The sequence below is a fragment of the uncultured Roseibium sp. genome (genome assembly GCF_963675095.2).
Lineage (GTDB): Bacteria > Pseudomonadota > Alphaproteobacteria > Rhizobiales > Stappiaceae > Roseibium.
This window is the reverse complement of record NZ_CAXXSJ010000045.1, coordinates 1-51160: the sequence shown is the minus strand read 5'-3', so window position 1 is coordinate 51160 and position 51160 is coordinate 1. Positions and strand designations below refer to the sequence as shown.

The following is a 51160-nucleotide window of genomic DNA, read 5'->3' as shown; positions in this document are numbered from 1 at the left end:
TATTGTTCCCTGAGGCCGAAAACGGCGAGCGAGACCGTATTGCTCCGGGCTGGCGGCTGGAAACGTCCCATTTGCCGGCAAGGGATCAGTTGCCGTTCCTCGTGCAGGAACTGGCGGCTTTCGCGCGGGAAGTCTTGCCCTTGCCGGGACGGTTGCCCGAGGACGGGTTTTACTCGGATTGCCGGGGCTATTTCTTACCGGGATTGCCCCTGATGACCGTCAAGTCGGACGGGTATTCGTTTCTGCCTCCGGAGAAAAAGGACCCCACCCTCACGGATAGCTATCCCTGGATCCTGATGGTGCGTCTTCAGGGAAAGGCCGAATATGTCGTTGATGGCAAGCGCTTCCGATACGGCCCCGGCAGCGTGAACGTCAGAACGCCGGACAATCAGCAGGGCGGGACCCTGACCGAAAGCGAACAGGTGATGGTCTATCTGGAGGCCGATCAGGTCAGTGGCCTGGAGGATACCTTGAACTGGCTGGGCTCCGCGGAAGGTGCGACTTCCGTTCATCCCCTGCTCGGACATTACCTGGCCGCGCTGGGGGGCGTATTGCCCGGGATTTCCAATCAGGACGCGCCAACCGTCGCCTCGACCACGATTGCGATGATCCGTGCCTGTGTTTCGCGCCATCCCGATGAAATCGCGGCGGCCAGTCATCCGATGCGCGCGACCCGGCTCGATATGGCCCGAAAACACGTGGACGCCCATTTGAAGGCGCCGGAGCTTTCGTCCGATCACATCCGGTCGGTCCTGGGCCTGTCCAAGCGGCGTATGCAGGATCTCTTCGAGGGCTACGGCGGGGTGCAGAATTACATCCGCACCCGGCGGCTGAACGGATGTTACCAGGCGATCCTGTCCGATCAGGAGGACCGCCCGATCATGAAGATCGCGGAGGATTACGGGTTCTCCAACAGCGCCCATTTCAGCCGGGCCTTCAAGGCCCAGTTCGGCTGGTCGCCCAGTGAAGCCCGGGACATGGCGAAACACAATCTCAATGCCTCCGGCTATGAAAGCTGGCTGAGAGACAGGGGAACACTCCATCCAACGGACCCCGGGAGGGGCGAAGCGTGACGGCTGCGAAGACCGATCAGGCATCAGACGACCCGTCTGATCCAGCGTCGGGAGACGGGGATCGAGCCGCAAGGATCGCCGACCGGCCGGTCCGGGTCGATCGTTTCACCACCGAAGGTCACAAACCGCGCCATCAGTTCGCCTGGTGGTACGCGTTGATGTCCCCGATCCTGGAGGTGTCCCCGGTGTCAACGCCGGAGGCGGATTTCCATGCCAGCGGCCGGGCCTATGATCTGGGATGTCTGCACCTTGTCAGTCTTCGGATGAATTCGCTGTCGTTTCGGCACACTCAGGAGCACATCGAAGGCACAGGCATCGACCCTTGGTGCCTGACCGTGATGAAGACCGGGGCGCTGGCTTGCGACGCAAATATGGGTGGTTCTGAAATCACGGCGGGATCGCTCGGTGTCCTCTCTTTCGCGGAGCCTTTTACGGGACGCGCGTCCGCTACGGACACACTTAACCTGTTCTTGAATCGCGACGATTTTCACGATTTTGCCGCCGGGCTTGACGCGATCGCCCAAAGGCCCGTGTCCGGACCGATGACGTCCCTTCTCAGGGAATTTCTGCTGAATGCGGAGGTCTATCTGCCTTCCATGAAGGCCTCCGAGGTTTCCATGTTCCTGGAAAGCCTGACCCTGCTTTTACGGGCTGCCGTCAGCCCGAGTGGCGAAGCGATTGCGGCCGCGGACCTGCCGGTGTCCGCCGGCCGGTTCAATCTGGTCCGCAGGCATATCCAGGATCATCTCGCCTCTCCGGACCTGGGGGCGGCGTCGATCTGCAAGGCCTTGAACCTGTCGCGCCGCCAGCTCTACTACCTGTTTGAGCCGCATGGCGGCGTCGCCGGTTTCATCAAGCAACGAAGACTGACCGCCGCCTGCCGGGCGCTGGCCAATTCAAATGACCACAGGCTGATCAGCACGATCGCCTACACCTACGGCTACACCAACCAGGCGCTGTTTTCCCGCCATTTCCAGGCCGAATTCGGCTTCGGCCCACGCGAAGCCCGCGCCGCCAAACTCTGCGGATACCTGCCGCAGGCGTCGGCGCCGAAGAGTTTCGCGGAATGGCTCGGCCGAGGATCGCGGTAGCCAGCGATTATGTTTGGTGGATAGACTGGCAATAAAATATAGACAAAAAACGTATAAAAGTTACATTCAAACTAGTATGCAAATTCAATTGAGAGATTGAGAGTATTATTATGTTTAATAGATTTATTTCGACATTTTTATTAAGTATATTTTTCAGTTTTTCTGCATTCGGGAGCGAAAAATTCCAAGAATCGGATTTTACGAAAGTCTCGAATCTCGATTTTAGGTCAATAGAAACATTATTTATGCTCCAAGAAAAAAGGGAGCAATCACGGGTTCGTTTTGAAGAATTTATAGTGAAAGTAGCGACTGAAGACAAAGAAAAATCAGTTTGGCTAACAAAGCAGCTGCTAGAATATAAAGATATGCGTGAGTTTTCAAATTCTATTCAAGAGAAATACGGATACAATCTTCCGCCATGGCCTTCTGAATGGAAAGATGCTGCTAGTGAGGCTTATCGTTTGAAGAGTGATGTTCAATTTTCACAGCAAGCGTTAAATGACGAAACTGCTAAAATGGGGAAGTTTATATCTTCGGAGGAACTCAAGTGGGTCGAGGATATATTGGTTCGCTTCACTTACAAGGAGTGGCGGAAGTTTACCGAGCTTGCGGAAATGAACCCTTCGCTGCGAAATTTGGCTTTAAATAAAAAAGAAATCAAAAATAAAGATGAAGTTAGAAATGCAATAGAAAACTGCGCGAAGATTAAGAACGTCGAATATAGCTGTAATTTTGCTATCGATAATTATTTTCAAGAGAATGACAAACTTAATAAAATCATTGCCATGAATTCCCTTTATGCTGGTCTCTTTATTTCAAAAGCAGAGCCGGGCCTAGCCCAAACGCGAAAATTGATTACCGATCTTATTCCGGAAACAAAGGCGGAAAATCGCGATAACGACGCTTTTGAAAATGTTGAATCAATGATTATGGCAAATTTTGCTCTTGAAGATATTATAAAAGATGCAGTAAACGATAAAAATTATGAAGAATTTGTAAGAAAAATTTCTTTAATAATGAAAAATCCGGTACATAATTTTGGCAAGCGTATAGCCTTAGAGCTAATATATCAAAAGTTACAAGATAAGACCTTTGACTCTGAGAGCTTAAAAGAACTCGAAGGAGCTCTTGTTCTCATGGCTTCGGATATGAATAAAACTTTAGAAAATCGAGATTATACAGGAAGGTTTTTCGAGGAATTAGAGCCAAAATTAGCGGATCTGAAGCCCGCAAGAATACCCTATTACGCTAATCCGGATCATGCTCGGTTACGTTTCAAAGAGGGCGGAGGCTATGACTTTAAAGCAATTCTTTCCGGTGCAAATTATTGGGATTCTGTAAGAGATAAAAAGAAGGATAATGAAAACCGGAATCGCAGATCGACGTTTGATGATTACATTCGCGATGCAGGTAACGATAGTAGAGTTTCTTACTATTTTAGGAATACAGAAGCCATTGAAAAAGAAAGAGCTCGGAAGCTTGCATTGCAAGCGTTAATTGAAAAGAAAAAAGCTCAACGAAGAGAGGCGATTTCCGCAGGTCTGAGCAAGAAATATAATACCCCGTGGCCTACAGATAACGATTTTGATAAGCAGATCGCATATATTAAAGAAGGTAAAATTGAGAAAACCAATCATGTATTCGATATCCAGCAGGCGATGCATTATATTTTATTTATGCGCGCGTTCTCAGAAATTTGTATGGACGAACATCATGGCCTAGCTGCAACGAAAACTACCACCGTCGATGTGGGTGCTGGCTGGAGTATCTCTAACACGCAAATTGGCCGAAATGATATTCTGACCACTTATAATCATAAATATAGAGAAGAAGAAGTAGTTAGCGTTCGTCTTCCGTATGAGGATGAATGGATTTATGACGGGGTGCAGGGTTACTCTTCGGCGATATTCCAAAGAAATATAAAAGAAGGTTATGTGTATCCTGGTGTTGGTGGTGGTGTTCTGCAGGGCTTTGCTGCTTTTGCTCTTATCCAGAAATCAATCGTTGGAAAGCACAGGAGACATTTACGCGGGATTGGGTGTTCATCCGAAGAAGCTTCGAGATTCTATGAAAATGTCCAAATACTTGGGCTTATTCTAACGACGAGCGATCATTAATCTCTTTTGACAAAGTCACGTAGCCGGATGCGTGCGGCCGCCAGATTGAGGAAAGCGCCACGATTGTTTCGGTTTTGTCCAATGGGGTGACGATCCTGCGGACCTGTTCAATCGTGTTGAGCATTCGCTCGGTCCGGTTCCTGTCCTCGCAGACTAGGAAACCGCAAGTTATCGGTTCCCCGCAATCTGGTTTTGGCGGGATAACTGAAGGGGTGCAAGCGAGCAGCAGGCCTTAGCGCAAGCATCATCTTCGTATGGCCTCTCTAAACCAACACCTCCATGGCTTCCCGCTCGCCGACCCCGAACACGCGCTTGTAGCGGGCGATTTTTCGTCAGCCGGGCCCATGGCCTTGTTCGGGTTGTCGCTGAGTTTCACCGTCGGGTGACCGTTGGCGGTGACGGCCTTGCAGACCAGGGAGAAGGGAGCAAGCGCATCGCCGGCGGTGAGGCCACGGAAGTCGTTGCTGAGCAGCGTGCCCCAGCCGAAGGAGGTGCGCACGGGGCCGGAGAACTGCTGTCCAATTCGAATGACCACAGGCTGATCAGCACGATCGCCTACACCTACGGCTACACCAATCAGGCGCTGTTTTCCCGCCATTTCCAGGCCGAATTCGGTTTTGACCCACCCGAAGCCCGCGCCGCGAAACTCTGCGGTTCCCTGCCGCGAAACTCGGCGCCGAAGAGTTTTGCCGAATGGCTCGGCCAGGGGCGCGGTGGCTAGAGGCTTTCATCGGCTTTATATCGCCATCTCCTTCCGGTCTTTAAAGCTGACGGTACTGGGATGGCGCAACATCGAAGAATTTCTGAAAGGCGCGTCGGAAGCTGTTGGGTTCCTCGTAACCGAGGGCAAAAGCCGTTTCGGCGATGTTGAGATCGCCGGTTGAGAGCAGCGCCGCCGCACGGCGCATGGTCTCCTCCAGCCGCAATTCGCGAAAGGTGTAGCCCTCGGTTCGCAGGCGTCGTTGAAACGTCCGGATCCCGAGACCGAGCCGGGACGCCACCACATCCTCCGGAGCATTGCCAACCCGCAATTGAAGCTTGAGGAGATCGCGAACGACATCTGAGAAACTGGACGGGACGGCACTTCCGGCAAGGCTCGGCAGATCGCTAAATGTCAGACGGGCTTGTCCGTCCGGCGGCGAAGGATTGGGCAGCAGAAGATCGGAGAGAGGAATGGCAAGTCCCGCCATGGGTCCCAATCGGACGGGAACATTGGCATAATGTCCTTCAGCCAATGTTCTGCCCGGCAAGCCGTCGCGTGCGGGGCGTTCTATCCAGGCTGGCTTCCAGCCCGGTCCCGCAAAATTCCGCATGAAATCGGTGAACAGCAACGGAATCGCTTCCTCGATGTGCCGTGTTCCAATCGTGCTTTCGATCCCCGTCGAATACCGCAGGACCAAGCAATTTTCCGTGATGGCGGTTTCGAAATGCGATGCGCTGACAATGAACGACAAGGCCTGTTTGGCCCGTCCCAGGGCTTTGGCGACGTTCGGCGCTTCCAGAACATATTGCGCGTAGTTGCCAAGGTCGCCGTAGCGGATCTTCGTACCGATCAGCGCGCCCAGGTGCGGCTCGCCCAGTTTGCGCGCGGCCTCCTCGAACCATCGGGCCTGAAGCTGGTAAGGGGCGAAGGCCGGCGGTCCCTCACAGAAGGTATCCTCCAGTCCGACCGACCGGGTGACACTTCGGGTGAATTCAGGCGTGGTGAGATCCGTCAGGATCCGGGCAGGGGCGACCATGAGCCGGGTATTGAACAATTTCGCCATGGCACCTTTCTCCGGCCCGAGGCCGTGTTAGCAAGCGTTGCCAAGAGCCGATTGCTCTTGATCGCCATTCAGCCGCAACAGAACCAACGAACCTGAATCATCATAAGCAGAAATACGGGAGAAGTGCGAATTGTCGCAAAATGATTACCGGAGCCGGAAAAACTTACTCTAGGTTTTTACCAAGTTGGACCCACCAGGCACATGATGGGATAAAATTTTTGCTTCAAATGCGGGACGACCCGACTGGGGCACCAGACGCGACGCTTACATCGTATTTTTCCCGCCATTTCATCCCGTCCGGCCCCGAGAGTCTCAGCGGGACCTGACCCTTCCCTGAAGTCCAGCCAGTGAATTGACCGGAAAGGATGCCGGAATGAGATTGCTTCTGACACTCGCGCTCTGCGCCCCGATGCTTGCTCCCACTCTGCTTCATGCCGAGGAGGTGACCATCGAAAACCTCGTGCGGGCCGAGTCCGACACGATGTTTCGCGCCGGTCTGGCGACCAACAAGATCGAGGTGGGTGAAATCAGGCACGAACGAAAGCTGACTTCGGCCGATGAACCCCAACCGATTATCCGTGCCAACCAGGACACGCTCTATTCCGTGGTCGTGCTGGATTTGTCCTCGCTGGCGAAAATCACGCTGCCGGACGCCGGGGACCGCTTTCAGTCCATGCTGGTGATCAGCCAGGACCACTACAGTTTCGTGGAAGCATCGCCGGGCACTTACGAGCTGACCGAGGAAGAGGTGGGTACGCGCTTCGCATTCGTGCTGTTCCGAACGTTTGTCGACGTCGGCGATCCGGACGATCTTGCGAAGGCGCATGCTGCGCAGGATGGCATCGCGGTCAGCGGCGGCGGTGCCGGCCCGTTCGAAGCCCCGGACTGGGATCTGGAAAGCCTGGCGGAGGCGCGGAAGGCCGTGAGCGATCTTGCGAGCGCAGTCGGCTTCAATGCCAGCCGTGCTTTCGGCCGAAAGGACGAAGTCGACCCCATTGATCACCTGATCGGCGCCATGGCCGGCTGGGCGGGTCAGCCAGCCACAACGGCCAGCGCGGCCATTGAAAGCGTCGACGCCAATGACGGCACAACGCCTTATGCGGTCACCGTCAAGGACGTGCCGGTGGATGCCTTCTGGTCGATCACGGTCTACAACGCCGCAGGCTATCTGGAACCCAACGATCTCGGCCGGAACAGCTACAACAATTTCTCCGCAAAGCCGAACGACGATGGTTCCTTCACGATCCATTTCGGTGGCTGTGACGACGGCCGGACGAACTGTATTCCGATCACGCCGGATTGGAATTATGCCGTCCGGCTGTATCAGCCCCGCGCTGAAATACTCGACGGATCCTGGGTATTCCCGTTGCCGGAAGCCGTGAAATAGGTGTCAGGTGGGAGGATAGTCCAGATGAACCGGTTTTCACTTTCAGCGTCGCTCCTCGGTCTGTGCCTCGTGATCGGCACCTCCACGGCCCAGGCGCAGACCTATGCAGCCGATGTTCCCGACTCGGTCACGACGCCCGACGTGGTCGAGACCGAACGGCTCGGTGCCCTGAAATTCTTTGACGGCATGCCCGATGAAGAAACCGTCAGGAAGGTTTACGACAACATCGACTTCTCGCGCGGCGTCGAAACCTTTCTGACCGGCATTCCCTCCGCCTCCATTTATGGGCTGTGCCACGGCATGGAGGAAGCCGGGATCCCTGCGCACACGGTCGGTATTAGCGAGAAGCTGCTCGACGCCCGTTCGTTGTGGCTCACCGCGCAGTCGACCACCGTCTACGTCGTGTCCTGCCTCGACCTGAAACAGGGGCCGGTCGTCATGGAGGTTGCTCCCGGTCTCCTCGGCGGCGTCGACGACGCCTACTTCCGCTGGGACACCGATATCGGCATCACCGGTCCGGACCAGGGCCGCGGCGGCCGTTACCTGTTCCTGCCGCCACATTATGACGGCCCGGTACCGTCGATGGGCTATCACGTCATCCCGACCAGGACGAATATGCATTGGCTGTTCGCCCGTGCCTTCGTGACCGATGCCGGGATCGAAGCAGCGGTTGCCGGCGTCAAGGCGCAGATGAAGGTGTATCCGCTCGCGCAAGCGAAAGCCCCGCCGGAACAGGTCTTTGTCGACTATTCCGGCAAAAAGATGAACACCGTCCATGCCAACGACGTCACCTTTTTCGACGAGTTGAATGCGGTCGTCCAGAATGAACCGGCCGATGCGTTCGATCCGGAAATCGCCGGCCTGTTCGCCTCGATCGGCATCAAGAAAGGTGTGCCGTTCGAACCCGATGCACGGATGAAGAAGATCCTCACCGACGCCGCTGCCGTCGGGAATGCAACGGTCCGCGCAATCACCTTCCGCCCGCGCGACCGGGACCGTTTCTATTTCTACCCGGACCGCAACTGGTACACGAGTTTTGCCGGTGGCAGCCACGCGTTCATCGACAATGGTGCGCGCGGTCTCGACGACCGGGCGATGTTCCACTACTCCGCGACCGGGATCACCCCGGCGATGGCCTCCCCGCAAGTCGGCACCGGATCGATCTACGCCTTCACACCGCATGATGCGACCGGCGCCTACCTTGACGGCGGCAAGACCTACAAGGTGACCCTGCCCGGGCCGGTGCCTGCGAAAGACTTCTGGTCCTTTGTCGTCTATTCGACCCAACACCGCTCGATGCTGGAGACCGATCAGAGGCTTGCCGGCCTCGATAGCACGCTGCCCGACGTCAAACCGAATGAGGATGGCTCCTATACGGTCTGGTTCGGCCCGAAGGCCCCCAAGGGCAAGGAAGGCAATTGGGTGCAGACCATGCCGGGCAAGGGATTCATGGTCATTCTTCGTCTCTATGGCCCTCTGGAACCCTGGTTCGACAAGACCTGGAAACCGGGTGACCTGGAACGGGTCGAGTAGGATCAGGAGCGGGTCATTCGATCGCGGTTGCCGCGGCCCTGGCCGGGTTGGGGCCGCCTGACCTATCGGATCATGGTCAACCGGTCCCAGTCGGCATAGTCCGGCGAGCCTTCTCTGCGGATCTCTCCGGCGTAGCCGAACTCGACCATGTGCACCATGGTGCTTTTTTCGTCCGCCAGAATGACTGCATAAGACTCCGGCAGATCGGAACTGCTCAGGTTGGCGACGGCACCGAAATCCGGCCAGCCGGCGTGGTTGGTTCCGCGCGGAGCGCTGAACGGGACGCCGTGCAGGGAGCCTGAAAGCGGCAAGTGGCAATGGCCGTGGAAGATATGGGCGATCTTGCTGGAATGCCTGGCGATGACATCGGCAAAAGCCTCGGCATCCAGCAGCATGATCCGGTCCATGGGGGCGATCCCGATCGGGACCGGGTTGTGGTGCATGAACAGCCAGACCTTGCTGTCGCATACCTTCAGTTGGCGATCGAGCCAGGCCAGCCGCGTTTCGCAATAGAAGCCGGCGTGGCTTTCAGGACCCCAGGTGTCGAGCGTCAGCCCCGTGCCGAGCGGCAGGTCGAAGGCGGACTGGACATAACCGTTTTCATCCGCAAGTTCGGGGAAGACCGACAGGAACACGTCCCGCTCGTCGTGATTGCCGATGCACAGGTGAACCGGCATCGGGACATGCGACAGAACCTCCTTCAGGCGTTTGTAGTCGTCCGCATCGCCCCAGTCGGACAGATCGCCGGTAATGATCAGCGCATCCGCATCCGGATGATTGGAAATGGCATGATCGAGCGCCTTTTTCAGATTTTCGTTCGGTTCGCGGCCCGCGATGGTCTGACCCGGCGCGGTCAGATGGATGTCGGTGAGTTGCAGGAGCTTCACGCTTTCCCCCTTGTCCTTGTCTTTATCTGTATCGTTGAGAAAAAACGCCGCCCGGAGATATCCGGGCGGCGCGTATCCGCAAATCAGTTGCCGGAGGGCAGCAGATCCTGCGTTTCCTCGGCAAGCTGTTCCTGCAGCTCTTCCATGTCGTCGTATTCGCCGGTCACGATGCCTTCCATGCCGTCATAGATGACCTGCGTGATCGCCAGGCCGTTGTCGCCCGGATAGGCCTGCCAGTCGCGCAGAAGCGGCAGCTGGCGGACGGCGGTCTCCTTGTTGGGGTTGTTCTTGTAGAAGTCGGCAAGGATCACCTCGTTGGCAGCCTTGTTCGGCGGCATGTAGCCGGTGGTGCGTGCGACTTCGGCAGCGCCCTGTCCGGAAGTGATGAACTTCAGCCACTTCCAGGCTGCGTCGAGAACCTTCGGATCTTCCGAGGTGGAGACCAGCATGGCCGCGTTGCCGCCGGCCGGCAGGCCCTTCGGACCGGACGCATCAATCCCCGGGAATTCGTTGGTCTTCATCACGAAATCGCCCTTGGCGCGTTCGACGGCGCCGAGCGCGGAGGTCGACCAGTACATCATGGCGATCTCGCCGGCAGAGAAGGAGGCAAGCGCGGCCTTCCATTCGATGTTCTTCATGTCGCAGCCGCGGAAGATCTTGTGCATGGTCTTCAGGGACGTCAGGCCTTCCGGCGTGTCTATCTGGATGTCGTTGCCGATCATGGTCGGCTTGTCCTGGGTCCACATCAGAGACTGCAGGAACCAGTTGCCGGTGATGTTCCAACCCCAGAAGACCGGGTTCTTCACGCCGGCGTCCTTCAGCTTGCCGCAAGTCTCGACGACTTCGTCCCAGGTCTTGGGCATCTGGTCCGTCGAGGTGATGCCGGCCTTGGCCATCAGGTCCATGTTGTAGTAGCCCACCGGCAGAGACACGGAAAACGGCAGGCCGTAGACCTTGTCGTCAAAGGTGCCGAGTTTCAGCATGGCTTCGTGGTAGCCGTCCTTGGCGAAGTCTTCCTCGCGCACGATGAACGGTTCCAGGGACTTGGCGATGCCCTTGTCGACCAGGATCGCCTGGCGGTTCAGGCCCTGCATGGTCACGTCCGGCAGTTCGCCGGCGACGGCCTCGCGCAGGATGGTGTTGGACGCGTCCTCATAGGATTCGTAGGACGCGCGCATCTTCACTTCGATGTTCGGGTACTGCTCGTTGAACAGCGGCAGGATTTTTTCGTAGGTGACGTCGAACAGGTGGCTGTAGGGATACGCGAATTCGATCGTGACCTTGTCTTCCGCCTGGGCCGTTCCGGCCGCCAGAAGAAACGCTATTGCAGTCAGGCACTTTTTCATGGAAGTCTCCGTCATGTTGCCGTGGGAGCGGTCAGGTCGCCAAACTCGCCCGTTCCCTGTTGTTCCCCTTTCGGGAATTCGGTGATCGGGCCGCCGTTCCGGCGGCCCTTTTTGTCTCTACTTCATGCCACTCAGGGTGATGCCCTCGATGAAGCGCCGCTGGGCGATCAGGAAGGCCACGATCAGCGGCGCCACGATGATGGTCGCCGTTGCCATCATCGGGCCGAAGTTGTCGCCGTCCGCGTCGCCCTTGAATTCGCGCAGGCCCAGAGGCGGCGTGAACAGCGAGCGGTCGCCGGTGATGACGATCCGCGGCCAGAAATAGTCGTTCCAGTGCGCCACCACCGAGAAGATCGCGAAGGCCAGCAGCGCCGGGATCGCGGTCGGCAGCATTACGTTCCAGATGATCGAGAACTCGCTCATTCCGTCCATGCGGGCCGCGTCGATCAGGTCGTCGGGAACCGTCATGAAGAATTGGCGCATGAGAAAGATGCCGAAGACGGAGATGGACCAGGGAATGACCAGGGCCGCGTAGGTGTTCGTCAGTCCGAGCTTCGCCAGCATGATGTAAAGCGGCAGGGCGATCGCATGGACCGGGATCAGAAGGCAGAAGAGAACCAGACCGAAGACCGCCTCCCGTCCCCAGAACCGCAGCTTGGCGAGGGCATAGGCACAGGGCAGCGCGACCAGCACCTGGATGAAGAAGATCGATGCGGTGACGATCACGCCGTTGAGCAGGTAGCGCAACAGCGGCGCCTTCTGGAACGCGGTGGTGTAGTTGTAGATCACCGGCGTGACCATGCAGTCGGCCACGTCCTTGCCGAGCTTCACGCAATAGTCGTCGCGAAAGGCTTCCTGGGCGCCGAAGAAGCCGCCGGTGTTCTGCATGATTTCTGCGGGGCTCTTCAGGCTGTAGCTGACCATCACGTAGAACGGCAGCAGCACGACGAGCGCACCCAGGATCAGCACCGCATGCTTGAGGGTCTCGCCAACGGAGAACCGGTAGCCATCCGTGTGTGCGGAGGACGAGGCAGTGGGGGAGGACAGGGTCATGTCGGTCATGCGTAGTGCACCCTTCTTTCGACCAGCCATCTCTGGATGACGGTCAGCAGCATCACGAAGGCGAGGAAGACGACGGTGATCGCCGCGCCGATGCCCATCAGGTTCTGCTGGATGGCCTTTTCGTAAATGGCGAACATCATCACGTAGACGGATTTCGACGGCCCGCCGCCCTGGGGATAGAAGGCCTCGACCGTGTCGAACACCTGGAACGAGCGGATGAAGGAGATGGTCACCACGAACACGGTCGTCGGTCCGAGCATCGGCCATGTCACCAGCCGGAAGCGGTCCCAGGCGGATTTCGCACCGTCCATTTCAGCTGCGTGATAGAGCTCTCTGGGCACTGAAGTAAGGCCGGCGAGGTAAAGCACCATATTGAAGCCGAAGCCCTGCCAGACGCCGATGAAGGCCACCGTCCAGATCGCGTAGTCGCGGTCAGTCAACCAGGTCGGAAAGCCGTTCGCGCAGCCTTGCGCGTACCAACCCCAGGTCTCCAGGAACGTGCCGCAGCCCTGTTCCAGTGTGCGGTTGACGATGCCTATGGTCGGATGCAGCGCGAATTCCCAGACGATCGCCATGGCGATCAGGGCCGCCATTACGGGCAGAAAGTAGATCGTCTTGTAAAGGTCAGAAAAACGTCTGGTGGAATGGATCAGCAGCGCGGCGCCGAGCCCGAGGCCGACCGACAGCGGCACGACGACGAACACATAACGGAAGGTGGCGCCGAACATTTTCTCGTAGGTCGAACGGGTCAGGATCTTGCCGTAGTTGTCCAGCCCGACCCAATGGGCATCGGGATTGCCGAGACTGTATTCGGTGAAGCTGAGCAGCCCCGCGATGCCGATCGGCATGAGCAGGATGACGACCATCAGAAACAAGGCCGGGCCGACGAACCACCAGTGGGCCTGGGTACGGGCCATCACGCCACCTCCGGCACGGCGGCCGCCGGCGTCTCGGACAGGTGGACCCTTTTGCCGTCCGACCCGAACACCATCGCTTCGCCGCGTTTGCGGACGAAGCGGACATCGTCGCCGATGGAAACGCGGCCGATTTCATGGGGCGCGGTGCGGACGACCATCCGGTGCGCTCCGTCCTGGACGGCCAGATGAAGATAAAGATCGGCGCCAAGGTTTTCCCGGTGTACGAGCCGTCCCGTCAGGCTGCCCGCCTCATCGCTGTCGGCAAGCGACAGATGTTCCGGGCGCAGACCAATGGTCACCTTGTCGGAGGCAGCACCTACGCCCACCCGGGACAGGACGACGTCGCCACATCGCGCCTGTCCGGCGCTGTCGATGACGCCCGGCAGGAGATTGATCTTCGGCGCACCGACGAATTCCGCCACCCGGATGTCGTGCGGATTGTTGTAGACCTCGTCCGGCGCACCGAGTTGAAGGATGTCCCCGTCCATCATCACCGCCATCCGGTCGGACATGGTGAGCGCTTCCGCCTGATCGTGGGTGACATAGACGAAGGTGGTTTTCAGCGAGCGGTGAAGCTCGGCGAGTTCGGATCGCATGTGGATGCGCAGCGCTGCGTCGAGATTGGACAGCGGCTCGTCCATGAGAAAGGCCACGGGCTTGCGCACCATTGCCCGGCCGAGTGCAGCGCGCTGCCGCTGACCGCCGGAAAGCTGGCCGGGCTTGCGTTGAAGCAGGTTCTCTATGCGCAGGATCCGGGCTGTCTCTTCCACCTGCCGGCGTATGTCCCGGTATTTCTCCCGGGCAAGCAGCGGGCCGATCCACGGCAGGCGCCCGGCGGTGGACAGGTCCCGCAGCCGCAGCGGCGTCATCATGTTGTCCTCGATGGTCAGGTGCGGGTAAAGCGCGTAGGACTGGAACACCATGGCCAGGTTCCGGTTGGCCGGGCGCACGCCGTTGACCACCCTGTCGCCGATCGACACCGATCCGGCGCTGGGCGCCTCGAGGCCGGCCAAGATCCGGAGCAGCGTCGATTTTCCGCACCCGGACGGCCCGACGAGCGTCAGAAATTCACCGGCCCTGATCGACAGGTCGATGTTTTTCAGAACCGGCGTTTCGCCGAACGACTTCCGGATCGCCTCTAGATGAATTTCAGACATGGTCCCGCCTTTTCTGGTCGCTGGCGGCACCCTAGACAGGCTGATTGAAATGTCTGTGACGTAATATTAGCGTTGCTAATGACGGCTAGAGTCTGTGGCGGAATCCAACACGGAACTGTCATGAACGACCGCCCGAGCCCCTACCAGATCACCGCTTTCACCTATGTCGCCCGCGAGAAAAGCTTCTCCCGCGCCGCGTCCCGGCTGGAGGTGACGCAATCCTCAGTCACGCAGCATGTGGCCAAGCTGGAACGGAAAATGGGGACCCAGCTGTTCGTCCGCCGCCGTGACGGGGTGGAACTGACGCGGGCAGGCAGCGAACTCTTCCGGATCACCGACCGGCTCGCGACCCTGGACCAACTGGTCACGGAAAAGGTCAACGACTACAGCTCCTTGACCGATGGCCACATTCGCCTGATCGCGAATGCGCCGCGTCCCGCCATGCCGATCATCGCGCGCTACGGCGAGTTGTTCCCGAAGGTTCAGATCGATTTTACGCTCTATGACTGGACCAGCGCCATGACGCTCCTGTCAGAGCGCCAGGTCGATGTTGCCATCATTACCGAACCGGAGCGAAGCGAGGCGCTGTTTACCCATGAACTGCGCCGCACGGTCTATATGGCCCATGTGCGAAAGGACCATCCGCTGGGCGCGCGCAAAAGGATCTCGTTGCGCGACTTGCAGCAGGAAACCCTCATTCTTCCGGAAGACGGTTCGCTGACCGAGAAGGTTGCCAAGCGCAAGATCCGTGAACACGGACTGGAGTTTCCGCGGATCATCCGCACCACCACGTTTCCGATGGTGAAGGAGGCGATCCTGCATGGTCTGGGCATCGGTCTGCTCCTGAAAAACAGCCTTTATCCCTCCGAAGAACTGGCAGCCATTCCCATCGACGAAATGGCGGAAGAATACAGCGACTGTATCGCCATCCCGGCGGACAAACGGGAGCTGAAACTGATCTGCAGCTTCCTGGATGTCGCAGTCGAGACAAAGGCCGACCGGCATTTTTGAACGCCGGAGTGTCTTTGATCCTTGCCTTAAACCAGCACTTCCATCGCTTCCTGTTCCCCGACGCCGAACACCCGCTTGTAGCGGGCGATTTCGTCGGCCGGGCCCATGGCCTTGTTCGGGTTGTCGCTGAGTTTCACCGTCGGGTGGCCGTTGGCGGTAACCGCCTTGCAGACCAGGGAGAAGGGGGCGAGCGCATCCCCTGGGGTCAGGCCGCGGAAGTCGTTGGTCAGGAGCGTTCCCCAGCCGAAGGAGGTGCGGACGCGGCCGGAGAACTGCTGGTGCAGTTCGATGATCTTGTCGGTGTCGAGTCCGTCGGAGAAGATGACGAGCTTTTTCGTCGGGTCTTCGCCCTTGGATTTCCACCAGTCGATCGCGGTCTCCGCGCCTGTGGCCGGATCGCCTGAATCGATGCGGATGCCGGTCCAGCTTGCGAGCCAGTCTGGCGCACGGTCGAGAAAGCCCTTGGAACCGTAGGTATCGGGCAGGATAATGCGCAGGTTGCCGTCGTGCTCTTCGTGCCAGTCGCGCAGGACGTCATAAGGCGCTTCAGCCAGGTCCTCATCAGTCTCCGCCAGCGCTGAATAGATCATCGGCAGCTCATGGGCATTGGTGCCGACGGCTTCCAGATCGCGCTGCATGGCGATGTGGCAGTTGGAGGTGCCGGTGAACTTGTCGCCCAGGCCTTCCGTCATCGCCTGAACGCACCAGTCCTGCCAGAGATAGGAGTGGCGGCGGCGGGTGCCGAAGTCTGCAATCCGGAGCCCGTCCAAGGGCTGCAAGCGTTCGATCTTTTCCCAGAGCTTGGTCATGGCCCGGGCATAGAGGATCTGCAGCTCGAATTTCTTCATGGAATTGATCACGGCGCGGGAACGCAGTTCCATAAGGATCGCGAGCGCGGGGATTTCCCAGAGCATGACCTCGTGCCATTTGCCCTCGAAGGTGAGCTCATACTGGCCGTCGTGCTTTTCGAGCGTATAGGCCGGCAGGCGCAGGTTCTCGAACCATTCCATGAAGTCGGAGCGGAACATCTGGCGCTTGCCGTAGAACATGTTGCCGCGCATCCACGTGCTCTCGCCGCGGCTGAGCGACAGGGAGCGGACATGGTCGAGCTGTTCGCGCAGCTCTCCCTCGTCGATCATTTCCGCCAGACGAATGTCCTTGGCGCGGTTGATCAGGGAGAAGGTGACGGTCGTTTCCGGCTTGTTGCGGAACACCGACTGGCACATCAGCAGCTTGTAGAAATCCGTGTCGATCAGCGAGCGGACGATCGGGTCGATCTTCCATTTGTGGTTATAGACGCGGGTGGCGATATCGACCATGTGTTTGGTTTTCCTCCGGTAACGGCGAGCATAAGGCAGGAGTGGCGCGGGAATTTCAAGCCTTGGGCGATAGGACGCCGCCTAAGTGATCCGGTCTCAGGCTCCGCCGCTATTGGCTCTATTGATCCGGTTCGCCGCGGATCCAGGGCACGATGCTGCCGGTGAGCACCTCCGTGTTCAGGTCCTTGTCGAAATCGAGGTAAGCCCGTCCGAGCTTTTGCCAATCGCCAATTTTCCTGGTGTAGAGGATCCGTCCTCTCACCTCGTAGAAGGGCTTTTTGTGGCTCTCGGTCAGGTCGGGCAGGATCTCAAATCGCATGATCTGTTCGCCGGGGCGTGCCGTTTCGAACTTGGGTCCGGCGCGCACGAGCGTTCCGATATAGGCTGGCGGATTGCTGCCGGGGACAGGTGCGATGTCGATCACGGTTTCCACCCCATAGCCGCGCATGCCGACGATCCGGTGGCCCTGTACCTGGGCGATGGACCAGCGGCCGATGATTTGGTCCGGTCCGGATTGTGCGCTCGGGCCGGTTGCCTTATTCGCGACCGGTGCGGCAGAGCACCGGTACATGGTCATCTGCTTGTTGCCTCGCGAACTGCCCAGGATGATCCGATCCGGTCTCGTTTCGAGAATGGTCTGCGTATCCGTGTCGCCGTCGATTTCGGTGAAGGTCGTCAGCACATTGCCCTTCACGTTCCATGTTCCGTAGCGAACGGGCGGGCCGCCTGACTTGATCACGTGCAAGGTGCCGTCCGCGGCAAACTTGAAGGCGAATGTCTTGGTCGCGATTTCAATCGCTTCCCCGATACCCTGCTCGATGGCGCCCGCGATCGAACCGGGTGCTTTTCCGTCGGACCGGCGCGGCACTGCCCCGGTTGCCGTGCAGGCGGCGGGTGAAAGGGCCCAGATCCCGACGAACGGGCTCGGTTGGGCATTTATCCCGCTGCCGGAAGCGACGGGGGGCGGTTGCGGAGGGGTAACCGGCGGGTTGACCGGAGACGGGGCGACCGTATCGGCCCGGGCGATTTCACCCTGGACCTTTTCGATCGCCTCATCGATCCGGGATATGTAGCGTTTGCACTGGGTATTGGCCCTGGCGCCGGCAAGCCGGGTGAGGGCGGTTGCGAACTCTCCTTGTTTGAACAAACGGTCCGCCTCGGAAAACAGGTGTTTGGTCTTTTGCTCGCGGGCGGCTCCCGCGGTGACCTTGGCAATGGCCGTATCAATTTGCTTCGCGTATCGTTCGCAGGCTGTGTTTCGCGCAGCCTTTTCAAGATCAGCCTGGGCGTCTTCGAAATCGCAGTTCCGGAAGGCCGCATCCGCCTTGGCGAAAAGGGCCTTGGTCTGTTCTTCGTGGGCGAAGGCCTCGTCATAGCGTTGCCTGAACGGTTGCCGCGTCTTGTCCGTGCCGATCTTTTCAATCAGGGCCTTGGCGTCCTTGAACCGGCAGGCGGCGATGGCCTGATTGATCCGGTCGCCGTCGAAGGTCGGCTCTGCCTTGTACCGGCCGCGACAATGATCCACCGGTTGGCCGGCCAGTCTGGCGACGACATAGTCCTCCATCGTGCAGTGATTGACCGAATCGAGGCTGCGCCGGTTCTGCCACAGAAACACAGGGTCGAAAGCGCCGGTCTCATGGGCGGAGGTGATGATGCCGCCGTCCGCGGTGGTGCCGACCATGTTGCCTCGATAGGTGTAGTGGAACCGGGCCCCTTCGGTGACGTTCTGCGGCGGTTCGGCTATCTCAATCCATTCCCGGATGTAGCCTGCGGTTTTTTGGTCGGCCGGGTCGGCAGCCGTTGCAGTTCCTTCCGCGCCAGGAGGTGTTCCGGTTCCTGCTGCTGTCCCCGTCTCGGCGTCATCGCCAAACCGTGGTGTCAGATCTCCGATCACGGTTCCGGTGGCCCCGCGCAGGGATTCCAGCCAGGGATCTCCGATCTCCTGTGCCTCGGCTGATGCGATCGTCCCGGCAAGGACGAGGAAAAGGGCGAAGACGCTTTTCAGCGCTCGTTGTGTTTTCGACCTACTCACAGCCCGCCCTCTTTCTCAGCTCGCCAAGATAAGGGGCATCATCCCGGATATCCTTCCAGTCGGCGTAAACCATGGATTTGTCGATATTCCCGCGTTCGAAGAAAGGTCCGCAGACGACGGTCAGTTGCGGGCCGGCATTCCAGATGGCCGGCCGTGCCTGTTTGGAAATCATGCCGCCCGGGGTCTTCATGGCGCAGATGTCGTGATTGATGGTCGACAGGTACGTGGTCAGCTTGCTCTGTAGGTCCTCGTCGCGCTTCACTTCGAAGACGAACTGGTCCGATCCGGTGACCTCGTAGCTACCGCCTGCCCAATGGGGGATGAAGCCGGAGCCGGCCACCTTGACGATGAAATACGCGCTTTTCGGCCCTGGGCTGCCATCGGGCATTCTGCCTGTGATCTTCTGCAGCTCGCCCAGATCGTCCCGCAGGACCAGTTCCAGTTCCTCCAGCGATCCCAGTTCTTGCTCGCGTTGCAGGAGAAAGCGCTCCTTCGTTCGAAGTATCCGGTGGTCGAGGCGGGTTATCGCGGCCTGCAATTTGGCGCTCAGGTCTTCCCGGCCGGCGCGTGCGATGTCGCGTTGCAGATAGCGGGCCGCGTAGATAGTGGCGCTTGCCGCCTCCAGGGAGCGGCGCACCTGATCCAGTTTCGCACTGCCGGTATGCGCCTGAAGGCGCAGGATCGCGTCGTCCATCGTTGCGATCGAGCGGGCCGTGCGGTCGTTCAGATGGCCTTTGAACCTGAGCCCTTCCCGGATTTTCGGCCAGATATCGGTTTCCAGCCATTCCAGGATCTTGCGTCCGGCGAATTCGAGCAGGATCTCGTTGGAGGTGATCTTGACCAGCAGCTTGGTAATGGCCTGCTCCACCTTGCGCCGCGCGTGGCGCCGCAGCGCGTTCAAGGCCGATTTTTCGTCATGAAACCGAAGGCCGAACATGCGCTCGGTTTCTTCCTCGATTTCCTCCCTGACCCTGCGTTCAACATGGAATACGGCCTTGTCGTGCAGTTCCTGCCAGCTCCGGCTGGTCAGAAGATCCTTCAGGCCTTCGCTTTCCAGCTTGCCGGAGAGTTTTTGTTCAACGTAGTCGAGAACGGCCTTGCGGATCTGGCGCCGGATCCGCTCCTTGCCTTCATCGGGGATCGGCGGAAGCTTGACGCCTTTTAAGTTGCGATGCTTGTCGAGCATCTCGTCGATCAGCTTCCCGTTTTTCGAGATGAGTTCCAGCTCTTCGGCCAGTCCGCGGCGGGTGTCCGAGCGACGGAACTTGCGCAGCAGTTCATAGAAGTCCCGCGTCTGAACGTGGAGGCCCCGGCCGATGATCGCCGCCTCGATGGCCGGGTCGCGCTGGCAGGCGTTCATGTTCTGCAGTGTTTCGCCGGTGATCATGTCATCGAGCAACGCATTCAGCTTTTCCAGACGGGCGGACTGGATGCGAAGCGGCTCGATATACTCGGTGACAGGCTCCGCCTGCGCGGAAAGGCTTCCGGCGCAGAGGATGCCGGATGAGAGGAAAATCCCGGCAGCGATCCGAAGGATCCAGCGGTCTAGTGCCAGCCAAGCCATCTTTTCCTCCCGCTCCTCCGCCTCAGTCCAGCGTTCCCAGGCCTTCCAAAGGGGCAGTGACTGAATCGACAGTCGGAGTTTCCGGTGTGATCGGAGCCTCGATCACCTGGGGCTGGCTCGGTTGGATTGGCACCAGCGCCTCCGCCGGGGCATCCTTGAGAAACTCAGCAGCAACCCAACCGCAGAAGCGGTAGGTGCAGACCCGTGCCCAGTTGTCCCCTTTCGCATCGGTATGCCACCGCCGCGCAGTGACCCGGTCTCCCATCACGACCGCGCCCATCCGGTTGGCCCGTACGCTGGGTCTTGGAAACACGTTGAGCTCGGGGATGTTCACGAGCATCGGTCTGTCATCAGTGTCTGCGGCGGATGTCCTGTCCGTATCGACGAAGCGGGAATTCGAAAGCGCCTCGACGGCGCGCTTCGTCTGGGGCCCGAAGCCGCCATCCAGGGCACCGGTATAGAAGCCTTCCTCTTTCAGGATGCCTTGAAATTTCTTCCAGAAGGAAGGACCCCATTTCCGCCCTTCTTCTGCCAGTTGATCCGGTTCGATGATGTAGCCGCCTTGGAGTGCCTGGAACAGGAACGACGCTGCGGCTTCGTCGTACCGGGCGAAGCCCTGTCCCTGCAGATACACCCCGACAAGATGATAGTTCGCATACGCGCTACCATCCTGGGCTGCCTTCAAATACCAATTATAGGCCTCCTTGAGGTTTCGCGCGACGACGCTTCCCTGTTCATACATCTGGGCAAGCTCGAGCGCCGCATTGGCGTAGCCTTTTTCCGCGGCCTGACGCAGCCATTGCACCCCCTTGTCCGGGTCTTGCGGGACGCCGGAACCGTTGAGATACATGAAGCCCAGATTGTACATGGCCTGGGCCTCGCCCAAGGACGCTGCTTTCAGAAGCCATTTCGCCGCCTTGTCGAAGTCTTGCGGGAACTCTTTGCCTTCCAGGTAAAGGAGGCCGACTGTCGTCGTGGCCAGGGGATTTCCGTTCTCTGCCGCCTTTTCGTACCAGCGCAGGGCTTGCTCCATGTCCTGAGGGACACCTTGTCCGTTACGGTAAAGGAACCCCAGCAGAAGCATGGCTGCCGGATAGCCTGCGAGTGCAGCAGATTCGACTTCTCTGGCGGCTTCGTCCAGGAGCCCGGCCTTGTTCAGGGGACGGGCGAGCAGATAACGAAGGCGGGGAACATTCGGATATTGCGCAACGGCCGCCTTGCACGCTTGAAGCGCCTTCTCCGTATCGATCCAGTCGAATTCAACGCCCCCGGCGAGTTTTTCGGAATCGGCCGGATGGGACGCCCAAAGATCACAGTCGGTCACCAGCGCCGCAAAGTCGGTCTTTTCCGGCGTCTGGGTTTCTCCGGCTGGTTCACCGGAGAGCCTGTTCATCCGAAGACGGGCGAGCGGTGCGTATTGTCCGGCCGGATAGGCGTCGAGATAGGCTTTCAGTTCGGCCGGGTCGTCGGTGTTTCGGACGCTCTCCCAGAACGTTATTTCAGACGCGTCCTGCGATGTTGCAGGAACTGTTCCTGTCAGAACGATCGGGAGGAGGCAGCTCAAGGTCAGGCATATACGGCGCATGTGGATACCGCTGTAAGTCGTGATGGTTACAGATTGCGCCTGAGCGGTTGCGTTTGTGCATTGACGTGGATCATCCGGGCCGGGGTGCGCTCTGGATTACGGCTGTTCCTGCCAGGGGCCGCGTTTCCTCCAGAGGACGGCGTGCCGTCCACAGGGCAATGGACCGCTCGTGCCCGGTTCCCGGAAGTTTCCGGCGTCTGCCGTTCCGGAATGTCAATTTGCGTTGTTTTCAAACGAGAACCGATGTGTACAAGGTTGGCACTTACGAATCCGCGCCAGAAGCATGGCAGGGGGCAACATGGAGACAGAGCAGCAGACCGCAGAGATCCCGGCGAAACCGGGTTCGCTCGTCCCGCTTGCTTTTCTCGCCATCCTTACAGGGATAGGTGCCGGCGCGGTTGGGGCTGTTTTCCGTCTGGCGCTCGACTACGGGGCCGGGTTGCGGGATTCGGTTCTGGCGTTGTCCAGGGGTTACGAGATCGGCGGACTTCTCCTGGCCATGGGCGTGGCGGCGCTCGCCACCGCGCTTTCGGCTACCCTGGTGCGGCGGATTGCGCCGATGGCTTCCGGCAGCGGCATTCCCCATGTGGAGGCCGTGCTCGACGGGGAACTCAAGCCGGCGCCCGTGTGGCTGATACCGATCAAGTTCATCGGGGGATGGCTGTCGATCACAGTGGGCCTTGCGCTTGGCCGGGAAGGACCGAGCGTGCAGATGGGCGCGAGCCTTGCCCATCTTGTGGGGCGCGTCTTCCGGCGGGATCAAGCGGACCGCCGGTCGCTGATCGCCGGCGGCGCGGGCGCGGGCCTCGCCACCGCGTTCAATGCGCCTGCGGCAGGATCGATCTTCGTTCTGGAAGAGCTGGTCGGCCGGTTTGAACCCCGCATGGCGGTGGTGGCTCTCGGAGCATCGGCAGGGGCGATCGCCGTGTCGCGCCACATCACCGGAGACGCACCGGACTTTTCCGTGGGCGAACTCGTTGCCGGGGGGATCGGGGCGCTGCCCCTGTTCCTGGTGCTTGGGCTGTTCGCCGGTCTGCTGGCGATCCTCTATAACCGCAGCCTTCTCGGAACCCTTGTCGTCGCCGACTGGATCGGCGGGCCCGTGGAATTGCGCGCCGCGGTGATTGGAGCAGCAGTCGGTGCTCTCGCCTGGACCGCTCCGAACCTTGTTGGCGGCGGCGATAATCTGACCCAGATGACGCTGAATGGCCAGTTGCCGCTGATGCTCGTTCCCCTGATCTTCCTGATCCGCTTCGTCCTCGGCGCGGCCTCCTATGCGGCTGCGACCCCGGGCGGATTGTTCGCGCCCCTGCTTCTACTCGGTTCGCTGGCCGGGCTTGCCTTCGGGTCGGCCTGCAACGTCACGTTTCCCGGCATGGGGCTTCAGATCGAAGCCTTTGCCTTCGTCGGCATGGCCGCTCTTTTTACCGGTGTGGTGCGTGCGCCCCTGACCGGGATCGTCCTCGTGGTTGAGATGACCGGCAGTTCCGCTTTGCTGCTGCCGCTGCTTGCGGCCTGCTTCGGCGCGATGCTGGTGCCGTCGGTGCTTCGGGACGAGCCGATTTACGAGGCGCTGCGCTACCGGGCTGCAAGACGCGTCCGGTAAGGCTCCGGCCAACCGACGTACAGCTTTTTGAACCAGCGTCCATCATATGGGGGATCGACCCCATGGGATGAGGGCCGTCCGCCAAGCATCATCCTTTCATCGAAAACGCGGTGACGCACCGCCCAGAGATGAAGGGACTATCCGATGTTTGCATTTACCGTTCTCAAGAAAGCCGCCAAGGTCTTCACCATGGTCATGGTCGCCGCCACCGTTTCCTACGGCGCCGTTTCGATCGCTCACCCGTCGGTCGCCGAAGCCGGCACCAAGAAGAAAGTTCAGTTCGTGGCCAAGGGTCTCAACAAGTTCGGCCGCGCCCTGGAAAAGGCTGGCCGCAGCGCCCAGGCCAAGCGCGGCATCATGAAGCCGATTGGTGGTATCCTGAAGAACACCGGCAAAGGCGCGAGCAAGGCCGGCAAAGGCTTCAACAAGGGTATGCGGGCCGTTTCCAAGGGCACCAACAAGGTGCTGGGCAAGTCGAAGACCGGTCGGTTCGTGCAGAACGGATGGCGCAACGTGAAGGGCCGGCAGGACCAGTTGATCAACCGGGCATTCGCCAATTGCGGCGGCCGGGTCTGCGCGGGAGCCCGCGAAGGTGTTCGCCTCTTCGCCCCGTTCTGATCGAACTCTGCCAGGAAACAAAAAAAGCCGGATGTTTCATCCGGCTTTTTTCTTGTGTTCCGGGGACGCGATGCCCGGTGCGTCCCGGGGCGATCCAAAGCCCCTCCAAAATGGGGTGTCGCCCCCATGGGGCCTGAGCGCATCTTCCGCGATCCTTCTTTCATTGACACAGGAAAGGATCGGATCGATGACAACCAGGACCTTGAAAGGCTTTGCCTGCGCCACATTGATGGTACCAGCGTTCATGACCAATGCTTTTGCCGCAGATGCGGCGGACGGCGGCTACAGAAAAATCCGCTCGAACATGGATTTCCGCTGGACGGCGGAAGATCACACGGTTCGCGTTACCTTTTTCACCGGATGCCGGTCAGGCCATTCCGGCGGAAAGCTGTCGGAATATTTTTCTGCGTCCTTCGACAAGGCCGCGCGGCGGATCGAGATCAGCGGCAGCTTTCTTTTCAAACCGCTGAGGAAGACAAGCAAGATCGGTCCTGCCGATTGCATGGGATCCAGAACGCGGACACTCGAGATCAAAAACGTGCCGGAAGGAACCTACGAGGTGACCCGTGACGGCCGGAAGCCGAGGGTCGTGGAACTCGTCGGTGAGAGCGTGGAATATCGTGTGAGGGTGTTCCGGAACAAAGCCAAGTCCATAAGTTCTCAACTCGACTGATTGCCCAGCAGAACCGCCGGCACCAACGGTCAGGCGGAACTGTTATTTCCCTTTTTTGAAATCGTCGTCGGCGGAGCGCATTTCCTGGGGTGTGACGATACCGTCCTTGTTCTTGTCGACCACGGAAAAGGCGTAGCCGTAGACTCCGAAGAAGCGGATCTTTTTCGCCGTCGACTGGCCGAAATCCGCCAACGCGCGGATGAAGGTCCTGAATTCGCGTTTCGACAGGACCTTGTCCTTGTTCACATCGGCTTTCAGGAACGCGGCAATTTCGGAATTGGAGGCTTTCAGGGTCTTCGCGGAGGCTTCGAAAACGCCAAGTCCGGCAAACAGGATCAAGAAAAAATTCAGAATAAAAAACCGCGCCAGCATTCTCTTCGCCTCACATCGTTTGGCGAACTTTAGCTTAAGGGTGACGTTGAGGAAACTCGGTTTTCGGGACGCCCGAATGGTCCCGGAAAGCCCCGTTCATGCCGCATGCGGAATGCTCAACGTGAACCGGGTCCCTTTTCCCTTTTCGGAGTGGCAGGAGAGCTCCATGCCGTTGTCCCTGGACAGTTCGAAGCAGACGGACAGGCCCAGGCCATGGCCGGTTGAGGTCTCGCCCTTGTTGTAGGCCTGCGAAAAAGCTTCGATCTCGTCTGTATCCATGCCGGTTCCCGTATCCAGGACACAGAGATCAATCGCCGTGCCCCGGTCGCGAACGCCGATCAGGACGCTGCCTTTATCCGTATATTTCACCGCGTTGGAGACCAGGTTGCTGACGATGCGCATGAGGATGAGCGGTGGCACGGCAATTGTCTTGCTCGACGGGACCCGGCGCAGTTGAAGCCCTTTTGAAACGGCCTCCTCGTGGAACATCTGGTACACGGTATCGAGCACCAGGGCGACCTCGTAGACTTCCTGTTCTCCCGCCGGTGTTTCTTCGATTTCGCCGGCTTCCTCCTGAGCGCCATCTACAGAGCCGGGCGTCGTCTCCCGCAGGTAATCGTTGGAGAGTGCCTCCATGTAGTCGAAGGCTTCCTTCAGTCTCTGCCGTACTTCCGGCGCGACATGTTCGGCGAGGCTGTCGAAATTCATCCTCAGGGACATGATCGGCTGTTTCAGGTCGTGGGAGGCAGTCGCCAGTTGGCGCTGGCGCAGGCTCGCCAGTTCCCGGGCGCGGGTGTAGTTGCGTTCGGCGACGAGGAGCTCTTGACTGCGCCTGGCTTCGCCTTCCAGCGCGGTGAGTTCGGCCTCCACGGCCTTGGCGTGGTTCCGGCGCAGGTTGATGATATGCGCGGTCAGGCCGGTCATGGTGGACATCATCAGGATGGAGAAGATGCCCTTCACGGCGATGGTCGCCGGAATGAGCTCCGCCCGGCTGCCGATCACGATCGTCACGATCATTGCAATGATCAGGATCGTGCCGAGGGCCGAGATCAGCACGCCCGTCAGATGGATCGGTCCTTCCCTTTTGCGCCAGTCCATGCTGGTGACGAAAACGGCAGCGAACATCAGCGCAAGAAGCACGTAGCCGAAGAAGGCTGTGTAGGTGCCGGGCGAATAGAACGAAATGATGAACCCGGCGACCGGCAGGATGGCGAGCGCGGCCAGAACCTTTGACAGCGTCGTTCTCTTGCCGTTACGGACAAGGGACTGGGCGGAGATCAAAAAGCCGTTGGCGGACAGGGAAAACAGCAGGAAGAAACCCACCGGCGACTGCAGATCCGGGTTGTCGGGAAAGAAGAACCGGAACCAAAGACCGTCGATATAGGCGAGGATGCCGAGACCGACCGCGAACTGCACCGCGTAGAGAAGGCCGATCCAGTTCTTCATCGCCAGATGGAAGCCTAAAAAGAAGATCAGGCAGGACAGGGTGAAGGCGTAAAAGGCGGTGCCGCCGACGCCGGCTGCAAAGGCCGAGGCTTCCAGTTCGACGGGGGTTTCCAAGGCTATGTCGAAGGACTGGAACGGGCCGAACTTGAAATTGACCAGAAGCGTCACGCGTTCCTGCGGCGCTATGGTGAAAACAGGGGTCCTTAGCCGGGTAACGGAATGCGCCTCGGGCACGAAGGGCTCGAAAATCGAATAGTCGAGCAGGTTCTCGGTCAGGCCGCTTTCCCGGACGACATAGGCATCGACTTCGCTGACCAGCGGCAGGTCGATCGTCAGGACGAAAGGATCGGGATCGCGGCCGTCGTCGAGGGTCGCATTGTAGATCTCGACCGCGGCCCAGGCTTCCGGCGCGTAGTTCGTCGCCAGCATGGAGGCGTCCATATCGGAACCGAATTGGCCCTCCCGGAACTGTTTCAGGATCTCAGCCAGCGATGCCTTGGGGTCGCTGGTGTAGGTCAGGTGCGGCTTCAGATCGGCAATGCCGTGTCCCGGCTGCAGGTTCACGGTGTCCGCATGCGCAATGCCGGACAGGAACAGGCTGAAGAAGAGGAGCAGGCACAGGCGCGGAATTCTGGTCATTTCCCCAAAGGCATGTCAGATTTGGCGGAACAGCATCGAATGGATCGTGAGCCGTGAACGAACAAAGATACAATGCAATTATTGCCGACGATCATGCAATTGTACGCGCAGGGCTCAAGGATGCACTTGAAAAACCGGGCTTGATCGAACCGGAAGGGATCAAGGTCCTGGCCGAAGCCGGCGACGGCCTCACAGCGATTGCCGAAATCAGAAAACACCGGCCGAGCCTGTTGCTGCTCGATGTCTCCATGCCCATGGCCGGCGGGGTCGAGGTACTGGTCGAGGCGCGGCGCTGGTCGAAGGACACGAAGGTTGTGGTTCTGACCGGCATCTCGGCGGTCGGCCTCGTGTCCGATCTCGTCGAGGCCGGGGTCGACGGGCTTTTCTCCAAGGCGTCGGACAACACGGAGTTCTATCAGAAACTGCCCGGTATCCTGCGAGGTCAGCGGCATATCTCGGAATATTTTCTGAAGATCCTGGAAGAAACGCCCCGGCCGCCGGTGCTGACCGACCGGGAGCGGCAGACGCTGAACATGATTCTGGCCGGGCGGTCCAACAAGGAAATCGCCGAAGGGTTAGGGATCAGCATCAAGACGGTCGACAAACACCGCACCAGCCTGATGCAGAAGCTGAACGTCCATTCCGTTCCTCAGCTCATGGCGCGTGCCCTGAAGGAGGGCATGATCGATCCGTCCAAGGAGCTCTGATCCTTCATTCGGATCGGTGAGGACAGGTTTGCAAAAAAAAAACGCCGCACCGGGAAGAACGGTGCGGCGTTTTTTTCGACTGTGGTCTTAGCGGAAGACGATGCGGTAGCTCTTGCCGCGGGTGCAGACGGAAGTGGCGGAGTCTGCGTACCAGGACTTGGAACGTTCCCACTTGCCGTTGGACTTCAGCTTCCGGAACTGGACTCGGACAAAGGTCTTGGCGTTGTTCACGCCTTCCAGGTTGCGGGTCACGCTGAAGGAGCCGCCATTGCGGATCACCCGGTTCGGGGTGTTCTCCGAGCGCCAGCGGTTGGAACCGAAATCGCGGTAGTCGAAGTCGTACAGCTGGATCGGGCCGCCGGTGTTATTCTTGATCGAGATATGGACCTTCTTGCAGATGTCGAAGCCGGCGGAAGCCGGGGCAGTCACGGACAGGGAAGCAGCGCCTGCGACGGCGAGCATGGCAGCGGCGGTGGCGGTTTTTGCAAAGAGTTTCATGGGTCTGTTCCTTTCCTGTGTGCTCTCTCGGAGCGGTTGTCATCGGTTTGTCGATGAAGGAAAGGTGCCAGACCGGATGGCTGCTTCGTATGGGGCGAACACCCCAATCGCACTCGCCGACTTCGGCAGTGGGGACGACTGACCCGACGCGGTTCAGACCTGCTCCGGGCCTTCGGTCGCGATCAGCAAGACGCGGGTATCTGGGCCGGGTTGCAGGTTTCGCAGGGCGGCGAGCGGGGCTGCGCCGCTGGGTGTGGTGAAGATCTCCTGCGCCGCGTAGAGACAGGCCGCTTCCCTGGCTTCGGCGTCCGTAACGGTCACGAACACGTCCGCATCCCGGCGCAGGGCGTCAAAGGCGATCAGAGAGGCGTCCTTGCAGTCGAGGCGGCCCATATTCGATTCCGGACCGTCCGCCCGGGTGAGCTTTCCGGCCTTGACGCTTTTCAGGAGGCAGGGGGCCGCCTCCGGTTCGACGATGATGATTTCCGGCTGGACGGCCCAATGGTCGCGAATGTGCGCGGCGACCGCACCGGCGAGGCCGCCGACGCCGGCCTGCAGAAAGACATGGGTCGGCCAGGTGCCGGTCTCTTCGAAGGCCTGTCGGCATTCTTCGGCCAGAACCGTATAGCCTTCCATGATCAGGGCCGGGCGTTCCGTGTAACCTTCCCAGGAGCCGTCGGCCAGCAGCAGCCAGTCGTTCTTCTCCGCTGCCTCGATCGCGTATTGGACGCTGTCTTCGTAGGAGCCCTCGACGCGGATGACGTCGCTTCCCGCGTTTCGGATTCTTTCGGCGAAGCCTTCGGGAACGGAACTGCTGAGCACGATGATGCCGCGGGCGCCGAAGATGCGGGCGCCGGCGGCGACCGACAGTCCGTGATTGCCGGCGCTGGCTGTGATGAGGGTCATGCCGGCGGCGACCTTTCGCGCCGTCTCGCCCGTCAGGTCCGTGGTGCCGGAGGCATCCTGTAGCATCTGGGCGATCGCGAAGACACCGCCCAGGGCCTTGAAGCTGCCAAGGCGCATGCGCCGGGTTTCATCCTTGACGGTGAGGGCGCCGATACCGAGCTCTTCCGCCAACTCAGGCAGTTGCCGGAGCGGCGTCGCCTGGTAGGCGGGACACTGCCGCAGCATCGCCATCGGGCGATCCGGGGCGGACCGAAACAGACGGGGCGCGGACGTGGCCTTGGTGTGGAGGTTCTCAAGCTTCATGAGTTTCATGATAAGGCGGGAAATCGACCTAAGAACATCAAGGCGCCGGGAAAATATGAGAAAATTTCGCAATCCTGCGTGTTCTATATGCCTGTTCTGTTCAAGCGAAGCAGGCTCGCAGCCCGGGCAGACGTCCCATCGATCAACCCAGGGGAATGTTCATCCCGACCTTGGTCCGGTCCATGACTACGGATGTGCGAAACCGCTTCACGTTGGAATCCTCAAAGAACAGCCGGTGGGTCAGCCGTTCGTAGTCCTCCATGTCCTTTGCCAGGACGATGAGGGCGAAATCGGCTTCGCCGGTGATGTAGTAGCACTGCTGCACCTGCGGCTCGCCCTTCGCTTTTCTCCGGAAGGCGTCAATCTGGTCGATCCGCTCGCGCTCCAGTTCCACCATGACCAGAAAGGTCATGGTGTAGCCGACCGCCTTGGGCGAGATCAGCGCCTCTTCGGCAAGGATCACGCCTTCGGCCTTCAGGTTCCGGATGCGCCGCTGGACGGTGGCGACGGAAAGCCCGGTCTCCGTTGCAATGGTCTCGAGCCGCTCCCTTGCATTGTTCTGCAGCAGTCGGAGGATCGTCAGGTCGGAAGCGGACAGGTCCATATTGATTTTATCCGATCATTTTTCCGAACGATTTTGCTTCTGTTTTTCAAATGTCGGAATTCAAACGGGTTTTGAGATCAATTTTCCCTGTTAATGTTAGTTCAAAATTCGAGGGGATGAAACGCTCAAGCGGCAAGGAAACACTCTCCGGCGTCTTTCTGTCCGGGCCGGCGGATCATGGAAAGGATCGGTTGCCTTGGTGCGAATTCCGTATGACGTCGAGAAGCGCGATGAGCCGCGTCTGGGACTGATCGTCCTGCAATCGGACGAGACAATCGAGAACGACCTCCGCCGACTTTTGCCGTCCGAGGCGACCTTGCATACCTCCCGGGTTCCCAGCGGTGAGGAAGTGACAGCAACGACCCTGTCCGAAATGGAAAACCACATCGGCGCGAGCGCCGGCCTGTTGCCGCGGCCAGCCCGGTTCGATGCGGTCGGCTATGGCTGCACGTCCGGAACCTCGGTCATCGGCGTGAAAAAGATCGCCGAACTGGTTCATGGCGGAGCCGACACCCGGGCGGTCACGGAACCCGTGTCGGCGCTCATTGCTGCCTGCAGGCATCTCGGCGTCAACCGGCTGGCCTTCCTGTCGCCTTATGTGGCGGAGGTGTCTTCCCGGATGCGTGATGTTCTTGCCGAGAACGGTATCGAAACGCCGGTCTTCGGCTCATTCGAAACCGCCGAGGAGGCGGTCGTCGCGCGCATCACCATGTCCTCGGCGGCAAAGGCCGCATCGGAACTCGCCGTTGATCCCGCAGTGGAGGCGGTGTTCATCTCCTGCACCAATCTGCGCACGCTGGATGTCATCCCGGAGATCGAACAGAAAACCGGAAAGCCGGTCTTGTCGAGCAATCAGGTGCTGGCGTGGCACATGTGCAGGCTGTGCGGTCTCGACGCCGCTGCAAACGGTGTCGGCCAGCTGTTTTCGGCCTAAGCCCGAAACTTAAGCCGGGGTCTTCTGCTTGTCCGGATTGACGAAGGGGCGCGCCCACTCGCTATCCGGTGTGATGTCGGAATTCTCGCGGGCAAGCTCGGCCAGGATCTTGCGGTATTCCACGGTCATCCGGTCGGCGCGGCAGTGCATCTCCGTGCGGGTGTCCAGCGGGAATTCGGGACGGATGTTGTTCAAAAGCTCGCGGTCCTCGCTCTGGATCTGTCGGTCCAGGGCAATGATGTTGGCGCATTTTTCCTCGTCCGGATCATCGTTGCGGGCAATGAACTGGCAGAACAGGGTGTGATTGTCATCGACCGGGGTTGCCGTCTTGAACAGCACGTGGCGCAGGCCGTTCTCGTATTCCATCACGTCCTTGTAGACGAAGGGCTGCACCAGTTCGTTGTTGGTGAAGCGGACGGTGAAGCCTTCGCCGGTCAGGCCGGTGTTGGCCTTCAACGCTTCTGTCAGCCGCGCCTTGTAGCTGACCCGCGAAGTCAGCTTGTGGCCGTCGCGATTGATCTCGAAGCTGAGGAACTGGGAGGCGGAGGTGTCGCCGATGGTGTTGCGGTGGGTCCAGGCGACATGGGCGAGGTCGAGTGCGTTGTCGATGACGCGCGGCGCCGATGTCGTCCACACTTCCATGAGTTCGTGCATCACCTTGAACGACGGGTCCTCGGCCTCCGGCAGGTCCGGAATGTCGGCGCGCGGGATGCCCGGGCAAACCCAGACGAGACCGTAGCGCTCGGCGACGAGCACGTTGAGGGTGCGCGCGCGCGGCGGAATCGGCATGTCGTCGTCCTGCTGGGGAATGCGGGTGCAGGCGCCGGTCGTGTTGAAGGCCCAGCCGTGATAGGGGCAGACGATCTCGCCGTCTTCCAGCCAGCCCTGGGACAGGCGGGCGGCGCGGTGCGGACATTCGTCAACGGCGCATCCGAGCGATCCGTCCTTGCCACGCCAGACGACATAGTTGTCACCGAGCAGGCGGACCGCACGCGGCTTGTCGGCGATCTCGCCCGAATTAGGCCACCGGATACCAGTACTCCTTGAAGGCGGGGACTTCGCTTACAAGCATGGGAGGCTCCTGTTGTCGGAAGAGGGGGATATCGGGGTCATCATGATATTACGCCCGGGTGAAGGGTTTGCCGACCGCGCCCGGTCCGGAGGCCCGGCCGACGAAGGTCGCCATGGCGAACAGCGCCAACAGGTAAGGCAGGGCGATCAGCAATTCATGGGGAATGTCGCGCCACAGGATCTGTGCGCGCAAGGCAATCGCGTCGGCGAAGCCGAAGGCCAGGCAGGCCGCCGCGCCGGGCCAGACCCGCCACTTGCCGAAGACCATTGCGGCGAGTGCAAGAAAGCCGCGCCCTTGCGTCATGGACGCCTGGAACATGTCCAGGGTGACGATCGACAGGTAGGCCCCGCCCAGAGCGCCGAAAACGCCTGACATCATCACCGCGAAGAAGCGGGTGCGGACGACCGGGATGCCGGCGGCATCGGCGGATTCGGCCGACTCGCCGCAGGCCCTGAGGCGCAATCCGGCATCGGTGCGGAACAAGATCCACCAAACCAGGAAGATCAGGACGAAACAGCCGTAATCCACCAGGCTGAGCGAGCGGAAAATGCGCCCGACCGTCGGCAGGTCCGACAGGAACGGGACCGCGATCGTCGGGATCTTGGCGACGCTCGGCGTCAGACCGTCGATGTCCCAGATGACGGGGATGAGGGCTGCCGTCAGGCCGGCGCCGATCAGGTTGATCGCCGCGGACGCGACGACCTGATCCCCGCGCAGGGTGACGGTCATCAAGGCGAGCGCGCTGCCGGAGAAGACGCCGGAGATGAGCGCACCGATGAGGCCCAGCCAGGGGTTGCCGGTGAAATAGGTCACCAGAACGGCTGCAAACGCGCCGATCAGCATCATGCCTTCCAGGCCGATGTTCAAGACGCCGCTGCGTTCGCTGATCAGGCCGCCCAGCATGGGCATCACGATCGGCAGGGCGAGGTGAAGGGCGCTGATGACGAGGGATATCGTCAGAAGATGGCTCATGACGGCATCTCCGTGCTGGCGGTTTTTGCGGTCGCAGGTTGAGGTTCGGGCGGAAGGTCGGAGAGGTCATCGTCTATGGCCGGCCGGCGTAGGCTCGACAGCAGACGCAGGACAGCCGGCTGTGCGGCGACGAAGGCCACGACCAGGCCGGAGACGACGCCGACCATTTCCCGGCTGATACCGGCGATCGCCTGCAGCGGAACCGAGCCGGCATGGAGAACGGCGAAGAAGAAGGCGGAAGCGACCACACCGACCGGGGACAGGGCGCCAAGCAGCGCGACCGCGATCGCGTCATAACCGTAGCCGGGGGAGAAGGCGGAATAGAACCGGCCGTAGACGCCGAGCACCTGGACCGCACCGGCAAGCCCGGCGAGCGCGCCGGAGGCAAGCAATGCGATGATGGTCAGCCGTTCGACGGACACACCGCTTGCCCGCGCCGCGCCCTGGTTGGCGCCCAGCAACCGCAGCCGGAACCCGCCCGGGGTCCGGTAGAGCACCCATGTCACGATGGCGACCGCGGCAAGGGCAACGATCAGCCCGGCGTGAAGGCGCGTACCGTCCCAGATGATCGGCAGTTGCGTACCCTCCGGGACCCGCTCGGTGGCCGACGGCTGGTCGGCGGCGACAAAGGGGCCGGTCGGTGCGACGGCATATTCAGAGACGGCGATCGCCACGAAATTCATCATGATCGTCGTCACCACCTCATGGGCACCGCGATAGGCCTTGAGCAGGGCCGGGATCAGGGCGAAGGCCGCGCCGCCGGCCATGCCAGCGAGGATGCAGACGACCATCAGCAACGGTGGCGGCAGATCGACGGTGGCGCCGACCACGCCGGTGACAAGGCCGCCAAACAAAAGCTGGCCTTCCACGCCGATGTTGAACAGGCTCGCGTGAAAGGCGAGCGCGACCGCCAGGCCTGCAATCAGAAGCGGGATCATCTGGACCATCGTTTCCGCGATCGCCGGGCCGCTGCCGAGCGCTCCGCCGAAGAGCGCGCTCGCCGTCAGCCAGAGTTCGGAGCCTGCGAGCCAGATCATCGGCACGGATGCGACGAGCGCGGCGGCGATCGTCAGGATAAAGGTCAGCACGCGCGTGCCGAACTGGCCGGACAGGCCCTGGAAATGGGCGATCATGCGCGGCAGGAGATCCGTACGGTTCCAGCCGTCGTCACCGGAATCTGCACGCAGGGTCTGCGCCGCGATCTCCGGATCCATGCGGGCATGGCGGCCGTCGGCGGTCACAGCGGCAAGCTTGGAAGGGGATGTCGTTGCATTCATCGTCATGAGCTGGCTTCCTGATCGACGCCGGACATCCAGCGGCCGATCTGGTCAATGTCGGCATCTGCGGTGCTCGTTTCGCCGACGACGCGGCCCTGGCGGAACACCACGATGCGGTCGGCAATGGTGAAGACTTCGGTCAGGTCGAGGCTGAGCAGGAGCACGGCGCCGCCCTGGTCCCGCAGGCCAATGAGGGCTTCATGGACGGCTGCGGTCGAGCCGATGTCGAGGCCTCTCGTCGGCTGGGCGGCGATCATCAGCCGGGGTGCGCGGGCGAGTTCCCGGCCGACCACCAGTTTCTGCTGATTGCCGCCTGACAGGCTTGTCACCGGCGCCTCGATCGAGGCCGCGCGCACCTTGTGGCGGCGCACGATGCCGGCAGCGAAACGCGCCGCCGCCGGCGCCGGGACAGCCACAGCGGCGTCGGCGCGAAGGGCGCGCCGTCGACGAAACCGATGGAGGCATTGTCAACCACGCTCATGCCGTCGGCGACCGCCAGGCGGTGGCGGTCCTCCGGGATATGGGCGATGCCGCAGTTGAAACGCGCTTGCGTGGTCATGTCCGTAATGTCGGTGTCGTCCAGGGCGACGCCACCGGGCTGTGGCCTTGCGCAGGCCGATCAGGAGCTCGACGAATTCCGCCTGGCCGTTGCCTTCGACACCGACGACGGCGACGATTTCACCGCCGTGGACGTCAAGATCGACCGGACCGAAACGCTCGCCGTCAGTGAGTTTGCGCACCGACAGAACGGTCGGCCAGATGTGGTTGGAACGCGACGGCACTTCCGGCCGGTTGCGGCCGATCATCAGCCGGACCAGTTGGGCCTCAAGCGTCTGCCGCTCAGCCGGGTCTGTGAAACTGCGCGGGACTTCCGCCTCACCGGCAACCGCGCCGTCGCGCAGAACCGTCACCCGGTCGCAAAGGCGCATGATTTCCGGCATCTTGTGACTGATGAGAACGATCGTCGTGCCCTCGCGCTGAAGGTTCTGCAGCAGCGCGTAGAGTTCTTCCGCGTCGGGGTGGCGACAGGGCTGCGGTCGGCTCGTCAAGCACCAGCGTGGTGGCGCCGCCCCACAGGGCCTTGAGAATTTCCACCTTCTGCCGCGCGCCGACGGACAGCGTCTCGCAGCGGGCGGAGGGATCGATGCCGAAGCCGAGCCGTTCGGACAGTTCGATGGCGCGGCGGCTGGCCGCGTCCAGATCGAGCCGGCGCATCCAGCGGGCGGCGAAACCGGAAGAGCCCCGGCCGAGAATGAGATTTTCGGCAACGGTGAGTTTGCCGATCAGGCTGAAGTGCTGCTGCACCATGCCGATACCGGCGGCCAGCGCGTCCGCAGAGGAACGAAGCGTCGCTGGCTGGCCGCCGATTTCGATCTGGCCGGAGTCCGGCCGGATCATCCCGAAAAGGATTTTCATCAGGGTGGACTTCCCGGCACCGTTTTCGCCGAGAAGCCCGTGGATCGATCCTTGCCGGACCGTGAGATCGATGGAGCGGTTGGCCTTGACCGGGCCGAAGTGCTTGCTCACGCCGGTAAGCCGGATGGCTGCCGGCGCGAGGCCGGGCCGCGGGGCGGCTATTGGTGTCATGTCTGCCTCGCAACCCGCACTCATTGTCAGTTACCTGCCGGCTTGAACGCTTTCGCTTCTTCCTCGGTGGCCGGAACGACCATCGAACCGTCCAGGATCGCGGCGGTGGCAGCTTCTACCTTCGCCATGATCTCCGGGGAGAGCGTGTCGATGTTGTCCGGGCACAGGCCGACAGCCTTTTCCTTGAGGCCGAGGCTGACGGTGCCGCCCTGGAATTTGCCTTCCGAAGCCGCCTTGTTTTCATAGACGACCGCGCCGGAGACGTCTTTGACCGCCGAGGTCAAAAAGTTGTCCGGGGCGAACTGGCCCTTGCAGGTGTCCACGCCGATCACCCAGTAGCCTTCACCCATGCTCTTGGCGGCATCGAAGATACCGCGTCCGCCGCCGCCGGCGACGTCCATGATCAGATCGGCGCCGATGTCATAGATGCCAAGCGCAAGTTCCTTGGCCTTGGCCGGCTCGGTGAAGGAGCCGACATAGGCGACGGAGACCTCGATGTCCGGGTTGACGTAGTGCAGGCCGGCTTCATAGCCGGACAGGAAGCGGACGACTGGCGGGGTTTCCATGCCGCCGATGAAGCCGACGCGGGTTCCCTTGGTGGTCATGGCGGCGGCGATGCCGGCGAGGAAGGCGGCTTCCTGCTCGCGGAAGGTCACGCTTGCCACGTTGGTCAGCGGCTTCTTGTCCTTGTCCACGGCCACGGCGTCGATCAGCGTGAACTTGGCATCCGGATTGGCGATGGCAACCTGGGTGAGGGCGTCACGAATGCCGAAGCCGACGCCGGTCGTCACGGTCGAACCGCTGTCGATGGCCTGCTGCAGGTTCGGAACGAACTGGGACTGGTTGGCGGACTGGATGACCAGCGGCTTGCCGCCGAATTTTTCCGCACTCGTTTCGACGCCAAGCTTGGCCAGGTCGTTGAAGCCCTGGTCGCCGAGACCGGCCTGGTTGGTCACCATCGACCAGACGAAGTCCTCGGCGGATGCCGGGGCACTGGTGCCGAGGCAAAGCGCAAGGAGGGCTGCGGAGGTCGTCAGTGCGCCGAAGCGGCGGCTCAATGCTGGCTTTCCTTTATTACGTGCTGACATGGCATTTTGCTCCTGGTTCTGGAAGGAAGGGAAGGAAACCTTTTTTATTGTTTTGTTTGTCCACGGAGGCTGCTCATTGGCCGGCAGCTCCTGTGAATGCTTCAAGTCTCGTGCCAAGACGCGGTTCACTCGCGCGTTTGACCGCGGTGGCGACCGCTTCTTCGGGTGTCGAGGCAAAGCTGATCGCGACGACGCGGCGTTCGTCGAGCCAGCAGCCTTCATCGAGAGAGGTCTTCAGCCGGTCGGCCCATCCGGTGGTGCCTTCGAGCACCACGACGGGAACGCCGGAATCATAGGCGATGGTGACTTCGTTCAGGGTGCCGACGCCGCCGCCGATCATGATGATGCTGTCGCAGCCACGCGCGGTCAGAATGTTGCGGATCGTTCCCATGCCGGTGGGAAAGACGATGGACACGTAAGGATTGGCCTTGGACTTGTCGGCATAGGGCAGGAAGCCCACCGTCAGGCCGCCGTTTTCGGCTGCCCCCTTGCAGGAGGCTTCCATGACGCCGCCGGTGCCGCCGCCGACCAGCACCGCGCCGGCCTCAGCGATCCCACGCCCGACCTGGTAGGCGGTGTCCAGGACAGGCGCGGGAAGGCTTTCCCCCGGACGGGAGCTGCGGCCAATCACTCCGATTGTCATCTTCTGCATGGCGGCACCTATGTGTTCGCGGTGGTGTTGGAAAGAACGGACGCGCCGGCAGGCACAGGGCTAAGCGATAGCGCGGAGCCGTCGAGCCGTTCGGCCGCGGCGCGTAATTGCTTTGCCCGCTCCCGGGTCTGCTCGGGGGCAATCTCGACGAGATCCAGAGGGTCGGCCGTGGCAACGGCAAAGGACGCTGCCGCCGATCCGAGGGCTGCGGCCTCGACCAGGTCCCCGGTCAGAGCCATGCCGGCGAGGAAGCCGCCGCAGAACGTGTCGCCGGCCCCGGTGGGGTCCACAGGAGATCCGGGATAGGCCGGCACGCGCCACAGTGCGTCGCTATCCTTGACGAAGACGCCGTCGGCGCCGGCTTTCAGCACGATGGTCCGGGCGCCGATGTCGGTCAGCTCCTGCAGGATTTCCGGGATCTCCGCCTGGGGCGCGATAACGTCGAAGTCGGAGGTGCTCGGCAGAAACACGTCGAGTGCGCCGAGCGTTTCCGACAATTTTGCAAACGGGTTTTCGATCAGGTCGGACCGCGCCGGACAATCCGACTGCAGGTAACCGGAGGCTCCACCAAGATGGGCGACCATTTCCCGGTGACGGTGCAGGGGCAGGAGCGGCAGGTGCCAGAAATCGGCTTCCTCGAGCCACTCGGTGGGCACATCCTTGGCCGTCGGAGCACCGAGCGGCAGGATGTCCGGGCGCGAGGTGGTGTCGACGAAGGCGGCCTGAACGTCCTCGGGCAGCTGGCGTATCATGTGGTCCGGGACCGGCTGGATGCGGGAACCGTCCGGCAGATGGGCGAAGGTCACGCGCACCGGATGCGGGCGGTCGATCTTCCTGATCGAGCGGGTGTCGAGCCCGGCGTTGGTGAGAATGTCGAGAACATGTGCCGGATAGTCGTTGCCGACGATGGCAAGCACCCGCGGCGCAAGCCCGCAGATCAGGGCTCCGAGCGAGGACCAGAGGGCATTTCCGCCGACCTTGCCGACAACGGGACGTCCGTCCGGCGCCAGTATGCTGTCGATGCTGAAAGATCCTGCAACAGCAAGAACGGGGGCGGGCGAAACGGCGGACATCGGATTCCTTTGCAGCATGTTGGGCTGAGAGAGGGAGCGTGAAGATGCGCAACATCTAGCCATGCATAAAATCTAGAGCCAAGTTTTGTTCATTGTCCAACAATAAATTTTGCGGACCAGCATGAACTTTATGCAGGCAGGTGGTCAGATGACCCAAAAATTAGGCAATGGAGGTTTTCGTCGGGTGCTGAAGGCACAAAAAAACCGCCCGGCCTGTTCAGGTCGGGCGGTAAATTTAGGTGGGATTTTCGTTTTTGTTATTCGGTGAGCTGCCGGAAGCGCCCTGTCAGGCGGTTTCGCGGGTCGTGCGTCTTTGGTCTGCCTGCAGGCTTGGTGGTGCCCAGCCGGCGTTGCGCGGGTCGACATAGTCGCCCGGAGCGATTACCTGGTCGATCGCGTCGAGTACGTCCGTCGTCAGGGTAATGCCGTCCGCGGTCAGGAGCTGATCGAGCTGTTCCGGCGTCCTCGGGCCGAGGAGAACGGATGTGACTGCCGGATGCTCCAGTGTCCATGCAAGGCTCATCTGCATCATGGTCAGGCCGGCCGCATCGGCAATCTCCGCCAGGGCTTCGACCATGGCGAGCTTGCGCTCGTCATCCGCGCGCACGAACGGGTTGCCGCTGGCAGCGCGGGAATCGCCGGGGACCGGTTTGCCGCGTCGGTATTTGCCGGTCAGCCAGCCGCCGTTCAGCGGGCTCCAGACCAGGGTGCCGATGCCGTATTGGCGACAAACCGGAAGGACGGCACGCTCGATGCCGCGGACAAAGATCGAATAGGGAGCCTGTTCGCTGACAAAAGGCGCGGCGCCCAGCTTTTCGGCCGCCCACTGGCTTTGAACGATCAGCTCAGCGGGGAATACGGACGAGCCCGCAAAGCGGACCTTGCCCGCCTGGATGAGTTCGTCGAAGGCTGCGACCGTTTCCTCGATCGGCGTCTTGGGATCCGGGCGGTGCAACTGATAGAGGTCGATGTAGTCGGTGTTAAGCCGGCGCAGGCTGTCTTCAACGGCCTGGGTCATCCAGCGCCGGGAGCCGCCGGAGCGTGTCGGATCGCCGTTCATCGGCAGGCCGAGCTTGGTTGCCAGGACGACCTTGTCGCGCTTGCCGCGCAGGGCCAGGCCGAGTGCTTCCTCGACGGCGCCGTTGTCGTAGATATCGGCTGTGTCGATCAGGTTCATGCCGCAATCGATGGCCTGATCCACCAGTTTTGCCGCCTCAGTTGGGGTTTGTGAGGTCAGTAGCGACATGGTCCCGAAGCCGAAGCGTGAGACCTTGGGGCCGCGTGTGCCCAGTGGGGTGGTTTGCATGAGGTCGTCTCCGGTAGGTTGCCTGGATTCGGGTCCAGGGTGTTTCATGCGTGCGATAGGGTTTTGCGTCGCACAAAATTATGGTTCATTATGATACTCAATGGCTATGTGACCACATCATTGTTTATTATTCAACATTGGATAATTATGAGGAAAGCCGTTTTTGGGAAATTGAGTTTGCCGACGCGGTGGCATAGTTAGGTTGTAGGGCAAGGAACCTGGGACAGCTGTTCGTTGAGTGAAGTCGCCTTGCCGCGGCGATACCGGGACGGACGTTCCTCTCCAGGTTCGCCTGCCAATCTGCCGGAATTCGGCGGAAAAACTTCAGCGCACCGATCGTTGTCCGGTCCGGAGGTGCTGCAGGAAAGAGACGATGGCAGAAGAACAACAGCTTCGCGTTCGGCCGGTCCGGGACCGGCGCCCCCTGTCGGTGCAGGTCTATGATCAGCTTGTCGAGGCGTTGCGCAAGCAGGGCAAACCCGGAGACCTGATCCCGCCGGAGCTGGAGCTTTCCGCGGAACTCGGCGTCAGCCGGACCGTGCTGCGCGAGGCGCTGCGCCTGCTGGAGGAAGACGGCATCATCGAGCGTGGTGTCGATCCACGCCGCCGGCAACTGGCGCTGCCGTCATCGCGTCCGCCTGCCTTCAATGCGCCGCTTGAAGATATGCTCCATGCCGCGGGGCCGATCACCATCAAGGTGGTGCGCACCGAACCGATTGCGCCGACCGCCTGGAGCAAGGCCCTCCTGGAACTTGAAGACGACTCTGTTGAACTGCTCTGTCAGGAAAGCCTGTTCCTGCTGGGAGACGAGCCGGTCGCTTCCGCGCTGGAAGTCGTCCCTGTCACGGATAACGGCATTGCCTCCCGCGCAGCCGGTGGCGAAGCCGCGAACCGGACGATGCTGTCGGTGCTCGGGCCGCAGTTCCGCTCGAAATGCGTGCCGACCCTGTGGCGCCTTTCGGCCGCCTCTTCCGGCGGCGGATCGCGCAAGGGGTTCTCGAAGCTGCGCGGCGACATTGCCGTCACCAGCCTGACCTCGGTCCTCAGCCGGCATGGCAAGCCGGTGTTTCTCGGCAAGCACCTGTTGCGCCTGGATCTGGTGTCCCTGACGGTCGGGGAAACCGCGTCGGATATCGATCCGCTGCTCTGGGAAGTCCCCTGATCAGGTAACCCCGCTGCCGGGTGTTCAACTCCCGTGTCACCGGCGCCGCATGTCTTTTCTGACCTATCTGATTTTCTGAAGTCGCTCTTAAGAAATATTCGTTTTTCTTAAGAATGGGCCGTGGCTAGGGTCCTGTGCCAAGACGGATGAACATGCAGAAGGAACCCGCCATGATATATCCGGTACCAATTGGATTTATCGGCATTGGGACCATGGGCGAGCCGATGGCTCTGAATCTCGTCCGGTCCGGCACACCGCTCGTTGTGTGGAACCGAACGCCCGAGCGGTGCGAGCCTCTGGAGCAGGTGGGGGCACAGGTCGCCGAGGATGCCGCCGATCTCTTTGCGCAATGCGAGACGATCATCCTGATGTTGGCTGATGGTGCATCGACGGACGCCGTGCTCGACCGCGGCGGAGCCGGTTTTTCGAAGCGGGTCGACGGTCGCACGATCGTTGCCATGGGCACAGTGTCGGCCGATTATTCCCGCGGCCTGGGAGCGGACATTCGCGCCGCCGGAGGCCGTTACGTGGAAGCGCCGGTTTCCGGCTCGCGCAAGCCTGCGGAGGCAGGACAGCTGGTCGGCCTGCTGGCGGGCGAGGCGGAAGATCGCGAACGCATTCGCCTCCTGCTTTCGCCGATGTGCCGCGAGGTATTCGATTGCGGATTGGTCCCCGGCGCCTTGCATATGAAGCTTGCGGTGAACACGTTCCTGATCACACTGGTCACGGGCCTGGCGGAGGCGTCACATTTCGCCGCTCGGCATGACCTCGACATGGATCGCTTCGTGGATATTCTGAACGCCGGACCCATGGCGAGCGATGTGTCCCGGGTCAAGGCAGCCAAGATCCTGCATCGGGACTTCTCACGCCAGGCAGGCATTTCCGACGTCCTGAAGAACAGCCGTCTCGTGGTCGAGGCCGCCCGCGACGCCACGATTGCCTCGCCACTGATGGACCTCTGCTTCGCGCTCTACAGCGAGACCGAAGCTCTGGGCCTTGGAGAGGACGATATGATCTCGGTTGTCCGGGCGATCGAGGAGCGTACCGGGGCTTTAGCGCACTCCTGATCTTCCTTCGGCCGGACAGCGTTGCAGCATTGGTTTACCGGGAAAGCGGTATCGGCTCTGATTCCGGGTCCTGGAGAAAACGTTGCAGCACCGCCCGTGCACCGTCCCGCCAGATCGTCTCCAGTTGCCGGGAAAACGCGGCCCTGAACCTTTCGTCCCGGCCGAGATCCCCGAAGACCTCTCCGATCTCCAGGAAGGCAATGGGGTCGTCATGGGCGGCGAGTGCGGCGGATTGGAGGATGTCCCTGCGTTCGTCTTCCAGTGGGATATCGTTCGCGGCGACCGCGGTTTCGGCGCAATAGCGGCACCAGAAGGCAACTTCCAGCGCAAGGCCGTCAATGGACCGGCCGGCGCGCAGGGCGTCGGTGATCGTCGGCAGGATGAATTTCGGCTGCCGGTTGGACCCGTCCAGGCACAGCCGCGCAATGGTGTCGCCGACGGCCGGATTGGCGAACCGCTCCGCACAGGTTTCCAGATAGGTGTCGAAGGAAATACCCGTGATCTCCGGCACCACCGGGATGACCTCGGTGCGGATCAGCCGACGCAGCCATTCGGCGATATCGGGATCGGCCATGGCCTCGTGGACATAGGTATGGCCCAGGAGTGCCGACGGATAGGCAATGGCCGCATGGCCGCCGTTCAGGATGCGGAGCTTCATCAGTTCGTAAGGGGCGACATCCTTGACGAACTCGACGCCAACCTCCTCTAGGCGCGGGCGCCCGGCGGGAAAGCGGTCCTCCATCACCCATTGCCGGAATGGTTCGCAGGCAACGGGTGCGGCATCCGTAATGCCGAACTTGTCCTGCACCAGTGCCCGTTCCCGGTCCGAGGTTGCTGGTGTGATGCAGTCGACCATGCTGTTGGGGAAGGCGACATCGGCCTCGATCCAGGCGGCCAGGTCCGGCGTCATCAGGCGGGCCAGGCCGATCACGGCCTGCCGGGCTACGTGGCCGTTTTCGGGAAGGTTGTCGCAGGAGAGGATTGTGAAGGGCGGAATGCCCTTGTCCTTGCGCAGTCCGAGCGCGGTGATCAGGATGCCGAAGACCGTCTGCGGGTCGCCCGGGTTTTCCACGTCATGGGCGATGTCCGGATGCGTGCCGTCAAAGCCGCCGGTCTTGGCGTCGACGTAATAGCCGCCCTCGGTAATGGTCAACGACACGATCCGGATCTCCGGTCGAACCAGCGTCGCGATCAGGCTGGTCGGGTCGGTTTCCGCAAAGTCGATCATGGCGCCGGTGATGCGGGCGCTCAGCCCGTGGGGGTCCAGTTCGACGATGGTCGTCAGCCAGTCCTGAGGCGCCAGCCGTTCGCGCATGGCCGCGTCATAGGGCTTGATACCGGCGCCGATCAGGGCCCAGTCATGGTCGAGCCCCTTGTTGAACAGCCGGTCCAGATAGACCGCCTGATGGGCCCGGTGAAAGTTGCCGACACCGATGTGCACAATGCCCGCAGTGAGATCTTCACGGGCATAGGCCGGCTTTTCGACATTCGCGTCGATGGCCGGCAGGGTGGACAGGGACAAGATACTTGCCACGTTCGCCTCTTATGTCTTGGTCCATGTCCCGACGGCGGCCTGCTGTCGGGACATGGACAGGGAGTGCGGGGCCGGAGGGAGGGCCGGACCCCGCGGTCAACTCATCCAGTTTCCGCCGTCGACGTTGTAGGTCTGGGCGACGATGTAATCGCTTTCCGGGCCGGCCAGGAAAACCGCCATACCGGTCAGGTCTTCGGCGGTTCCCATGCGGCCATAGGGCACTGCTTCGCCGACAAGGCGTTTCTTCTCGCCGGGGGCTAAGTGCTCGTATTTGGCAAACAGCGCGTCGACGCCGTCCCAGTGTTCGCCGTCGACGACGCCGGGCGCGATCGCGTTCACGTTGATGCCGTGTTTGATCAGGTCGAGGCCGGCGGACTGGGTCAGGCTGATGACGGCGGCCTTGGTGGCGCAGTAGACGGCAACCAGGGGCTCGCCGCGGCGTCCCGCCTGGCTCGCCATGTTGATGATCTTTCCGCCCTTGCCGCGTTCGATCATGGCTTTCGCGACCGCCTGCAGCGTGAACAGGCAGCCGGCGACGTTGATCGAAAGAGCCGGTCGTAAACTGTCGCGGGTGATCTCGACGATGGGGGCAAGGTCGAACAGAGCAGCATTGTTGATCAGAATGTCGATCCCGCCGAAATCTCGAACCGCGGCGGCAACCGCGTCGTCGATCGCGGCCTGGCTGGTGACGTCCAGAAAACAGGCATGGGCCTTCGGCCCGATGTCCGCGGCGGTCTGCTTCGCCCGGGCCAGAGCGATATCGGCGATGACGACCGTGGCGCCTTCGCGCACATAGGCTTCCGCAAAAGCCCTGCCGATGCCGCGTGCGGCACCGGTGATCAGGCCGTCTTGTCCGCCAGACCGCTGCATCAGATGGTCTTTCCGCTCGCGTCGAAACGGTGCAGATGTTCTGCGGCCGGAGAGATGAAGACCGTATCGCCATGATGGATGCCGGCTTCGCCCTGTGTGCGGACCGTCAACGGATCCATGCCGTTGACGTTCACATAGAGGAAGGTGTCGGACCCCAGATGCTCGGCAACGGTCACCCTGCCCTTCCATGCCCCTTCGGTCGTCGACAGGGTCAGGTGTTCTGGGCGAATGCCGATGGTGTGGGCGCCGTGCTTGCCGGCCTCCGCGCCGGAGATGAAGTTCATCTTCGGCGAGCCTATGAAGCCGGCGACGAACTGGTTCGCCGGAGACCGGTAGAGGTCCAGCGGTGAGCCCACCTGCTCGATCCGGCCTGCGTGCAGCACGACGATCTTGTCGGCCATGGTCATCGCCTCGACCTGATCGTGGGTCACGTAGATCATGGTAGTCGCGAGCGACTGGTGCAGTTCGGAGATTTCCAGGCGCATGTTCACCCGAAGTGCCGCATCCAGGTTCGACAGGGGTTCGTCGAACAGGAAGGCGGAGGGTTCCCGCACGATGGCCCGTCCGATGGCGACGCGCTGTCGCTGGCCGCCGGACAGACTGGCCCGGACGGCGGTCGAGATAGTCGGTCAGGTTCAGGGTCTTGGCGGCGGAGGTGACCCGCCGTTCCTGTTCGGCCGGATCCATCTTCGCCATCTTCAGCGGGAAGGCGATGTTCTTGCGCACCGACATATGCGGATAGAGCGCATAGGACTGGAACACCATGGCAAGACCGCGCTTGGCGGGCGGAACCTCGGTGGCATCGCGGCCATCGATCTCGATCACGCCGGAGGTGACGTCTTCAAGGCCTGCGATCAGGCGCAGGAGTGTGGACTTGCCGCAGCCGGACGGGCCGACGAAGACGACGAATTCCCCGTCTTCGATCTCCAGATCCAGCGATGGAATGACCATGGCCTCGCCAAAGGCCTTGGTGACGTTCTTGAGTGAAATCTTTTCCCATCGTTCGGCTCCTACTTCACAGCGCCAAAGGTCAGGCCGCGCACCAGCTGTTTCTGGCTGAACCAGCCGAGAACAAGGATCGGAGCGATGGCGAGGGTCGAGGCGGCGGACAGTTTTGCGTAGAACAGGCCTCCGGGCTGGAATAGCTGGCGATGAAGGCCGTGAGCGGTGCCGCCTTGGCCGCCGTCAGGTTGAGGGTCAGAAGCCTCGTTCCGGCGAGGATGATGTTGAGCAGAAGGGTCGAGGCAATGCCCGGCACTGCCATGGGGGTGAGCACGTGGACCACTTCCTCCCACAGGCCGGCGCCATCCATGCGGGCCGCTTCCAGGATCTCGCCCGGGAATTTCCTTGAAGTAGGTGAACAGCATCCAGACGATGATCGGCAGGTTGATCAGGGTCAGGACGATCACCAGGCCGAGCCGCGTGTCCAGCAGTCCGCCGTCGCGGAACAGCAGGTAGATCGGGATCAGGACGCCGACGGGGGGAAGCATCTTGGTGGACAGCATCCACATCAGCACGTCCTTGGTCCGTTTGCCCGGCACGAAGGCCATGGACCAGGCGGCCGGGATGGCGATCGCCAGTCCCAGAAGGGTCGAGCCGACGGAGATGATCACCGAGTTCATGAAATGCAGGAAGTAGTTCGACCTGGAATTCACTTCCGCATAGTTCTCCAGCGTCCAGTCGAAAAACAGAACTTCGGCGGGAGGCAATGGCCTCGGCTCGGTCTTGAAGCTGGTCCAGGATCGTCCACAGGATCGGGGAAGAAGATTGCGATGCCGACGGCCCAGGCGACGATCGTCACCAGGGTCTTGCGCCGGTTTGAAACACTAGCCGTGCCATGCTCAGGCCTCCAGGTTCTTGCCGATCATCCGCATCAGGAAGACAGCAACGATGTTGGCCAGGATGACGGCAACGATGCCGCCGGCGGAGCCGCGCCCACGTCGAACTGCAGCAGCGACTGGGCGTAGACGAGATAGGTGATGTTGGTCGAGGCATAGCCCGGACCGCCGTTGGTGGTGACCAGGATTTCGGCGAAGACCGACAGCAGGAAGATGGTCTGGATCAGGATCACGACCGTGATCGCGCGGGCCATGTGCGGCAGGACGATATAGATGAACCGGTTGCCGAATTGGCGCCGTCCATCTCGGACGCCTCGAGCTGTTCCTGGTCGAGCGACTGCAGGGCGGTCAGCAGGATCAGGGTGGCAAAGGGCAGCCACTGGCAGGCGACGATCAGGATGATCGAGGCGAGCGAGGGCATGGGCGAGGAAATCGAACGGCTCAAGCCCCAGCCCCTTGGCCAGATGGGCAAACAGGCCGTTCACCGGGTTCATGAACATGTTCTTCCACACCAGCGCGGAGACCGTCGGCATGACGAAGAACGGGGCAATCACCAGGATACGGACGATGCCCTGGCCCCAGAACGGCTGATCGAGCAGCAGGGCCAGCGCCGTTCCGCCGACGATGGTGATGACGAGTACGCCCACCGACCAGCAGCAGGGTGTTGGCCAGAGCCGCGAAAAACCGCGGGGTCGGTGAGAAAGAATTCGTAGTTGGTGAAGCGATGAACTCTTCCATTCCCGGCATCAGCAGATTGTAGCTGAGAACGAGAAATAGATGGTCATGGAGAGCGGAACGATCATCCAGCCGAGCAATAAATCACGCAGGTGAGTCATGAACCGCGCCGCAATGCGGGAATGAGCGGTTGCATTGGTCCAGCCAATCGAAAAGGAGCGAGAAAAGAGCGGCCGCCCCCGGCTGGAGCCGGCCCGAGTTTAGGCATCGCTTATTTGATGTAACCGGCCTTCTTCATGGTGCGCTCGGTTACCATCTGGGCGTTCTTCAGCGCCTGATCCGCGGTCACGGAGCCCGCAAGCGCAGCTGAGAACTGCTGGCCCACGGCCGTGCCGAGCCCCTGGAATTCGGGAATGGCAACGAACTGGACGCCGACGTAAGGGACTTCGTCCACGGTCGGATGCTGCGGGTCGGCGGCGTTGATTGCTTTCCAGCGTCATCTTGGCGAAGGGCGCGGCCTCCTGATACGTCGCATTCTCATAGAGCCGAGGTGCGGGTTCCGGGAGGAACGTTTGCCCAGCCTTCCTTTTCGGCGACGAGGTTCAGATAGTCCTTGGACGTCGCCCAATCGATGAACTTCTTGGCCGCGTCCACCTTCTGGAACCGGCGGGGATGGCGAGGTTCCAGGCCCACAGCCAGTTGCCGCGCTTTGCCGAGACCGTTGTCCGGCGCCAGGGCGAAACCAACCTTGTCGGCGACCGTGGAATCCTTCGGATTGGTGACGAAGGAAGCGGCCACCGTCGCATCGATCCACATGCCGCACTTGCCGGTCTGGAACAGGGACAGGTTCTCGTTGAAGCCGTTGTTGGAGGCGCCCGGAGGACCGTAGTTGTTCATCAGATCGAGATAGTCGGTCAGCGTCGCCTTCCAGGCTTCGCTGTTCCGAACTGGGGCTTCCAGTCCATGTCGAACCATTTGGCGCCGTAGGAATTGGACATGCGGTGAGGAAGGCCATGTTCTCGCCCCAGCCGGCCTTGCCCCGCAGGCAGATGCCGTAGACCTCGTTGTCCTTGTCGGTCATGGCCGCCGCGGCCTCTTGATGAAGTCCCAGGTCGGCGCATCCGGCATTTCCATCATTGTTGGCCTTCTGCATCAGGTCGGTGCGGTACATGACCATGGAGCTTTCGCCGTAGAACGGGGCGCATAGAGCTTGCCGTCGACGGTCAGGCCGCCGCGGATCGCGGGAAGCAGGTCATCAACATCGTAGGACGCGGGCAGGTCGTTCAGATCGACCAGCCAGCCCTGCTTCGCCCAGATCGGGGGCTTCATAGGTGCCGATGGTCATGATGTCGTACTGGCCGCCCTTGGTGGCGATGTCGGTGGTCACGCGCTGGCGCAGGACATTTTCCTCAAGCGTGACCCATTCCAGTTCGATACCCGGATTCTTCGCGGTGAAATCATCCGTCAGCTTCTGCATGCGGATCATGTCGCCGTTGTTGACGGTCGCGATGGTGAGTTTTTCGGCGAGCGCGGGCGAAACAGCCAGCGTCAATGCGGTCGCCCCCCAAGAGGGCGCGTACGAAAACGGTCATGATTTCCTCCCAAAGCTCACTTGTGAGCATTTGCTAATTTAACGGGCAAATTCTCACAAATGTGCGTAGTTGCGTCAAGATGGTCCGGCCTTCCTGCGACGGACTTTCGTTGCTGCGGCGCAAAATTTTGTTTTATTTCTGGGAGTTAGTCAGACGGAAAATTGAGCGTCGACAGAAAACGACGTGCCGAATGCCGGTTTTCCAGGTCGATTTGGACGGCGTCATGAGCCATGTGAATGCAATCTATGAGGTGTGTGAAACTATATTATCAATCAAATATGAGCCCGATTAGCCCGCCAGAAGACTTTCGCGGTGGCCTCGTTGTGATCAGGCCACTCAGGAGACGGCCGCGCAGGGCGCCGGCGATGCCGGGACCTTCAGTTCGCCGGCGGCGATGCCGATCACGGTTCGGGACTCCGCAGGCTCCAGAGGTGCGCTGGCCACCCGGCTGTTGGTCAGGCCTTCGATCAACCGGCCGTCGCGGTCATAGACCCAGCTGGTGATTTCGCCGACCGCGCCGGCGGCGGTGAGATCGTTCAATTCGGTGAGGTCGATGAAGCCGTCGACATAGAGCGGTGCGGTTTCATCCATGTTGCCGACGCCGACGAAGGTCACGTCGGCCTGGGCGGAGAGTTCCAGGATGTTGTGTACCGGCTCAAGTCCGTGGAGCAAGGTGCGTTCTTCGCTCGAGCGGGCAAAGACCGGGAGCGGCATCGGGTAGTGGGTCGCGTTGACCCGGTCCGCCATGCGGATGATGACGTTATAGGCCGATGCCGAGCCGTCGAAGTTCATGTTGCCGAGCAGGGACACGATCTTGTGCTGCGGGCAGTCCATCAGCGGCAGCTGCTCGACGAGGCCTCAGCGTCCGCCCGTGCCGAAGGCGATGATCTTCGGATCGGGGCATTTCAGATGCCGTTCCATCTCTGCCGCTGCCGCCTGGGCCAGGCCGACAATGGAATATGGGTCAGCAGGGTCGCTCGGGACGATCTCGCACATTTCCAGCCCGAAATGGTTCTTCATCCGGGCGGCGAGTTCCATGCAGCGGGCGATCGGATGGTCGAGCCGGACCTTGATCAGTTGCTCGCTGACGGCAAGCGAAACGAGACGCTGGGCCGACTGCTCGAGACGCCGAGCTTGCGGGCGATTTCGTCCTGGGTGTTGCCGGCGACGTAGTACAGCCAACCCGCGCGGGCCGCGTCATCCAGGCGCGTCGCATCGATGTCCGTCTTGGGCGCCATACTCGGTTCCGTCAGCGATCAGCGTTTTTTCAACTCTGGGGCCATATCAAAAAAAGACGGCCAAGTGTCAAAAAAACGGAACCGGTGTGTCAACTCCTGACCGAGAATATCGGTCTGATCCAGATGACTGCCGCCGACGAAATGCCAGACCTTCATGCCCGCGGCACGCGCTGCTTCGATGCCGGGGCCGCTGTCCTCGATGACGAGGCAGGCTTCGGGCCGGGCGCCGCAGGTGGCGGCCGCATGGAGGAAAAGATCCGGTGCGGGCTTTCCGTGCTCGACCATGGACGCGGTAAAAACGGCGTCGCCGAAATACCGGTCCAGACCGGTCAGCTGGAGCGAGCGGGACGCCGCTCCGGGCTGCTGCTCGTGGCCACGCAGGCCCGGACGCCGAGATTGTCGAGAATGTCGAAGATGCCGGCAAACCGGCTTCAGGTCCGTCTCGAAAGCCGCGAGCAATTTCCGCCGGTAATCGGCCTCGAATGTTTCGGGCAGGTTCACGTTGAAGGTCGTTCGAATGTTCGCTGCGACCTTCGGAAAGCTCCTGCCCAGAAAGTTTGCCTTGAAATAGGGAAAGTCGCTTCAACGCCGAAGTCTTCCAGTGCCGCCATCAGTGTTTTGGCGCTGATGATCTCGCTGTCGATCAGAACGCCATCGCAGTCGAAAATCACGAGGTCGATTTCGCCGGAATCCACGGAGCGGGAGCATCCATTATCGTGAGAGATCGGGCATGGGTCTCGACAATCAGGGTTGCGAAGCGGGGCAGGGCCGTTGCCGGCGGCGGAAATCTACAGAGGATATGTGTCACCGCCAAGACTGCTCGTGCGCCTGGTTTCAAAGACCGGTAGCCGTCTTCGCTGCAAGAGCCTGCGGTCAAGGCTTCGCCTGACATGTTCGACGATGCCGTCGAACCGCGCCATGGCCTCCGTCTCCGCCCGGTCGACCGCATTCGCGCCCCGGAGCAGGCTGTCGAGGCAGATCATGTGGAGATCGCTCAGGCCGAT

At 60.9% G+C, this 51160-nt stretch carries 48 protein-coding genes and 5 pseudogenes; 14 read left to right on the top strand and 39 right to left on the bottom strand.

All coding sequences use genetic code 11. The annotated features are described in order from the left end of the window. The 3 genes from ABIN98_RS16710 to ABIN98_RS16700 form a co-directional block, all read left to right on the top strand. Nucleotides 1–1073 (top strand): helix-turn-helix domain-containing protein (locus tag ABIN98_RS16710; RefSeq protein WP_346911718.1); only part of this gene is annotated, 1073 nt, incomplete at its 5' end. Then, nucleotides 1070–2164, top strand: coding sequence for a helix-turn-helix domain-containing protein (locus tag ABIN98_RS16705; protein WP_346911717.1), 1095 nt, complete (start codon nucleotides 1070–1072; stop codon nucleotides 2162–2164). The genes ABIN98_RS16710 and ABIN98_RS16705, both read left to right, overlap by 4 nt. Before the next feature lie 110 nt (nucleotides 2165–2274). Continuing rightward, nucleotides 2275–4281 carry a hypothetical protein gene (locus ABIN98_RS16700; RefSeq protein ID WP_346911716.1) on the top strand — a complete coding sequence of 669 codons (2007 nt, stop codon included), beginning with the start codon at nucleotides 2275–2277 and terminating at the stop codon, nucleotides 4279–4281. Between the two features lie 244 nt (nucleotides 4282–4525). Here the strand turns inward: ABIN98_RS16700 and ABIN98_RS16695 are convergent, their stop codons facing one another. Next, nucleotides 4526–4780, bottom strand: a complete 255-nt coding sequence (locus ABIN98_RS16695) for a hypothetical protein (protein WP_394701528.1) — start codon at nucleotides 4778–4780, stop codon at nucleotides 4526–4528. On the opposite strand from ABIN98_RS16695, the gene ABIN98_RS16690 reads away from it, so the two are divergent. Next, complete coding sequence (locus ABIN98_RS16690) at nucleotides 4664–5002, top strand: hypothetical protein (protein WP_394701530.1); 339 nt, start codon at nucleotides 4664–4666, stop codon at nucleotides 5000–5002. The two genes, ABIN98_RS16695 and ABIN98_RS16690, sit on opposite strands and share 117 nt — an antisense overlap. A 40-nt stretch (nucleotides 5003–5042) precedes the next feature. Here the strand turns inward: ABIN98_RS16690 and ABIN98_RS16685 are convergent, their stop codons facing one another. After that, nucleotides 5043–6047, bottom strand: coding sequence for a helix-turn-helix domain-containing protein (locus tag ABIN98_RS16685; RefSeq protein WP_346911715.1), 1005 nt, complete (start codon nucleotides 6045–6047; stop codon nucleotides 5043–5045). A 373-nt stretch (nucleotides 6048–6420) separates the two neighbouring features. Here ABIN98_RS16685 and ABIN98_RS16680 point away from each other — a divergent pair, with 373 nt between their 5' ends. Continuing rightward, nucleotides 6421–7434 carry a DUF1214 domain-containing protein gene (locus ABIN98_RS16680; RefSeq protein WP_346911714.1) on the top strand — a complete coding sequence of 338 codons (1014 nt, stop codon included), beginning with the start codon at nucleotides 6421–6423 and terminating at the stop codon, nucleotides 7432–7434. Between the two features lie 24 nt (nucleotides 7435–7458). Continuing rightward, nucleotides 7459–8967 (top strand): DUF1254 domain-containing protein, encoded by a 1509-nt coding sequence (locus tag ABIN98_RS16675; RefSeq protein WP_346911713.1) that lies wholly within the window; start codon nucleotides 7459–7461, stop codon nucleotides 8965–8967. A 62-nt stretch (nucleotides 8968–9029) separates the two neighbouring features. Here the strand turns inward: ABIN98_RS16675 and ABIN98_RS16670 are convergent, their stop codons facing one another. The 5 genes from ABIN98_RS16670 to ABIN98_RS16650 all read right to left on the bottom strand — a co-directional run bounded on the left by ABIN98_RS16670 (nucleotide 9030) and on the right by ABIN98_RS16650 (nucleotide 14336). Continuing rightward, nucleotides 9030–9854, bottom strand: coding sequence for a phosphodiesterase (locus tag ABIN98_RS16670; protein ID WP_346911712.1), 825 nt, complete (start codon nucleotides 9852–9854; stop codon nucleotides 9030–9032). A gap of 83 nt (nucleotides 9855–9937) precedes the next feature. Continuing rightward, nucleotides 9938–11200, bottom strand: coding sequence for an extracellular solute-binding protein (locus ABIN98_RS16665; protein WP_346911711.1), 1263 nt, complete (start codon nucleotides 11198–11200; stop codon nucleotides 9938–9940). Nucleotides 11201–11317: 117 nt separating this feature from the next. Then, on the bottom strand, nucleotides 11318–12262 hold the full coding sequence (locus tag ABIN98_RS16660; RefSeq protein ID WP_346911710.1) for a carbohydrate ABC transporter permease: 945 nt from the start codon (nucleotides 12260–12262) through the stop codon (nucleotides 11318–11320). Further along, nucleotides 12259–13179, bottom strand: a complete 921-nt coding sequence (locus ABIN98_RS16655) for a sugar ABC transporter permease (protein WP_346911709.1) — start codon at nucleotides 13177–13179, stop codon at nucleotides 12259–12261. Before ABIN98_RS16655 ends, ABIN98_RS16660 begins: the two co-directional genes overlap by 4 nt. Further along, the gene (locus ABIN98_RS16650; protein WP_346911708.1) at nucleotides 13179–14336 is read right to left on the bottom strand and encodes an ABC transporter ATP-binding protein; all 1158 of its coding nucleotides are present in this window, start codon (nucleotides 14334–14336) and stop codon (nucleotides 13179–13181) included. The genes ABIN98_RS16655 and ABIN98_RS16650 overlap by 1 nt, the downstream gene beginning before the upstream one ends. A gap of 120 nt (nucleotides 14337–14456) precedes the next feature. Between ABIN98_RS16650 and ABIN98_RS16645 the strand changes: the two genes are divergently transcribed. Continuing rightward, nucleotides 14457–15347, top strand: coding sequence for a LysR family transcriptional regulator (locus ABIN98_RS16645; RefSeq protein ID WP_346911707.1), 891 nt, complete (start codon nucleotides 14457–14459; stop codon nucleotides 15345–15347). A 26-nt stretch (nucleotides 15348–15373) separates the two neighbouring features. Here ABIN98_RS16645 and pncB read toward each other — a convergent pair whose 3' ends face one another. The 4 genes from pncB to ABIN98_RS16625 form a co-directional block, all read right to left on the bottom strand. Next, on the bottom strand, nucleotides 15374–16666 hold the full coding sequence (pncB, locus tag ABIN98_RS16640; protein ID WP_346911706.1) for a nicotinate phosphoribosyltransferase: 1293 nt from the start codon (nucleotides 16664–16666) through the stop codon (nucleotides 15374–15376). A gap of 118 nt (nucleotides 16667–16784) precedes the next feature. Further along, nucleotides 16785–18698, bottom strand: coding sequence for a hypothetical protein (locus ABIN98_RS16635; protein WP_346911705.1), 1914 nt, complete (start codon nucleotides 18696–18698; stop codon nucleotides 16785–16787). Beyond that, nucleotides 18691–20262, bottom strand: a complete 1572-nt coding sequence (locus tag ABIN98_RS16630) for a hypothetical protein (protein WP_346911704.1) — start codon at nucleotides 20260–20262, stop codon at nucleotides 18691–18693. The genes ABIN98_RS16635 and ABIN98_RS16630 overlap by 8 nt, the downstream gene beginning before the upstream one ends. A 22-nt stretch (nucleotides 20263–20284) precedes the next feature. Next, entirely contained in the window at nucleotides 20285–21847 is a 1563-nt protein-coding gene (locus ABIN98_RS16625; protein ID WP_346911703.1) for a hypothetical protein, read from the bottom strand. Nucleotides 21848–22145: 298 nt separating this feature from the next. Between ABIN98_RS16625 and clcA the strand changes: the two genes are divergently transcribed. From clcA to ABIN98_RS16610, 3 genes are all read left to right on the top strand, one after another. Continuing rightward, on the top strand, nucleotides 22146–23453 hold the full coding sequence (gene clcA / locus ABIN98_RS16620) for a H(+)/Cl(-) exchange transporter ClcA (RefSeq protein WP_346911702.1): 1308 nt from the start codon (nucleotides 22146–22148) through the stop codon (nucleotides 23451–23453). Nucleotides 23454–23597: 144 nt separating this feature from the next. Further along, on the top strand, nucleotides 23598–24071 hold the full coding sequence (locus ABIN98_RS16615) for a hypothetical protein (protein ID WP_346911701.1): 474 nt from the start codon (nucleotides 23598–23600) through the stop codon (nucleotides 24069–24071). A gap of 187 nt (nucleotides 24072–24258) precedes the next feature. Then, nucleotides 24259–24744 (top strand): hypothetical protein, encoded by a 486-nt coding sequence (locus tag ABIN98_RS16610; protein ID WP_346911700.1) that lies wholly within the window; start codon nucleotides 24259–24261, stop codon nucleotides 24742–24744. Between the two features lie 42 nt (nucleotides 24745–24786). Here ABIN98_RS16610 and ABIN98_RS16605 read toward each other — a convergent pair whose 3' ends face one another. Next, nucleotides 24787–25116, bottom strand: coding sequence for a hypothetical protein (locus ABIN98_RS16605; protein ID WP_346911699.1), 330 nt, complete (start codon nucleotides 25114–25116; stop codon nucleotides 24787–24789). Nucleotides 25117–25212: 96 nt separating this feature from the next. After that, nucleotides 25213–27201 carry an ATP-binding protein gene (locus ABIN98_RS16600; protein WP_346911698.1) on the bottom strand — a complete coding sequence of 663 codons (1989 nt, stop codon included), beginning with the start codon at nucleotides 27199–27201 and terminating at the stop codon, nucleotides 25213–25215. A gap of 53 nt (nucleotides 27202–27254) precedes the next feature. Here ABIN98_RS16600 and ABIN98_RS16595 point away from each other — a divergent pair, with 53 nt between their 5' ends. Continuing rightward, complete coding sequence (locus ABIN98_RS16595) at nucleotides 27255–27908, top strand: response regulator transcription factor (RefSeq protein WP_346911697.1); 654 nt, start codon at nucleotides 27255–27257, stop codon at nucleotides 27906–27908. An 87-nt stretch (nucleotides 27909–27995) separates the two neighbouring features. Here the strand turns inward: ABIN98_RS16595 and ABIN98_RS16590 are convergent, their stop codons facing one another. The 3 genes from ABIN98_RS16590 to ABIN98_RS16580 form a co-directional block, all read right to left on the bottom strand. Beyond that, nucleotides 27996–28406 carry a hypothetical protein gene (locus ABIN98_RS16590; RefSeq protein WP_346911696.1) on the bottom strand — a complete coding sequence of 137 codons (411 nt, stop codon included), beginning with the start codon at nucleotides 28404–28406 and terminating at the stop codon, nucleotides 27996–27998. 153 nt (nucleotides 28407–28559) lie between these two features. Continuing rightward, a complete protein-coding gene (locus tag ABIN98_RS16585) occupies nucleotides 28560–29615 on the bottom strand; it encodes a diaminopropionate ammonia-lyase (protein WP_394701527.1) in 1056 nt (351 codons plus the stop codon). 142 nt (nucleotides 29616–29757) lie between these two features. Then, the gene (locus ABIN98_RS16580; protein ID WP_346911694.1) at nucleotides 29758–30219 is read right to left on the bottom strand and encodes an Lrp/AsnC family transcriptional regulator; all 462 of its coding nucleotides are present in this window, start codon (nucleotides 30217–30219) and stop codon (nucleotides 29758–29760) included. A 199-nt stretch (nucleotides 30220–30418) separates the two neighbouring features. On the opposite strand from ABIN98_RS16580, the gene ABIN98_RS16575 reads away from it, so the two are divergent. Then, nucleotides 30419–31153, top strand: a complete 735-nt coding sequence (locus ABIN98_RS16575; RefSeq protein WP_346911719.1) for an Asp/Glu racemase — start codon at nucleotides 30419–30421, stop codon at nucleotides 31151–31153. A 9-nt stretch (nucleotides 31154–31162) separates the two neighbouring features. Here ABIN98_RS16575 and ABIN98_RS16570 read toward each other — a convergent pair whose 3' ends face one another. The 11 genes and pseudogenes from ABIN98_RS16570 to ABIN98_RS16520 form a co-directional block, all read right to left on the bottom strand. Further along, entirely contained in the window at nucleotides 31163–31942 is a 780-nt protein-coding gene (locus ABIN98_RS16570; RefSeq protein WP_346911693.1) for a hypothetical protein, read from the bottom strand. Nucleotides 31943–32005: 63 nt separating this feature from the next. Beyond that, nucleotides 32006–32134: pseudogene (locus tag ABIN98_RS16565) on the bottom strand (Rieske 2Fe-2S domain-containing protein); the annotation flags it as partial. A gap of 139 nt (nucleotides 32135–32273) precedes the next feature. Further along, the gene (locus ABIN98_RS16560; RefSeq protein ID WP_346911691.1) at nucleotides 32274–33197 is read right to left on the bottom strand and encodes an ABC transporter permease; all 924 of its coding nucleotides are present in this window, start codon (nucleotides 33195–33197) and stop codon (nucleotides 32274–32276) included. Beyond that, nucleotides 33194–34480, bottom strand: a complete 1287-nt coding sequence (locus ABIN98_RS16555) for an ABC transporter permease (protein WP_346911690.1) — start codon at nucleotides 34478–34480, stop codon at nucleotides 33194–33196. The genes ABIN98_RS16560 and ABIN98_RS16555 overlap by 4 nt, the downstream gene beginning before the upstream one ends. Then, a complete protein-coding gene (locus ABIN98_RS16550; RefSeq protein WP_346911689.1) occupies nucleotides 34477–34890 on the bottom strand; it encodes a hypothetical protein in 414 nt (137 codons plus the stop codon). The genes ABIN98_RS16555 and ABIN98_RS16550 overlap by 4 nt, the downstream gene beginning before the upstream one ends. A gap of 51 nt (nucleotides 34891–34941) precedes the next feature. Further along, nucleotides 34942–35403: a hypothetical protein gene (locus tag ABIN98_RS16545; protein WP_346911688.1), complete on the bottom strand. Its 462-nt coding sequence runs from the start codon at nucleotides 35401–35403 to the stop codon at nucleotides 34942–34944. Next, on the bottom strand, nucleotides 35351–36061 hold the full coding sequence (locus ABIN98_RS16540) for an ATP-binding cassette domain-containing protein (protein ID WP_346911687.1): 711 nt from the start codon (nucleotides 36059–36061) through the stop codon (nucleotides 35351–35353). Before ABIN98_RS16540 ends, ABIN98_RS16545 begins: the two co-directional genes overlap by 53 nt. A gap of 26 nt (nucleotides 36062–36087) precedes the next feature. Beyond that, nucleotides 36088–37149 (bottom strand): BMP family ABC transporter substrate-binding protein, encoded by a 1062-nt coding sequence (locus ABIN98_RS16535; RefSeq protein ID WP_346911686.1) that lies wholly within the window; start codon nucleotides 37147–37149, stop codon nucleotides 36088–36090. Nucleotides 37150–37222: 73 nt separating this feature from the next. Continuing rightward, complete coding sequence (locus tag ABIN98_RS16530; protein ID WP_346911685.1) at nucleotides 37223–37801, bottom strand: TIGR00725 family protein; 579 nt, start codon at nucleotides 37799–37801, stop codon at nucleotides 37223–37225. Between the two features lie 8 nt (nucleotides 37802–37809). Then, nucleotides 37810–38874 (bottom strand): carbohydrate kinase family protein, encoded by a 1065-nt coding sequence (locus ABIN98_RS16525; RefSeq protein ID WP_346911684.1) that lies wholly within the window; start codon nucleotides 38872–38874, stop codon nucleotides 37810–37812. Nucleotides 38875–39160: 286 nt separating this feature from the next. Beyond that, nucleotides 39161–40180, bottom strand: coding sequence for an aldo/keto reductase (locus ABIN98_RS16520; RefSeq protein WP_346911683.1), 1020 nt, complete (start codon nucleotides 40178–40180; stop codon nucleotides 39161–39163). Nucleotides 40181–40553: 373 nt separating this feature from the next. Here ABIN98_RS16520 and ABIN98_RS16515 point away from each other — a divergent pair, with 373 nt between their 5' ends. Both ABIN98_RS16515 and ABIN98_RS16510 read left to right on the top strand, forming a co-directional pair. Further along, nucleotides 40554–41342: a GntR family transcriptional regulator gene (locus ABIN98_RS16515; RefSeq protein ID WP_346911682.1), complete on the top strand. Its 789-nt coding sequence runs from the start codon at nucleotides 40554–40556 to the stop codon at nucleotides 41340–41342. A gap of 146 nt (nucleotides 41343–41488) precedes the next feature. Beyond that, nucleotides 41489–42409 carry an NAD(P)-dependent oxidoreductase gene (locus tag ABIN98_RS16510; RefSeq protein ID WP_346911681.1) on the top strand — a complete coding sequence of 307 codons (921 nt, stop codon included), beginning with the start codon at nucleotides 41489–41491 and terminating at the stop codon, nucleotides 42407–42409. A 34-nt stretch (nucleotides 42410–42443) separates the two neighbouring features. On the opposite strand, the gene ABIN98_RS16505 is transcribed toward ABIN98_RS16510, so the two are convergent. The 12 genes and pseudogenes from ABIN98_RS16505 to ABIN98_RS16450 all read right to left on the bottom strand — a co-directional run. After that, nucleotides 42444–43943, bottom strand: coding sequence for a mannitol dehydrogenase family protein (locus tag ABIN98_RS16505; protein WP_346911680.1), 1500 nt, complete (start codon nucleotides 43941–43943; stop codon nucleotides 42444–42446). Nucleotides 43944–44039: 96 nt separating this feature from the next. Continuing rightward, nucleotides 44040–44813, bottom strand: a complete 774-nt coding sequence (locus ABIN98_RS16500) for an L-iditol 2-dehydrogenase (RefSeq protein WP_346911679.1) — start codon at nucleotides 44811–44813, stop codon at nucleotides 44040–44042. Next, nucleotides 44813–45764, bottom strand: a pseudogene (locus ABIN98_RS16495) (ABC transporter ATP-binding protein). The gene ABIN98_RS16500 and the pseudogene ABIN98_RS16495 overlap by 1 nt, the downstream one beginning before the upstream one ends. Nucleotides 45765–45823: 59 nt before the next feature. Continuing rightward, nucleotides 45824–46617 (bottom strand): annotated as a pseudogene (locus ABIN98_RS16490) (carbohydrate ABC transporter permease). 37 nt (nucleotides 46618–46654) lie between these two features. Next, nucleotides 46655–47487: pseudogene (locus tag ABIN98_RS16485) on the bottom strand (carbohydrate ABC transporter permease). A 110-nt stretch (nucleotides 47488–47597) separates the two neighbouring features. Further along, entirely contained in the window at nucleotides 47598–47780 is a 183-nt protein-coding gene (locus tag ABIN98_RS16480; protein WP_346911678.1) for a hypothetical protein, read from the bottom strand. Nucleotides 47781–47863: 83 nt separating this feature from the next. Then, entirely contained in the window at nucleotides 47864–48301 is a 438-nt protein-coding gene (locus ABIN98_RS16475; protein ID WP_346911677.1) for an extracellular solute-binding protein, read from the bottom strand. A 280-nt stretch (nucleotides 48302–48581) separates the two neighbouring features. Next, nucleotides 48582–48878, bottom strand: coding sequence for an extracellular solute-binding protein (locus tag ABIN98_RS16470; RefSeq protein WP_346911676.1), 297 nt, complete (start codon nucleotides 48876–48878; stop codon nucleotides 48582–48584). Nucleotides 48879–49254: 376 nt separating this feature from the next. Further along, a pseudogene (locus tag ABIN98_RS16465) lies at nucleotides 49255–49914 on the bottom strand (sugar-binding transcriptional regulator). A 260-nt stretch (nucleotides 49915–50174) separates the two neighbouring features. Further along, a complete protein-coding gene (locus tag ABIN98_RS16460) occupies nucleotides 50175–50657 on the bottom strand; it encodes an HAD-IA family hydrolase (RefSeq protein WP_346911675.1) in 483 nt (160 codons plus the stop codon). Then, entirely contained in the window at nucleotides 50654–50851 is a 198-nt protein-coding gene (locus ABIN98_RS16455) for a hypothetical protein (protein ID WP_346911674.1), read from the bottom strand. Before ABIN98_RS16455 ends, ABIN98_RS16460 begins: the two co-directional genes overlap by 4 nt. A gap of 93 nt (nucleotides 50852–50944) precedes the next feature. Further along, a partial coding sequence (locus ABIN98_RS16450) for a hypothetical protein (RefSeq protein ID WP_346911673.1) occupies nucleotides 50945–51160 on the bottom strand: 216 nt, incomplete at its 5' end.

Coding starts and splice junctions, on each gene's coding strand:
- ABIN98_RS16700 (WP_346911716.1), top strand. CDS start 2,275: ATGTTTAATAGATTTATTTCGACATTTTTATTAAGTATATTTTTCAGT.
- ABIN98_RS16680 (WP_346911714.1), top strand. CDS start 6,421: ATGAGATTGCTTCTGACACTCGCGCTCTGCGCCCCGATGCTTGCTCCC.
- ABIN98_RS16520 (WP_346911683.1), bottom strand. CDS start 40,180: ATGCAAACCACCCCACTGGGCACACGCGGCCCCAAGGTCTCACGCTTC.
- ABIN98_RS16630 (WP_346911704.1), bottom strand. CDS start 20,262: ATGGCTTGGCTGGCACTAGACCGCTGGATCCTTCGGATCGCTGCCGGG.
- ABIN98_RS16515 (WP_346911682.1), top strand. CDS start 40,554: ATGGCAGAAGAACAACAGCTTCGCGTTCGGCCGGTCCGGGACCGGCGC.
- ABIN98_RS16645 (WP_346911707.1), top strand. CDS start 14,457: ATGAACGACCGCCCGAGCCCCTACCAGATCACCGCTTTCACCTATGTC.
- ABIN98_RS16605 (WP_346911699.1), bottom strand. CDS start 25,116: ATGCTGGCGCGGTTTTTTATTCTGAATTTTTTCTTGATCCTGTTTGCC.
- ABIN98_RS16660 (WP_346911710.1), bottom strand. CDS start 12,262: ATGACCGACATGACCCTGTCCTCCCCCACTGCCTCGTCCTCCGCACAC.
- ABIN98_RS16665 (WP_346911711.1), bottom strand. CDS start 11,200: ATGAAAAAGTGCCTGACTGCAATAGCGTTTCTTCTGGCGGCCGGAACG.
- ABIN98_RS16655 (WP_346911709.1), bottom strand. CDS start 13,179: ATGGCCCGTACCCAGGCCCACTGGTGGTTCGTCGGCCCGGCCTTGTTT.
- ABIN98_RS16675 (WP_346911713.1), top strand. CDS start 7,459: ATGAACCGGTTTTCACTTTCAGCGTCGCTCCTCGGTCTGTGCCTCGTG.
- ABIN98_RS16510 (WP_346911681.1), top strand. CDS start 41,489: ATGAACATGCAGAAGGAACCCGCCATGATATATCCGGTACCAATTGGA.
- ABIN98_RS16545 (WP_346911688.1), bottom strand. CDS start 35,403: ATGCGCCTTTGCGACCGGGTGACGGTTCTGCGCGACGGCGCGGTTGCC.
- ABIN98_RS16590 (WP_346911696.1), bottom strand. CDS start 28,406: ATGAAACTCTTTGCAAAAACCGCCACCGCCGCTGCCATGCTCGCCGTC.
- ABIN98_RS16570 (WP_346911693.1), bottom strand. CDS start 31,942: ATGCCGATTCCGCCGCGCGCGCGCACCCTCAACGTGCTCGTCGCCGAG.
- ABIN98_RS16535 (WP_346911686.1), bottom strand. CDS start 37,149: ATGTCAGCACGTAATAAAGGAAAGCCAGCATTGAGCCGCCGCTTCGGC.
- ABIN98_RS16475 (WP_346911677.1), bottom strand. CDS start 48,301: ATGGTTCGACATGGACTGGAAGCCCCAGTTCGGAACAGCGAAGCCTGG.
- ABIN98_RS16540 (WP_346911687.1), bottom strand. CDS start 36,061: ATGACACCAATAGCCGCCCCGCGGCCCGGCCTCGCGCCGGCAGCCATC.
- ABIN98_RS16525 (WP_346911684.1), bottom strand. CDS start 38,874: ATGTCCGCCGTTTCGCCCGCCCCCGTTCTTGCTGTTGCAGGATCTTTC.
- ABIN98_RS16610 (WP_346911700.1), top strand. CDS start 24,259: ATGACAACCAGGACCTTGAAAGGCTTTGCCTGCGCCACATTGATGGTA.
- ABIN98_RS16560 (WP_346911691.1), bottom strand. CDS start 33,197: ATGAGCCATCTTCTGACGATATCCCTCGTCATCAGCGCCCTTCACCTC.
- clcA (WP_346911702.1), top strand. CDS start 22,146: ATGGAGACAGAGCAGCAGACCGCAGAGATCCCGGCGAAACCGGGTTCG.
- ABIN98_RS16625 (WP_346911703.1), bottom strand. CDS start 21,847: ATGCGCCGTATATGCCTGACCTTGAGCTGCCTCCTCCCGATCGTTCTG.
- ABIN98_RS16600 (WP_346911698.1), bottom strand. CDS start 27,201: ATGACCAGAATTCCGCGCCTGTGCCTGCTCCTCTTCTTCAGCCTGTTC.
- pncB (WP_346911706.1), bottom strand. CDS start 16,666: ATGGTCGATATCGCCACCCGCGTCTATAACCACAAATGGAAGATCGAC.
- ABIN98_RS16555 (WP_346911690.1), bottom strand. CDS start 34,480: ATGACGATGAATGCAACGACATCCCCTTCCAAGCTTGCCGCTGTGACC.
- ABIN98_RS16615 (WP_346911701.1), top strand. CDS start 23,598: ATGTTTGCATTTACCGTTCTCAAGAAAGCCGCCAAGGTCTTCACCATG.
- ABIN98_RS16685 (WP_346911715.1), bottom strand. CDS start 6,047: ATGGCGAAATTGTTCAATACCCGGCTCATGGTCGCCCCTGCCCGGATC.
- ABIN98_RS16585 (WP_394701527.1), bottom strand. CDS start 29,615: ATGAAGCTTGAGAACCTCCACACCAAGGCCACGTCCGCGCCCCGTCTG.
- ABIN98_RS16650 (WP_346911708.1), bottom strand. CDS start 14,336: ATGTCTGAAATTCATCTAGAGGCGATCCGGAAGTCGTTCGGCGAAACG.
- ABIN98_RS16500 (WP_346911679.1), bottom strand. CDS start 44,813: ATGCAGCGGTCTGGCGGACAAGACGGCCTGATCACCGGTGCCGCACGC.
- ABIN98_RS16530 (WP_346911685.1), bottom strand. CDS start 37,801: ATGCAGAAGATGACAATCGGAGTGATTGGCCGCAGCTCCCGTCCGGGG.
- ABIN98_RS16580 (WP_346911694.1), bottom strand. CDS start 30,219: ATGGACCTGTCCGCTTCCGACCTGACGATCCTCCGACTGCTGCAGAAC.